General features: G+C 53.3%; 56 protein-coding genes and 1 rRNA gene (1 of these 57 running past the window's edge). 33 read left to right on the top strand and 24 right to left on the bottom strand.

Going from position 1 to position 57,671, the window contains the following annotated elements; translation table 11 throughout:
• Positions 1–581, bottom strand: the 5' portion of a protein-coding gene (locus tag CRO33_RS22605) for a glycosyltransferase (RefSeq protein WP_097119662.1). It extends 502 nt beyond the left edge of the window; the window shows 581 of its 1,083 coding nt (coding positions 1–581); the start codon lies at positions 579–581; its stop codon lies off the left edge, out of view.
• 186 nt (positions 582–767) lie between these two features.
• Here CRO33_RS22605 and CRO33_RS22600 point away from each other — a divergent pair, with 186 nt between their 5' ends.
• Positions 768–1,730, top strand: a complete 963-nt coding sequence (locus tag CRO33_RS22600) for a polysaccharide deacetylase family protein (RefSeq protein ID WP_097119661.1) — start codon at positions 768–770, stop codon at positions 1,728–1,730.
• 2 nt (positions 1,731–1,732) lie between these two features.
• Here CRO33_RS22600 and CRO33_RS22595 read toward each other — a convergent pair whose 3' ends face one another.
• On the bottom strand, positions 1,733–2,764 hold the full coding sequence (locus CRO33_RS22595; protein WP_097119689.1) for a glycosyltransferase family 9 protein: 1,032 nt from the start codon (positions 2,762–2,764) through the stop codon (positions 1,733–1,735).
• Positions 2,765–2,941: 177 nt separating this feature from the next.
• Between CRO33_RS22595 and CRO33_RS22590 the strand changes: the two genes are divergently transcribed.
• The 6 genes from CRO33_RS22590 (at position 2,942) to coaD (ending at position 8,829) form a co-directional block, all read left to right on the top strand.
• Positions 2,942–3,931 (top strand): glycosyltransferase, encoded by a 990-nt coding sequence (locus tag CRO33_RS22590; RefSeq protein ID WP_097119660.1) that lies wholly within the window; start codon positions 2,942–2,944, stop codon positions 3,929–3,931.
• 73 nt (positions 3,932–4,004) lie between these two features.
• Entirely contained in the window at positions 4,005–5,081 is a 1,077-nt protein-coding gene (gene rfaQ, locus CRO33_RS22585; protein ID WP_097119659.1) for a putative lipopolysaccharide heptosyltransferase III, read from the top strand.
• A complete protein-coding gene (locus tag CRO33_RS22580; protein ID WP_097119658.1) occupies positions 5,074–6,207 on the top strand; it encodes a glycosyltransferase family 4 protein in 1,134 nt (377 codons plus the stop codon). The genes rfaQ and CRO33_RS22580 overlap by 8 nt, the downstream gene beginning before the upstream one ends.
• Before the next feature lie 85 nt (positions 6,208–6,292).
• Positions 6,293–7,567 carry a lipid IV(A) 3-deoxy-D-manno-octulosonic acid transferase gene (waaA, locus tag CRO33_RS22575; RefSeq protein WP_097119657.1) on the top strand — a complete coding sequence of 425 codons (1,275 nt, stop codon included), beginning with the start codon at positions 6,293–6,295 and terminating at the stop codon, positions 7,565–7,567.
• A 3-nt stretch (positions 7,568–7,570) separates the two neighbouring features.
• Positions 7,571–8,347 (top strand): glycosyltransferase family 2 protein, encoded by a 777-nt coding sequence (locus CRO33_RS22570; protein ID WP_097119656.1) that lies wholly within the window; start codon positions 7,571–7,573, stop codon positions 8,345–8,347.
• The gene (gene coaD / locus CRO33_RS22565) at positions 8,344–8,829 is read left to right on the top strand and encodes a pantetheine-phosphate adenylyltransferase (RefSeq protein ID WP_097119655.1); all 486 of its coding nucleotides are present in this window, start codon (positions 8,344–8,346) and stop codon (positions 8,827–8,829) included. The genes CRO33_RS22570 and coaD overlap by 4 nt, the downstream gene beginning before the upstream one ends.
• Here coaD and mutM read toward each other — a convergent pair whose 3' ends face one another.
• From mutM to radC, 4 genes are all read right to left on the bottom strand, one after another.
• Positions 8,830–9,639, bottom strand: coding sequence for a bifunctional DNA-formamidopyrimidine glycosylase/DNA-(apurinic or apyrimidinic site) lyase (gene mutM / locus CRO33_RS22560; protein ID WP_097119654.1), 810 nt, complete (start codon positions 9,637–9,639; stop codon positions 8,830–8,832).
• 70 nt (positions 9,640–9,709) lie between these two features.
• A complete protein-coding gene (gene rpmG, locus CRO33_RS22555; RefSeq protein ID WP_001051798.1) occupies positions 9,710–9,877 on the bottom strand; it encodes a 50S ribosomal protein L33 in 168 nt (55 codons plus the stop codon).
• Positions 9,878–9,895: 18 nt separating this feature from the next.
• On the bottom strand, positions 9,896–10,132 hold the full coding sequence (gene rpmB, locus CRO33_RS22550) for a 50S ribosomal protein L28 (RefSeq protein ID WP_007885297.1): 237 nt from the start codon (positions 10,130–10,132) through the stop codon (positions 9,896–9,898).
• 243 nt (positions 10,133–10,375) lie between these two features.
• Complete coding sequence (radC, locus tag CRO33_RS22545; protein ID WP_097119653.1) at positions 10,376–11,032, bottom strand: RadC family protein; 657 nt, start codon at positions 11,030–11,032, stop codon at positions 10,376–10,378.
• A gap of 189 nt (positions 11,033–11,221) precedes the next feature.
• Between radC and coaBC the strand changes: the two genes are divergently transcribed.
• From coaBC to slmA, 3 genes are all read left to right on the top strand, one after another.
• On the top strand, positions 11,222–12,442 hold the full coding sequence (gene coaBC / locus CRO33_RS22540; RefSeq protein WP_097119652.1) for a bifunctional phosphopantothenoylcysteine decarboxylase/phosphopantothenate--cysteine ligase CoaBC: 1,221 nt from the start codon (positions 11,222–11,224) through the stop codon (positions 12,440–12,442).
• Positions 12,420–12,878 carry a dUTP diphosphatase gene (gene dut, locus CRO33_RS22535; RefSeq protein ID WP_034823835.1) on the top strand — a complete coding sequence of 153 codons (459 nt, stop codon included), beginning with the start codon at positions 12,420–12,422 and terminating at the stop codon, positions 12,876–12,878. Before coaBC ends, dut begins: the two co-directional genes overlap by 23 nt.
• Before the next feature lie 115 nt (positions 12,879–12,993).
• Positions 12,994–13,590 carry a nucleoid occlusion factor SlmA gene (slmA, locus tag CRO33_RS22530; RefSeq protein WP_097119650.1) on the top strand — a complete coding sequence of 199 codons (597 nt, stop codon included), beginning with the start codon at positions 12,994–12,996 and terminating at the stop codon, positions 13,588–13,590.
• Between the two features lie 95 nt (positions 13,591–13,685).
• Here the strand turns inward: slmA and pyrE are convergent, their stop codons facing one another.
• Both pyrE and rph read right to left on the bottom strand, forming a co-directional pair.
• On the bottom strand, positions 13,686–14,327 hold the full coding sequence (gene pyrE, locus CRO33_RS22525; RefSeq protein WP_034823839.1) for an orotate phosphoribosyltransferase: 642 nt from the start codon (positions 14,325–14,327) through the stop codon (positions 13,686–13,688).
• 49 nt (positions 14,328–14,376) lie between these two features.
• A complete protein-coding gene (gene rph / locus CRO33_RS22520) occupies positions 14,377–15,093 on the bottom strand; it encodes a ribonuclease PH (RefSeq protein WP_034823841.1) in 717 nt (238 codons plus the stop codon).
• Positions 15,094–15,239: 146 nt separating this feature from the next.
• On the opposite strand from rph, the gene CRO33_RS22515 reads away from it, so the two are divergent.
• Positions 15,240–16,424, top strand: a complete 1,185-nt coding sequence (locus tag CRO33_RS22515; RefSeq protein WP_097119688.1) for a NupC/NupG family nucleoside CNT transporter — start codon at positions 15,240–15,242, stop codon at positions 16,422–16,424.
• A gap of 67 nt (positions 16,425–16,491) precedes the next feature.
• Here CRO33_RS22515 and CRO33_RS22510 read toward each other — a convergent pair whose 3' ends face one another.
• Positions 16,492–16,935, bottom strand: coding sequence for a DUF3574 domain-containing protein (locus tag CRO33_RS22510; protein ID WP_097119687.1), 444 nt, complete (start codon positions 16,933–16,935; stop codon positions 16,492–16,494).
• 174 nt (positions 16,936–17,109) lie between these two features.
• Between CRO33_RS22510 and CRO33_RS22505 the strand changes: the two genes are divergently transcribed.
• The 8 genes from CRO33_RS22505 to CRO33_RS22470 all read left to right on the top strand — a co-directional run bounded on the left by CRO33_RS22505 (position 17,110) and on the right by CRO33_RS22470 (position 25,106).
• Positions 17,110–17,973 (top strand): YicC/YloC family endoribonuclease, encoded by an 864-nt coding sequence (locus CRO33_RS22505; RefSeq protein WP_097119686.1) that lies wholly within the window; start codon positions 17,110–17,112, stop codon positions 17,971–17,973.
• A 424-nt stretch (positions 17,974–18,397) separates the two neighbouring features.
• The gene (gene lpxP / locus CRO33_RS22500) at positions 18,398–19,321 is read left to right on the top strand and encodes a kdo(2)-lipid IV(A) palmitoleoyltransferase (protein ID WP_034823845.1); all 924 of its coding nucleotides are present in this window, start codon (positions 18,398–18,400) and stop codon (positions 19,319–19,321) included.
• Between the two features lie 139 nt (positions 19,322–19,460).
• Entirely contained in the window at positions 19,461–20,915 is a 1,455-nt protein-coding gene (locus CRO33_RS22495; protein ID WP_097119649.1) for an efflux transporter outer membrane subunit, read from the top strand.
• A gap of 72 nt (positions 20,916–20,987) precedes the next feature.
• On the top strand, positions 20,988–22,130 hold the full coding sequence (locus CRO33_RS22490) for an alanine racemase (RefSeq protein ID WP_441339816.1): 1,143 nt from the start codon (positions 20,988–20,990) through the stop codon (positions 22,128–22,130).
• A 218-nt stretch (positions 22,131–22,348) separates the two neighbouring features.
• Positions 22,349–22,744, top strand: coding sequence for a polyketide cyclase (locus CRO33_RS22485; protein WP_097119647.1), 396 nt, complete (start codon positions 22,349–22,351; stop codon positions 22,742–22,744).
• A 436-nt stretch (positions 22,745–23,180) separates the two neighbouring features.
• Complete coding sequence (locus CRO33_RS22480) at positions 23,181–23,447, top strand: hypothetical protein (protein WP_034823852.1); 267 nt, start codon at positions 23,181–23,183, stop codon at positions 23,445–23,447.
• A 74-nt stretch (positions 23,448–23,521) separates the two neighbouring features.
• Positions 23,522–24,166, top strand: coding sequence for an oligosaccharide flippase family protein (locus CRO33_RS22475; protein ID WP_038649777.1), 645 nt, complete (start codon positions 23,522–23,524; stop codon positions 24,164–24,166).
• 322 nt (positions 24,167–24,488) lie between these two features.
• On the top strand, positions 24,489–25,106 hold the full coding sequence (locus tag CRO33_RS22470; RefSeq protein WP_058960141.1) for a trimeric intracellular cation channel family protein: 618 nt from the start codon (positions 24,489–24,491) through the stop codon (positions 25,104–25,106).
• On the opposite strand, the gene ligB is transcribed toward CRO33_RS22470, so the two are convergent.
• Positions 25,047–26,789, bottom strand: a complete 1,743-nt coding sequence (gene ligB, locus CRO33_RS22465; RefSeq protein WP_097119646.1) for an NAD-dependent DNA ligase LigB — start codon at positions 26,787–26,789, stop codon at positions 25,047–25,049. The genes CRO33_RS22470 and ligB overlap by 60 nt on opposite strands.
• Positions 26,790–27,028: 239 nt before the next feature.
• On the opposite strand from ligB, the gene gmk reads away from it, so the two are divergent.
• The 5 genes from gmk to recG are packed head-to-tail and all read left to right on the top strand — an operon-like array spanning position 27,029 to position 32,888.
• Positions 27,029–27,652, top strand: coding sequence for a guanylate kinase (gene gmk, locus CRO33_RS22460; RefSeq protein WP_034823854.1), 624 nt, complete (start codon positions 27,029–27,031; stop codon positions 27,650–27,652).
• Positions 27,653–27,709: 57 nt separating this feature from the next.
• Positions 27,710–27,985 carry a DNA-directed RNA polymerase subunit omega gene (gene rpoZ, locus CRO33_RS22455; protein ID WP_034823855.1) on the top strand — a complete coding sequence of 92 codons (276 nt, stop codon included), beginning with the start codon at positions 27,710–27,712 and terminating at the stop codon, positions 27,983–27,985.
• Positions 27,986–28,005: 20 nt separating this feature from the next.
• Positions 28,006–30,114, top strand: coding sequence for a bifunctional GTP diphosphokinase/guanosine-3',5'-bis pyrophosphate 3'-pyrophosphohydrolase (gene spoT, locus CRO33_RS22450; protein ID WP_097119645.1), 2,109 nt, complete (start codon positions 28,006–28,008; stop codon positions 30,112–30,114).
• Positions 30,115–30,117: 3 nt separating this feature from the next.
• Positions 30,118–30,813: a tRNA (guanosine(18)-2'-O)-methyltransferase TrmH gene (trmH, locus tag CRO33_RS22445; RefSeq protein ID WP_034823857.1), complete on the top strand. Its 696-nt coding sequence runs from the start codon at positions 30,118–30,120 to the stop codon at positions 30,811–30,813.
• The gene (gene recG, locus CRO33_RS22440) at positions 30,810–32,888 is read left to right on the top strand and encodes an ATP-dependent DNA helicase RecG (RefSeq protein ID WP_097119644.1); all 2,079 of its coding nucleotides are present in this window, start codon (positions 30,810–30,812) and stop codon (positions 32,886–32,888) included. Before trmH ends, recG begins: the two co-directional genes overlap by 4 nt.
• 52 nt (positions 32,889–32,940) lie before the next feature.
• On the opposite strand, the gene CRO33_RS22435 is transcribed toward recG, so the two are convergent.
• Positions 32,941–33,426 carry a MarR family winged helix-turn-helix transcriptional regulator gene (locus CRO33_RS22435; protein ID WP_249221772.1) on the bottom strand — a complete coding sequence of 162 codons (486 nt, stop codon included), beginning with the start codon at positions 33,424–33,426 and terminating at the stop codon, positions 32,941–32,943.
• Positions 33,427–33,487: 61 nt separating this feature from the next.
• Between CRO33_RS22435 and CRO33_RS22430 the strand changes: the two genes are divergently transcribed.
• From CRO33_RS22430 to CRO33_RS22420, 3 genes are all read left to right on the top strand, one after another.
• Positions 33,488–34,423: a quinone oxidoreductase family protein gene (locus tag CRO33_RS22430; RefSeq protein ID WP_097119642.1), complete on the top strand. Its 936-nt coding sequence runs from the start codon at positions 33,488–33,490 to the stop codon at positions 34,421–34,423.
• 92 nt (positions 34,424–34,515) lie between these two features.
• Entirely contained in the window at positions 34,516–35,892 is a 1,377-nt protein-coding gene (locus tag CRO33_RS22425; RefSeq protein ID WP_058960146.1) for a nucleobase:cation symporter-2 family protein, read from the top strand.
• 122 nt (positions 35,893–36,014) lie between these two features.
• Entirely contained in the window at positions 36,015–37,694 is a 1,680-nt protein-coding gene (locus CRO33_RS22420) for an AsmA family protein (RefSeq protein ID WP_097119685.1), read from the top strand.
• 130 nt (positions 37,695–37,824) lie between these two features.
• Here CRO33_RS22420 and fabY read toward each other — a convergent pair whose 3' ends face one another.
• From fabY to typA, 5 genes are all read right to left on the bottom strand, one after another.
• The gene (fabY, locus tag CRO33_RS22415) at positions 37,825–38,772 is read right to left on the bottom strand and encodes a fatty acid biosynthesis protein FabY (protein ID WP_034823865.1); all 948 of its coding nucleotides are present in this window, start codon (positions 38,770–38,772) and stop codon (positions 37,825–37,827) included.
• A gap of 59 nt (positions 38,773–38,831) precedes the next feature.
• Complete coding sequence (gene dtd, locus CRO33_RS22410; RefSeq protein WP_034823876.1) at positions 38,832–39,269, bottom strand: D-aminoacyl-tRNA deacylase; 438 nt, start codon at positions 39,267–39,269, stop codon at positions 38,832–38,834.
• Positions 39,266–40,138, bottom strand: coding sequence for a virulence factor BrkB family protein (locus CRO33_RS22405; protein ID WP_045815735.1), 873 nt, complete (start codon positions 40,136–40,138; stop codon positions 39,266–39,268). Before CRO33_RS22405 ends, dtd begins: the two co-directional genes overlap by 4 nt.
• The gene (gene yihX / locus CRO33_RS22400) at positions 40,139–40,735 is read right to left on the bottom strand and encodes a glucose-1-phosphatase (protein ID WP_038644008.1); all 597 of its coding nucleotides are present in this window, start codon (positions 40,733–40,735) and stop codon (positions 40,139–40,141) included. It lies immediately after the preceding gene.
• Between the two features lie 183 nt (positions 40,736–40,918).
• Complete coding sequence (gene typA / locus CRO33_RS22395; RefSeq protein ID WP_034823899.1) at positions 40,919–42,739, bottom strand: ribosome-dependent GTPase TypA; 1,821 nt, start codon at positions 42,737–42,739, stop codon at positions 40,919–40,921.
• 440 nt (positions 42,740–43,179) lie between these two features.
• Here typA and glnA point away from each other — a divergent pair, with 440 nt between their 5' ends.
• The 3 genes from glnA (at position 43,180) to glnG (ending at position 47,242) form a co-directional block, all read left to right on the top strand.
• Entirely contained in the window at positions 43,180–44,589 is a 1,410-nt protein-coding gene (gene glnA, locus CRO33_RS22385) for a glutamate--ammonia ligase (RefSeq protein ID WP_097119640.1), read from the top strand.
• 186 nt (positions 44,590–44,775) lie between these two features.
• Positions 44,776–45,825, top strand: a complete 1,050-nt coding sequence (gene glnL / locus CRO33_RS22380) for a nitrogen regulation protein NR(II) (protein WP_034823903.1) — start codon at positions 44,776–44,778, stop codon at positions 45,823–45,825.
• A 7-nt stretch (positions 45,826–45,832) separates the two neighbouring features.
• On the top strand, positions 45,833–47,242 hold the full coding sequence (gene glnG / locus CRO33_RS22375) for a nitrogen regulation protein NR(I) (protein ID WP_034823905.1): 1,410 nt from the start codon (positions 45,833–45,835) through the stop codon (positions 47,240–47,242).
• Between the two features lie 36 nt (positions 47,243–47,278).
• On the opposite strand, the gene hemN is transcribed toward glnG, so the two are convergent.
• Together hemN and yihI are read right to left on the bottom strand one after the other, a co-directional pair.
• Entirely contained in the window at positions 47,279–48,652 is a 1,374-nt protein-coding gene (hemN, locus tag CRO33_RS22370) for an oxygen-independent coproporphyrinogen III oxidase (protein WP_097119639.1), read from the bottom strand.
• 235 nt (positions 48,653–48,887) lie between these two features.
• Positions 48,888–49,412, bottom strand: a complete 525-nt coding sequence (gene yihI, locus CRO33_RS22365; protein ID WP_097119638.1) for a Der GTPase-activating protein YihI — start codon at positions 49,410–49,412, stop codon at positions 48,888–48,890.
• A gap of 550 nt (positions 49,413–49,962) precedes the next feature.
• Between yihI and yihA the strand changes: the two genes are divergently transcribed.
• Complete coding sequence (yihA, locus tag CRO33_RS22360) at positions 49,963–50,601, top strand: ribosome biogenesis GTP-binding protein YihA/YsxC (protein WP_097119637.1); 639 nt, start codon at positions 49,963–49,965, stop codon at positions 50,599–50,601.
• An 85-nt stretch (positions 50,602–50,686) separates the two neighbouring features.
• On the opposite strand, the gene CRO33_RS25045 is transcribed toward yihA, so the two are convergent.
• The 5 genes from CRO33_RS25045 to CRO33_RS22340 form a co-directional block, all read right to left on the bottom strand.
• Positions 50,687–50,734, bottom strand: a complete 48-nt coding sequence (locus CRO33_RS25045; protein WP_071892919.1) for a spot 42 RNA, inhibition of DNA synthesis — start codon at positions 50,732–50,734, stop codon at positions 50,687–50,689.
• Between the two features lie 274 nt (positions 50,735–51,008).
• Positions 51,009–53,798: a DNA polymerase I gene (gene polA, locus CRO33_RS22355; protein ID WP_097119636.1), complete on the bottom strand. Its 2,790-nt coding sequence runs from the start codon at positions 53,796–53,798 to the stop codon at positions 51,009–51,011.
• Positions 53,799–54,165: 367 nt separating this feature from the next.
• A complete protein-coding gene (dsbA, locus tag CRO33_RS22350) occupies positions 54,166–54,795 on the bottom strand; it encodes a thiol:disulfide interchange protein DsbA (protein WP_097119635.1) in 630 nt (209 codons plus the stop codon).
• A 26-nt stretch (positions 54,796–54,821) separates the two neighbouring features.
• Positions 54,822–55,808 (bottom strand): serine/threonine protein kinase, encoded by a 987-nt coding sequence (locus tag CRO33_RS22345; RefSeq protein ID WP_097119634.1) that lies wholly within the window; start codon positions 55,806–55,808, stop codon positions 54,822–54,824.
• A gap of 46 nt (positions 55,809–55,854) precedes the next feature.
• Positions 55,855–56,130 (bottom strand): YihD family protein, encoded by a 276-nt coding sequence (locus CRO33_RS22340; protein ID WP_038643998.1) that lies wholly within the window; start codon positions 56,128–56,130, stop codon positions 55,855–55,857.
• A 70-nt stretch (positions 56,131–56,200) separates the two neighbouring features.
• Between CRO33_RS22340 and mobA the strand changes: the two genes are divergently transcribed.
• Together mobA and mobB are read left to right on the top strand one after the other, a co-directional pair.
• Positions 56,201–56,773: a molybdenum cofactor guanylyltransferase MobA gene (gene mobA, locus CRO33_RS22335; protein ID WP_097119633.1), complete on the top strand. Its 573-nt coding sequence runs from the start codon at positions 56,201–56,203 to the stop codon at positions 56,771–56,773.
• Positions 56,773–57,279 carry a molybdopterin-guanine dinucleotide biosynthesis protein MobB gene (mobB, locus tag CRO33_RS22330; protein ID WP_058960152.1) on the top strand — a complete coding sequence of 169 codons (507 nt, stop codon included), beginning with the start codon at positions 56,773–56,775 and terminating at the stop codon, positions 57,277–57,279. The genes mobA and mobB overlap by 1 nt, the downstream gene beginning before the upstream one ends.
• Before the next feature lie 130 nt (positions 57,280–57,409).
• Here the strand turns inward: mobB and rrf are convergent.
• Positions 57,410–57,525 (bottom strand): 5S ribosomal RNA (rrf, locus tag CRO33_RS22325).
• Positions 57,526–57,671 lie beyond the last annotated feature (146 nt).

Here is a 57,671-nt window from a genome sequence, read left to right as displayed (position 1 = left end):
TCAGGCACTTCGGCGGGCTCTGCTGCCAACTGCCGAATCAGTGCAATATCGAACGGATTGCCAATTACCGCTTCGCCTGTGAGCTTCACAGCAAAGGCCTCTTTCAAATCCTCCAGCACGGCGGGTGAAACGCCGACTACGTTACGCCCCTGATAAACCTGCTGGATTTTACGCGCCTTTAACCAGCGTGATAATCCGGTGCGATGCCCAAGATAGGAGGCTGAAAACACGCCATGCAGGCAGAACCAGATTTTCTTCGCATCCAGCGCGCGACTTCGACGCACGATACGGTCGGTTTTGTGCAAATGAGACACCACAAGATCAAATTCACCTGCCGTTTTCTCCGCCTGTTGTACTGCTTCGTCCAGCAAACGGGCTCGACGACTCAGCTCGGTGAGTTTGCGCCAGGGTCGACGATTGGTGTCCAGAATGACCTGATAATCCACTCCCTTCGGCAAGGGGTACTCGCACACTTGTCGCAGGGAAAACAGTGATACACGGTGCCCCTGTGCCAGCATACCGGTGACCAGCGTCAGAACCACTTTTTCAGCGCCGCCGCCCGGCAATCCATCTATCACCATGAGTATGCGTTTTGACAAAATATTCTACCTGTCTGAATGAAATAACATGTGATTGCGTGCAGTCCTGGCCAGGATAGTAGCGCAGATCCTTCGTGCTTTTCGCCTGTTTCCTGCCCGGGCAAATAGTTTTGCGTCACTGAATGGCTCAGCGTAACATTGCGATTTTATTGGCTTCAGGCGGCGAACATGACCCGGCACGCGTTCCTTATTACCATTGACACTGAAGGCGACAACCTTTGGCGCAATCACCGTTCAATCACCACCGAAAATACCGGCTATCTGCCACGTTTTCAGGACCTGTGCGAGCGTTATGGTTTTAAACCCACCTGGCTGACCAACTATGAAATGGCGATGGATCCTGCTTTCGTGGAATTCGGCAAAGATGTCATCGCGCGCAAACAAGGTGAGATTGGCATGCATCTGCATGCATGGAACAGTCCGCCAGAAGCGCCACTCACCGATGATGACTGGCGTTGGCAGCCTTTCCTGGTCGAATACCCGGATACCGTGCTGCGCGATAAAGTCGTTTATATGACTGATCTGTTGGAAGAAAAGTTCCAGACGAAAATGCTGAGCCATCGTGCAGGGCGCTGGGCATTTGATGAACGCTATGCCGCCATTCTCACCGAACTAGGCTATCAGGTGGATTGTTCCGTTACCCCGCGCGTGAACTGGTCCTTCACACGCGGCGCACCACAGGGTAAAGGCGGCACAAACTATACAGATTTTCCGTTCAAACCTTATTTCATCGATCCGCAGGATATCTCACGCAGCGGCAACTCTTCACTGCTCGAAATCCCTATGAGTATTCAATACAAATACTCGCCTTTGATGAATACCTTCAAACAAAGTCTGTATCGACTGCGCGGCAAGCAAAAAAGCCCCGCCGTACATTGGCTGCGCCCGTCCGGCGGTAATCTTGCGGATATGCAACGTGTGGTCGAAATGTCGCTGGCAGAAGGCAATAATTACACGGAATTTATGCTGCACAGCTCTGAGTTCATGCCAGACGGCAGCCCAACGTTTAAAAACGAACGCGATATCGAACAGCTTTATGAGGATCTAGAGGCGCTCTTCAGTTGGTTAGCGCCCCGTTTCGTTGGCCAGACTCTGTCGGAATATCACGACAGTTTTAAGCTACAGCAGTAGTTTTAAGCTACAGCAGTCCGTACGTTAAGTTTCTGCCATGCCTGCCAGACCGTTTCCGGTGAGATATCACGACATTCTCCGGAATCGGTCTGCATAATCTGGTACTCACCCGACCATGGATGCCACAACGTCGCATTGGTATCGCCAAAGAACACCACCTGCTTTTTATGCAGCCCGGCGGCAAGATGCATCTGCCCCCCATCGCTACACAAAATTTGCTCGCAGCTATCAAAACCTGCGATGACTTCGCGCACTGATGCGGTGGGATAGCGCGCTACGCGCGGTGAATTGACCAACTGCATCAACTCATCAGCACGTGCCGCATCGCCTTTGTCATGGGCATCCAACGTGCCTTGAGGCGACCAAAACACCAGCACGCGCGCCTGCTCATCTTCCAGCAGCTTATTGATAAAAGCCGCATAACTGGCTATAGGCCAGCGACGCTTTGGGCTGCGGCTGCTGATGTGCACACCATATACCCTGCCTGGTGAGGCGAAGCTTTGTGCAACCCGCGCTTTCGCGGTTTCACGTTCTGCATCGGCGAGATAAAGATTCACAGATGGCACTTCAGGCAGGCTGTCAGTCAACGCAGAGAGATAAGAAAAGGTATGTTCGACCTGATGGCTGCCCTGAAAATCGCTTTTATGGAACGGATGATCCAGCTGAACGTCGGGCAAAGCAGCGCCAATAATATTGTGCGCGCCGGCCATTTTCGCCAGGCGTAAGCTGTATTTGCACGGCACCGGATTAGCCAAAATCGTGGCATCAAAGCGCGTTTTACGCAGTGCCAGCATGATTTTTACGCGCTGCCAGTAAACACCGAGTGTGGTTTCGTTCTTACCGCGATGTTTGGCTTTTTTGTAGACATACAGACGGTCAACGTGAGGATTATGGCTCACCACATCCTGAGCAATCTTATTAACCAGTAGGGTGATTTTTGCGTCAGGAAAAGTGCGTTTCAAACCTTCCAGCAGTGGAGTGGTACACACCATATCGCCAATGTTATCGCGTCGGATAACAAGGATGTTTTTCATACTGATGCCCAGGGTAAAAAGGATTGATGCCAAACATTCCGGCCAGAACCGTTCCTAAAAGCGCAAAAATGCCAGCGAGCTAACTACTTTTGACCATTAATGTCCAAAAAGTTCTGAATTTCTTAGCAATAATTAACGTTATAAAATCGTAAATAATTCATAAAACCATAAATAACAATGTCGCTTGATAATCCCGCACTTTCCATCATTACACCCATGTTCAACGCTGGCGCGATGTTCGAGACGTTTATGCAGTCTCTACTGGCGCAGTCGCTGACAGATCTCGAGATCATCATTGTCGATGATGGTTCCACCGATGGTTCAGGCGAACGAGCTGAGGCTTATACGCATCAATATTCTCAGGTGCGGGTTATTCACCAGGCTAATGGTGGCGTCTCACGGGCACGCAATGCCGGATTAGCCGTCGCAAAAGGCAAGTACGTCACATTCCCGGATGCAGACGACACCATGAGCCCAACCATGTATCAAATACTGGTTGAGATGGCCGAGCGAGACAATCTCGATGCCGCGCAGTGTAATGCGGAGTGGTTTTTCAAAGCCAGCCAGACGACCAAACCGTTGATTCCCCTGGATCGCTTAACCAGCACCGATGTATTGAGCGGCCCAGAATGGCTGAACACCGCACTGCAGACGCATCGATATATGCACGTGGTATGGCTGGGTATTTATCGCCGTGAACTGATTGAACAAAACAATCTCACTTTCGAACCGGGGTTACATCATCAGGATATTCCCTGGACCACAGAGTTCATGTTCAACGCCAGACGCGTGCGCTACACCGATCAAATGCTCTACCGCTACTACCTGCACGATGCTTCCATCAGCAACCGCAAACGCACCGGTCAACGAAATGTCGAGTATCAACGCCATTACCTGAAAATCGCGCAGATGCTGGAAGAGATCAATGCACGCTATTGCGATAAAGTTAAAATCTATCCCGCATTCCATTATCAAATTACGCGTGAAGCGCTCAGCGTCTGCCATTCCATTCGCCGTGAACCGGAAGAGAGCGCACGGCAGGCGATGATTGCGGATCTGTTTGCCACGCAAACCCATAAACGTATGCTGCGGAATGCACGCGGCGCGCGGCAGTGGTATCAACTGCTGTTATGGCTGAGTCGGATTTATCGCTGGCGTAACAAATAAGCGTCGCGGCTGGCTTTCGCCCTATAGGGGTTTGCCCTACAATCAGCTCACTGAAATTTGAGATCATTTGAGTATGGCAAGCCCGATTCCAGCCCAATTTGCACCGAAAAACATTCTGCTGATCAAGCTGCGCCATCACGGCGATATGCTGCTGACCACGCCCGTTATCAATGCGCTGCGCCAGCGCTATCCGGACGCCAACATTGACGTCCTGTTATACAAAGAGACGCGGCCGATGCTGGAAGCGCACCCCGCTATTCGCCAGTTGCACATCATTGACCGCAACTGGAAAAAAGAGGGCGGCTGGCAGAAGTTTCGCCATGAGATGGCGCTGCTTTCAGCTGTACGTGCCTGCCATTATGACGTGGTCATTAACCTCGCCGATCAATGGCGCAGCGCGATTATCACACGTTTTTCAGCTGCGCCGGTGCGCATTGGTTTTGCCTACGCCAAACGTGATCACGCTCTGTGGCGTTGGTGCCATAACTATCTGGTTTCGACAAAAACACATAATCAATTGCACACCGTCGAGCAGAATATGGCGGCGCTTGAACCGCTAGGTATCAGCGCAGAAGGTGCAAAAGCCTCAATGCACTTTAGTGCGGCAGATAAACAGAAAGTGCAGGATGCATTGGTTCAGCAAAAGGTCAGCGGGCCGTTTATCGTGTTACAGCCAACATCGCGTTGGGTATTCAAATGCTGGGAAGATGAAAAGGTCGCGCAGCTGATTGATACGCTCGCCGCCGATGGTCATACCATCGTGCTGACTGCCGCACCTGACAAGCATGAGCAAGCGATGATCGCTCACATTCAGGCGCTGTGCCATAGCCAGAATGTGGTTTCACTTGCCGGGCAGCTTTCATTGCCGCAACTGGCGGCATTGATTGATGCCGCGCAGCTGTTTATCGGTGTGGATTCTGCCCCCATGCACATGGCCGCCGCACTCGATACGCCCTGTCTTGCGCTGTTTGGCCCCACCAAACTGCAACACTGGCGTCCGTGGGGTGAAAACAATCGCGTGATCTGGGCCGGTGATTACGCACCGCTGCCTTCGCCAGACGACATCGATACCAAAACAGAACAGCGCTATCTCTCAGCCATTCCGGTGGATGATGTGGTGGCCGCCGCCAGGAGTTTTTTGCATGACTAAGTTACGCCTGGCGATTGTCCGGCAGAAATATCGTCCGGATGGCGGTGCCGAGCGTTTCATCTCGCGGGCGTTGGAAGCACTGGACAGCGAGCAGCTCGATCTGAATATCATCACACGCAGCTGGCAGGGCACACCCAATCCAGCCTGGCATCTGCACATCTGCAATCCCGCCAAATTTGGACGCGTATCGCGCGAACGCGGTTTTGCCCACGCGGCACGTGCATGTTGGGAACGTGAGAAGTTCGATATCGTGCAGAGCCACGAACGCATTGCGGGCTGCGATATTTTCCGCGCCGGTGATGGCGTGCATCGCGTATGGCTGGAACAGCGTGCGCGCATCGTCTCACCCTGGCAGCGTTTGAGCGCCAGCCTGAGTCCTTACCATCGTTATGTTCTGCAGGCTGAAGCAGAGATGTTCAATGCAGCATCACTGAAAGCGGTGATCTGTAACTCAGAGATGGTGAAACAGGATATTTTGCGTCATTTCACGCTAGATGCCAGCAAGATTCACGTGATTCATAACGCCATCGACAGCCAACGTTTCCAGCCAGCAACTGAAGCTCAGCGCTACGCCATACGCCAGCAATTGACGCTGCCACAGGATGCCACGGTGATGATCTACGTGGGTTCAGGCTTTGAGCGCAAAGGCTTGAAAGCCGCCATTGAAGCACTCGCCCACAGCGATCGCTATCTGGTTGTGGTTGGCCAGGACAAACAACTTTCACGCTATCAGCAGCTGGCTAACCAGCTTAATTGCCTTGATCGCTTGCGCTTTGTTGGCGTGCAGCAGGATGTGCAGCCCTATTATCACGCCGCTGACGCCTTACTGTTGCCCACGCTTTATGATCCTTTTCCGAATGTGGTGCTTGAAGCGATGGCCTGCGGTTTGGCCGTGATTACCAGCACCGGCTGTGGCGGCGCAGAATTTATTCAAGCCGGTCAGGAAGGCTTCGTTTGTGATGCATTAGATATCAAGGCATTAAATGACGCCATTGTCGCCACACCTGCACTTTCGCAGAATTCTGCCATGGGTGAAGCCGCACGCCGCAGAATCGAACCTTTTGGTCCACAGCGGCTGGCGCAGTCCCTGACTTCACTCTATCAGCAGGTGCTGAAGACCAGCTGACGAAGTGGTATGAGCAGGCGGTCAGTTTCTGATAACATGCCGCCTTTCATGTGTTTTTTGACGCGAATCTGTCGTAACGATAACTATGACAACTCTATACACAGCCCTGCTCTATTTAATACAGCCACTGATCTGGCTGCGCCTGTGGCTGCGCGGTCGAAAAGCACCGGCCTATCGTAAACGCTGGTCAGAACGCTACGGCTACTGTGTGGGAAAAGTTGAACCGCACGGCATTGTGCTGCATTCGGTTTCTGTGGGTGAAACACTGGCCGCCGTGCCGCTGGTACGCGCATTGCGCCATCGCTATCCTACTCTGCCGATCACCGTGACTACCATGACGCCAACCGGTTCCGAACGCGCTCAGTCCGCGTTTGGTAAAGATGTGCATCATGTCTATCTGCCCTATGATTTGCCCGGTTCGATTAACCGTTTCCTTGATACCGTTGAACCTCGTCTGGTGATCATCATGGAGACCGAGTTGTGGCCGAACATCATCCGTATTCTGCACCAGCGCCAAATTCCGCTGGTGATCGCCAATGCCCGTCTGTCAGAGCGCTCGGCCAAAGGCTATAAAAAGCTCGGTGGCTTTATGCGCGATTTGCTGCAGCGTATTACGCTGATTGCGGCGCAGAACAACGAGGATGCTGAGCGTTTCCTGAGCCTGGGCCTCAAGCGTACGCATCTCGCCGTCACCGGTAGCCTGAAATTTGATATCTCTGTAACGCCGGAATTGGCGGCCCGTGCGGTCACGTTGCGCCGTCAATGGGCATCGCGCCGCCCGGTGTGGATCGCCACCAGTACACATGAGGGTGAAGAGACCATCATCCTTGATGCGCATCGTCGCCTGTTGCAGCAATTTCCCGATCTGTTGCTGATTCTGGTGCCACGCCATCCTGAACGTTTCAAAGATGCCTGCGAGCTGACGCAAAAGCGCGGTTTCAGTTTCACTCTGCGCAGCAGCGGTGAAATTCCGTCTGGTGCAACGCAGGTGGTGATTGGCGACACCATGGGTGAATTGATGCTGCTTTACGGCATTGCGGATATCGCCTTTGTCGGCGGCAGTCTGGTAGAACGCGGTGGTCATAATCCGCTGGAACCCGCTGCGCATGCCATTCCGGTGCTGATGGGTCCGCATATCTGGAACTTCAAAGATATCTGCGCCAAATTGCAGCAGGCTGAAGGCCTGATCACCGTCACGGACGTGGTTTCGCTGGAGAAACAGGTGGCCAATCTGCTGCAGGATGATGATTACCGCCGCTATTACGGCCGCCACGCAGTCGAAGTGCTGCATCAAAATCAGGGCGCATTGCAGCGTCTGCTACAGTTACTCGAACCACATTTGCCGCCACGAGCTCATTAACGCATGCCACAACGCCAACGTCTTTCCGTGGTGATGATCGCCAAAAACGAAGCTGAATTGCTGCCGGAGGCGCTGGCCTCAGTGAGCTGGGCAGATGAGATTGTGCTGCTGGATTCAGGCAGCCAGGATAACACCGTAGCAGTGGCCCGCGCGCACGGCGCGCAGGTGCATCAGGCTGAAGGCTGGGCGGGCTTCGGCAAGCAGCGCCAGCGTGCACAAGCCCATGCAAGCGGCGATATGATTCTGATGCTGGATGCCGATGAGCGTGTCACGCCCGAGTTACGCCGCGCGATTGAAAACGTACTGGAGCAACCACCCTCTGATACTGTTTATTGCCTGGGACGCAGCAATTTGTTCCTTGGCCGCTTTATGCGCCATAGTGGCTGGTATCCGGATCGCGTGATGCGCCTCTATCCTCGCGTACTCAATTACAATGACAATCTGGTGCACGAATCGCTGGAAACTCAGGGCGCACCGGTGGTGACGTTACCAGGCGATCTCCAGCATCTCACCTGCCGCGATTTGATTGCTTTCCAACGTAAACAGATGAATTATGCCGAAGCCTGGGCGCAAGAACGTTTTCAGCGAGGCAAGCGTTGTGGCATCTTCTCGATTTTCAGCCACACGTTAGGCGCATTCCTTAAGACGTTGCTGCTGCGCGCCGGATTCCTCGACGGCAAGCAGGGCTGGATTCTGGCCGTCGTCAACGCGCAATACACCTTTAACAAATACTCAGCGCTCTGGGCGCTGCATCACACCTCAACACAAGGTCGCGTATGAGCACCAAAGCGATTTATCCCGGCACGTTCGATCCCATCACGTTGGGCCATGTGGATATTGTGACGCGCGCGGCGCAGATGTTTGATCGCATCGTGGTTGCTATTGCCGCCAGCCCCAGCAAAAAGCCGCTGTTTACACTCGATGAGCGCGTGGATTTGGCACGGCAGGCCACTCAGCACTTAGCCAATGTTGAGGTGCTGGGTTTTAGCGATTTGATGGCGAACTTCGCCAAAGCGCAAAATGCCAATGTGCTGGTGCGAGGACTGCGTGCGGTGTCAGATTTCGAATATGAACTGCAGCTGGCACAGATGAACCGTCATTTGCTACCTACACTGGAGAGCGTGTTTCTGATGCCGTCCGAAGGATTCTCATTCGTGTCATCATCGCTGGTGAAGGAAGTGGCGCGTCATAAAGGTGATGTGCAGGCATTTCTGCCTGCCGTGGTGCATCAGGCATTGCTGACAAAACTGGCGCAGCCCTGATTAATGCTGGCAGCGAGGGCACCAGAAGGTGCTGCGCTGGCCATGTTTGCCGCTGACGATTGGCGTACCGCAGGCTCGGCAGGGTTCGCCCGCCCGACCGTACACCTGCAATTCCTGGGCAAAGTAGCCGGGCTTGCCATCGGTTTGCAGAAAATCACGCAGCGTGGTGCCACCCTGCTCAATCGAACGCAGCAAGACGGCCTTGATTGTCGCCACCATCAACTCCGCTTCATCACGACTCAAACTCATCGCCGGTCGATCGGGTAAGATCCCGGCGGTAAACAGTGATTCACTGGCATAAATGTTGCCCACGCCAACCACCACTTTGTTATCCATCAGCCACTGTTTAATGACCGTGCGCTTTCCACGTGACTTCTCAAACAGATAAGCACCATCGAATTCGCTGCTGAGCGGTTCAGGACCGAGATGTGCCAGTACGCTGCTGCCTTCAAGCTCAGAGGCCCACAGCCATGCACCAAAGCGACGTGGGTCGGTGTAACGCAGCACCTTGCCGTTACTCATCACCAAATCGACGTGGTCGTGCTTAGCCGCGGGTTGCTCACCCGGTAACATGCGTAAACTGCCAGACATGCCGAGGTGAATGATGATCCAGCCGTGGGGTAATTCCAGCAGCAGATATTTTGCGCGCCGTTGCACGCTCAACACTGGTTGGTCGCTCAGCGCATGAATTTCGTGCGAGACCGGCCAGCGCAGGCGTGAATTACGCACAATCGCATGCAAAATCGTTGCGCCCACCATATGTGGCTCAATACCACGTCGGCTGGTTTCTACCTCTGGTAATTCAGGCATGTCATCTCCTCAACAAATCGCAGAAACAAAAAACCCGGCCGAAGCCGGGTTTTTCGCAAGAACACCAAAATTACTTAATTTTGGCTTCTTTGTAGATCACGTGCTGACGTACAACCGGATCGAACTTTTTCAGTTCCAGTTTCTCTGGTTTAGTACGTTTGTTCTTCGTGGTGGTATAGAAGTGACCTGTACCAGCAGAGGAAACCAGCTTGATCTTCTCACGAATACCTTTAGCCATGATTCAATTCCTTAGTACTTAGTACTTCTCACCACGGGCGCGGATTTCGGTCAGAACCGTATCAATGCCCTTTTTATCAATAACACGCATACCTTTAGCAGATACACGCAGAGTAACGAAGCGCTTTTCGCTCTCAACCCAGAAACGGTGAGAGTGCAGGTTCGGCAGGAAACGGCGTTTCGTCGCGTTCATTGCGTGGGAACGGTTGTTACCCGTTACCGGACGCTTTCCAGTTACCTGGCAGACTCGTGACATTTCTATTCTCCAAAAATCAAATCAGCTCGAGCTTTAAAAACTAGGTTTTGGCCGCCTCGTCAGGCCTTAGCCCGCCCAAGCGAGTTCCATGTGAACCCGCTAAGCTGGCCCAAACGCCAAACCCGAGATTCTCAAAGGTGGCGTAGTATACGCCGCTCAGCCCAAGTGCTCAAGTCCCGAACAAATAAAGATCCCGATGGATCGCGCGGAAATGCATCATTTCTGCGCAATCGGATGGTTATTTTACAGCCAACCGCGCTCAGCGAAGGAGGTATAATCGCCGTGACCGATCACCAAATGATCAAGTAAGCGAATATTCAGCAGCGCGCAAGCCTGCCCGACTTTACCGGTAATATCACGATCGGCGCGACTGGGCTCGGCTATGCCGGAAGGATGATTATGCGCCAAAATCACGGCGGCCGCGTTGAGTTTTAACGCTTCGCGCACAATTTCACGTGGATGCACTTCGACACTGGCAATACTGCCGGTAAACATCTTTTGCGCCTGCAAAACCCGATGCTGATTATCCAGGAATAGCGCCATAAAAACCTCTCGCTCCTGATGCGCCAGCACGCTTTGCAAGTAATGCCTTGTCACCTGTGGATTCTCCATCACATTTTCTCGCGCCAGCTGACTGGCGAAAAAACGTCGCCCCAGTTCAGCCACTGCATGCAGTTGGGTAATTTTGGCCGTGCCTACGCCTTTAATCACGCTCAGTTCTGTTTCATTTGCGGTCATGATGCGATATAGCGAGCCAAACTCGTTAAGCATTTGTCGCGCCAGCGCCATCACCGGAATACCGTGGCTGCCGGTGCGCAAAAAAATCGCTAACAGTTCTGCATCGCTCAATGATTCTGCGCCTGTGATGGCCAGTTTTTCTCGTGGGGCCAGTTCCGTCATGACATTCTCCTTCCTGGGTCAGGGCGATTGTGCGTATTTGCCAGGAGGCATACCAGCAAGCCGGTCGCGATTTCAGAGCCATCTCGCAAAGGGCGCAGGCCGTGAAAAGGCGGTCGATGGATTTTGTGATAAAGTTGCCTGCATCTGCCGCATCACAGCGGCAATCCGTTTTGAGTTGAGGCAAAGAACATGACGGGATTAGCCGGAAAAAAAATTCTGCTCGGCGTCAGCGGCGGTATTGCTGCTTATAAAACACCCGAGTTGGTTCGTCGTCTGCGCGATCGTGGCGCAGAGGTGCGTGTCATGATGACTGATGCAGCGAAAGCCTTTATCACTCCGCTCAGCTTACAAGCCGTTTCCGGATATCCGGTGCTGGATGATTTACTCGACCCTGCCGCTGAAGCCGCTATGGGCCATATCGAGCTGGCGAAATGGGCTGATCTGATTGTGCTGGCCCCCGCGACCGCCGATTTGATTGCACGCATCACGGCAGGGATGGCTAACGATTTGGTGACAACCGCCTGCCTCGCCAGCGCAGCACCTCTGGCGTTCGTGCCGGCCATGAATCAGCAGATGTACCGTGCGTCTATCACCCAGGAGAATCTTCAGCGTCTGGATCAGCGAGGCGTTCTGATTTGGGGGCCGGACAGCGGCAGCCAGGCCTGCGGCGATGTAGGTCCCGGCCGCATGCTTGATCCGCTGGCAATTGTCGCTCATGCGCTGGAGTGGGCCGCGCCCGTCAACGATCTGCAACATCTCAACATTATGATCACCGCGGGCCCAACCCGTGAGGCGCTGGACCCGGTTCGTTACATTAGCAATCACAGCTCCGGTAAAATGGGATTCGCCATTGCCGCCGCCGCCGCAAAACGTGGCGCAACGGTGACACTGGTGGCGGGCCCGGTCACACTGCCTACGCCCGCTGGCGTCACGCGCGTTGATGTGGGGAGTGCACTGGAAATGGAAGCGGCGGTGATGGCGCAAATCAGCCAACAACATATTTTCATTGCCAGCGCTGCCGTGGCAGACTACCGGGCGGCAAACATTGCCGCAGAGAAAATCAAAAAACAGGGTGGCGATGATAACGTCACGCTGCAGTTGGTGAAGAACCCGGATATTGTCGCAGGCGTAGCGGCATTACAGAAACATCGCCCTTATGTGGTGGGATTTGCTGCCGAAACCCAGAATGTGGAAGAATACGCGCGGCAAAAACGGGTGCGAAAAAATCTGGATCTGATCTGCGCGAACGATGTGGCGCAGGCAGGACAGGGATTCAATAGCGACACCAATGCTCTTCACCTTTTTTGGCAGGAAGGAGAAAAAGTCTTACCGCTCAGTGATAAGACGCTCCTTGGCCAACAATTAATAGACGAGATTGTCAGCCGTTATGATGAAAAAAATCGACGTTAAAATTCTGGATGCGCGCGTGGGTAACGAATTCCCACTGCCAACTTATGCCACCTCGGGTTCTGCGGGTCTCGATCTGCGTGCTTGCCTTGATGGTGCACTGGAGATCTCCCCAGGCATGACCACGCTGGTGCCAACTGGTCTGGCGATTCACATTGCTGACCCTGCGCTGGCCGCTGTGATTTTGCCCCGCTCAGGTCTGGGCCATAAGCATGGAATCGTGCTGGGCAACCTGGTGGGCTTAATCGACTCCGATTATCAGGGCCAACTGATGGTCTCCGTCTGGAACCGTGGTCAGGATAGCTTTACGCTGCAGCCTGGCGACCGTTTGGCACAACTGGTCTTTGTTCCGGTGGTACAAGCCGAATTCAACCTGGTGGAAGATTTTGACACCAGCGATCGCGGCGCCGGCGGTTTTGGCCACTCTGGTCGTCAGTAACACGCGACACTTTTCGCAAGCCATCTTTTTATCTCTCGTCGCTATGGGCCAAACTGCTTGTGGCTGACGAGGCAGTATTGCCTGTTTTTGGTGAATTTCAGGGGTCTTGAAGGTCATGGCAGAAAAAAAAGCCGCGAAACGGAATCGTCGCGAAGAGATTTTGCAGGCGCTAGCGCAAATGCTGGAGTCGGGCGATGGCAGTCAGCGAATCACCACCGCCAAGCTGGCAGCCAATGTAGGCGTTTCGGAAGCGGCACTCTACCGCCACTTCCCGAGCAAAACGCGTATGTTCGACAGCCTGATCGAGTTTATTGAAGACAGTCTGATTACCCGCATCAATCTAATCCTGAAAGATGAGAAAGAAACACTCGCACGACTGCGTTTAATCGTGCAGCTGATTCTGGGATTTGGTGAGCGTAATCCGGGGCTGACACGCATTTTGACTGGCCACGCGCTGATGTTTGAACAGGATCGCCTGCAAGGGCGTATCAATCAGTTGTTCGAACGCATTGAGGTGCAGCTGCGTCAGGTGATGCGAGAAAAGAAAATGCGTGATGGGGAAGGCTTCCAGACTGATGAAACGCTGCTGGCGAGCCAGTTGCTGGCGTTCTGCGAAGGGTTGCTTTCCCGCTATGTGCGATCTGAATTCCGCTATCGCCCAACCACTGATTTTGACAGCCGCTGGCCACTGATTGCGGCACAGTTAGTTTAGCGATTCATCAGGCGCGCCCATGATTGGGCGCGCGATAAAATACCTTGGTTCATCATCCGGTCGCCAGCGATGGCGGCCGTGATAAAGCCGCGGTGTTAAATACCGTACTCTTTACGATACGCCCGCACTTTCGCCAGATGGTCTGCCATTTCCGGCTTCTCTTCCAGATAATCAATCAGTTCCGCGAGCGTAATGATCGCCGTGACCTTGCACTGATAGTCACGTTCCACTTCCTGAATGGCGGAGATATCACCACGGCCGCGCTCCTGGCGATCCAGCGAAATCATGACGCCCGCCAATGTGGCATTGTGCGCGCTGATGATATCCATCGATTCACGAATGGCGGTACCCGCGGTGATCACATCATCCACCAGCATCACCTTACCCTGCAGCGGGCTACCGACCAGCAAGCCGCCTTCACCGTGGTCCTTGGCTTCTTTACGGTTGAAGCAATAAGGCACATCGCGATCATGATGATCGGCCAGTGCGACGGCCGTGGTGGTGGCAATCGGAATCCCTTTGTAGGCCGGGCCAAACAGCAGATCAAAATCAACGCCGCCATCCACCAGCGCCTGCGCATAGAAACGTCCCAGCAGCGCTAAGTCACGGCCGGTATTGAATAAACCGGCATTAAAGAAGTATGGGCTTTTACGACCCGATTTCAGGGTGAACTCACCAAACTTCAGCACCCCTTTGTTCAGGGCGAATTCAATAAACTGACGCTGCCAGGCTTTCATTTCTCACTCCTCAAATAAAGAAAAGGCGACTCTATGGTCGCCTGTTATATCAATTTGTTAGCGCTGCTTTTTGCGCCTGAATCAACTGCTCAATGCCGCCTCGCGCCAGCGCCAGCAGCTGCAGTAATTCCTCATGGCTGAACGGCTCGCCTTCGGCGGTGCCCTGCACTTCAATCATGCGGCCATCTTCAGTCATGACGACGTTCATATCGGTTTCAGCCGCAGAATCTTCCACGTACTCCAGATCGCACAGCGCTTCACCGCCAACGATACCGACCGAAATCGCCGCCACCATGCCTTTTAACGGGCTGGCTTTTAACTTGCCCGCCGCAACCAGCGCATTCAACGCATCGGCTAACGCGACGCATGCACCGGTAATCGACGCAGTACGCGTGCCACCGTCGGCCTGAATCACGTCGCAGTCCAGTGTGATGGTGAACTCGCCCAACGCATCCAAATCCACTGCGGCACGCAGCGAGCGAGCAATCAGACGTTGAATTTCCAGCGTACGGCCACCTTGCTTACCTTTGGCCGCTTCGCGCGCCATACGGCTGTGGGTGGAACGCGGCAACATGCCGTATTCCGCAGTGACCCAGCCCTGACCTTTACCTTTGAGGAAACGTGGCACACCCTCTTCAACGGTGGCGGTGCACAGCACTTTGGTTTCACCGAACTCAACCAGCACGGATCCTTCTGCATGTTTGGTGTAGTGACGAGTGAGGGTGACGGGACGCACTTCAGATGCGTTACGGCCTGCTGGACGCATGGTTTCTCTCCGGCTTACTTAGGTTTGGCTGCGCATTATACGGACTTCGTGCGCGGCTGTCCTGCCTACATGCGGCACTTTTCCCGGATGAAATTTCGCCTCAGCTGTGGCTAAATGCGCCCTTTCCTCTCATAAAAAGACAAATGATGACAGCAATACTCCATTTCCTGCTGGCGCTGGTGGTGATCTTCGCCCTTGCGCTATTGGTCAGTCATGACCGCAAACTGATTCGCCCACGTTTTATTATTCAATTGCTGGTGGTTGAAGCGGCACTGGGTTGGTTCTTCCTGCATTCTGCGGGCGGCCAGTCTGTGGTGACCGCTGTCGGCGGCTTCTTCGAAACCTTATTGACCTTTGCTGCGCAAGGTACCGATTTTGTGTTCGGCAATATGGCGAAACAGGGACTGGCGTTTATTTTCCTCGGCGTGCTCTGTCCAATTGTGTTCATTTCCGCCCTGATCGGCATCTTGCAGCACTGGCGTATTCTGCCGTTGTTGATTCGTCTGGTCGGTACCCTGCTGTCGAAGGTGAACGGGATGGGCAAACTTGAATCATTCAATGCCGTGAGTACGCTGATTCTGGGTCAATCGGAGAACTTCATCGCCTATAAAGGTATCCTCGGCGATATCTCCGCACCGCGCATGTACACCATGGCCGCAACTGCGATGTCGACGGTGTCGCTATCGATTGTCGGTGCTTACATGTCGATGATTGATGCAAAATATGTGGTTGCCGCACTGCTGCTGAATATGTTCAGTACCTTCATTATCCTGTCGATCATCAACCCGACACGCCCGGAAAATGAAGAACGCATTGCACTGGATAAGCTGCACGAAGACCAGAGCTTCTTTGAGATGCTGGGCGAATACATCCTGGCAGGTTTTAAAGTGGCGATGATTATTCTGGCGATGCTGATTGGATTTATCGCCCTGATCGCCGCCATTAACGCTCTGTTTGCCGCGGTATTTGGCTACAGCTTCCAGCAACTGCTTGGCTATGTCTTCTATCCGTTTGCGTGGTTGATTGGCATTCCTTCTGCCGATGCCCTGCAAGCGGCAAGCATCATGGCGACCAAACTGGTAGCCAATGAATTCGTGGCCATGATTGAGCTGAAGAAAGTCGCTGCGGGAATGTCACCGCGCGGTCTCGGCATTCTGTCCGTGTTTTTAGTGTCTTTTGCTAACTTTGCCTCAATTGGCATCGTGGCGGGAGCGATTAAAGGACTGAATGAGCGCCAGGGCAATGTGGTATCGCGCTTTGGCTGGAAGCTGGTTTATGGTTCCACACTAGTGAGCCTGCTGTCAGCCGCGTTTGCAGGATTGTTCATTTAATCACAGCGGAGCGGCCTGCTAGCCGCTCTTTACAGGGGCGCGCCCATCAAAGCGGCCCTGTTCTGCTTTAGAACGCGACACACACCAGCGAATCGACACGCATCACCGACTCCTGATCGAAGCGCGTTTTATAAATGTCGCGCAGCGCATTGATGCTGTCAGAACTTGCACGGCCCGGCTGATGTATCAGCATTAACGCTTTGCTGTTTTCACGCGCCAGCTTTCCACCCTCTCCCAGCCACTGACCTTTACCGTCATACACTGAAAGCCCATCTTTGAATCGTGGCGTGACATCATTATCAACAAATTGCTGCCATTCGCTGCTGCTGATGACGCCGCCTTTCGGCTTGTTCATCCCAAACCACAGGGTGGTTTGCATCATGATGTCTCCTGAGCCGCACACGGCAACAGGGGCGGTATTGGGTAGAATTTGTTCACGAGGTGCAGCGGGTGTCTGGCATCCGGCCAGAAAGAAGACGATAGCCAACGGCATCGCCAATTTATTCAGCATCATAGCCTCAGACTGTTTAAGTATCACACTGGACATCATAGGGTGTGAATGATGGATACGTCATCCTTTTCACTGAAAGTTGCGCGCGGCGTTAGCTCATTGCGCTTATGCCTATCATGGTTTGGCTGCCATCACTATAATGCGATGAACATTCCTGAAAATGAGTACAAGCTTATGATCCGCAGCATGACCGCTTACGCCCGCCGTGAAGCAAAGGGCCACTGGGGCAGCGCAGCCTGGGAAATCCGTTCGGTAAACCAACGCTATCTGGAAACCTACATCCGTCTGCCGGAACAATTTCGTAGCCTGGAGCCGGTGATTCGCGAGCGTATCCGTAATCGCCTGACGCGCGGTAAAATCGAGTGCAACCTGCGCTTTGATGCCGACCCCAGTGCACAAGGTGAGCTGCAACTGAATGAGGCGTTGGCGAAACAGCTGGTGCGATCCGCCAACTGGGTGAAGATGCAGACCGACGAAGGCGCGATCAATCCGCTGGATATTCTGCGCTGGCCTGGCGTGATGTCAGCTCAGGAACAGGATCTGGATGCTATCAATACCGAACTGCTGACCGCACTCGACGGCACACTGGATGACTTCATCATTGCTCGTGAAAGCGAAGGCACTGCGCTCAAAACCCTGATTGAGCAGCGTTTAGAAGGCGTGTCGCTGGAAGTCAGCAAGGTGCGTGCGCAGATGCCGGAAGTGGTGAAGTGGCAGCGTGAACGTCTGGTCAGCAAACTGGAAGAAGCGGAAGTACAGCTGGAAAATACGCGCCTTGAGCAAGAACTCGTCATGATGGCGCAGCGCATTGATGTGGCGGAAGAGCTGGATCGTCTGGATGCGCACGTCAAAGAGACCTACAACATCCTGAAGAAGAAAGAAGCGGTTGGTCGCCGTCTCGACTTTATGATGCAAGAGTTCAATCGTGAGTCGAACACACTGGCCTCTAAGTCGATCAATGCCGATATCACGGCGTCAGCTATTGAGCTGAAGGTATTGATTGAGCAGATGCGCGAGCAGATTCAGAACATCGAATAACACCTCATTCGGCTGGTGTTAAAAAAAGCCCGGTGATCCGGGCTTTTTTGCCCGCTCAGCATGCCCAGTGCGTTTCGTTTATCCTTTAGACCAATTTGCAGACTTTGCAATGTAAAGATTGTGAAAGCTTTGATGATGATGCATGTCAATGGCTGACCAAACATGACTGTGAATCAACCTTAGGGACTTTCACAGTAAGAAATTATGTTGTTGTTTTTCATCAATTATTTATTTTCATTCCATGAATCTTCCGTTGAAAATACGCTTCCTCAATGAAACCTCTCCATCCTAAAGATTGCAGAGATTACGTTTCTTTGAGGGCACTATTTGCTAATCTACTGGTCGTAATTAACACAGCCGTACCGCCAGGAATTCATGGACACCCTTCTTTGTGCGATACACCCACTCTTTCCCTGAAGGCGTTATGAAGAAAAACGGGCAGTTCAATTCTAAACTTTTGCATCCCCGCTACTGGTTTACCTGGTTTGGGCTGGGTGTGCTGTGGCTGCTGGTGCAGCTTCCCTATCCTATTTTAATTCGGCTTGGCGCCTCTGCCGGCAAGCTGTCGCGTCACTTTCTGAAGCGTCGTGAGCGCATTACCCGCCGCAATATTGAACTCTGCTTCCCGCATATCAATGAGGAAGATAAAGAGGTATTGATCGCCGGTAATTTTGAATCCCTTGGTATGGCGCTGGCAGAAACCGGTATTGCCTGGTTCTGGTCGGATGCGCGCGTCCGCCGTTATTTCCAGGTTGAAGGCCTGCACAACCTGCAAAATGCGCAGCAAAACCATCGCGGCGTGATGGCGATTGGTGTGCATTTCATGTCGCTTGAGCTGGGTGGCCGCATTACCGGACTGTGCCAGCCAATGATGGCGATGTATCGCCCTCACAATAATCAGGCAATGGAGTGGGCGCAGACAAAAGGTCGTATGCGATCGAATAAGGCGATGATTGATCGTCGCGATCTGCGCGGTATGGTGCAGGCATTGAAACAGGGCGAAGCCGTCTGGTTCGCGCCAGATCAGGATTACGGCCCGAAAGGCAGCGTGTTCGCTCCGCTGTTTGCTGTCGAAAAAGCGGCTACCACCAATGGCACCTTCGTATTATCGCGTCTGGCTAAACCGGCCATGCTAACGATAGTGCTGATCCGCAACAGCGATAAGAGCGGTTATCAGCTCATCATTCAACCGGAGTTGCAAAACTATCCGTATGAAGATGAAGCGGCTGCCGCGGCTTACATGAATAAAGTGATCGAGAAAGAGATCCTGCGCGCACCTGAGCAGTACTTATGGCTGCACCGCCGCTTTAAAACTCGCCCACCGGGTGAAGCGTCACTTTACGTCTAATCTGTTGATGCAGCAGGCCTTCGCCTGCTGCCCCTTCTGCACTGCTCACATTTACCAACCATTCTTAACGAAAAACAGGTTTGTCAAAAATTGCACAGACTCATGTAATGGTCTGCTCTCTTCTATTCTGACCAAAAACATGAACCTGCTACTTACCACCAAACCACGCGCGCTGCTGGCGCTTGCCGTGGCCAGCGCTCTGCTGACCGGTTGTGCCAATCCGCACGGCTTACATCCTCATAACTCTCTGCTTGATGCCAACTCACTGCAAGCCAAAGCATCCCTTAGCGGCGCGCATTTCAGCGCAGCAAACTGGCCAAAAACCGAATGGTGGCAGGGATTTAACGATCCACAACTGAATCGGCTCATTGCCGATGCTATGACTTCAAGCCCGGATTTGCAGGTGGTGAACGCGCAGGCAGACAAAGCTAATGCGCAGGTCATTGCCGCCGAGGCTGAGCGCTATCCCGATGTGGATCTTAATGCCGGGATCACGCGTTCCCGTGTGGCAAAAGTCGACGACCCGCTTCTGCAAGGTAAAAGCTACAGCACGCTGCGCACGGCCAATATCGGCATGAGCTACACCTTTGACCTGTGGGGCGGCAAGAAAGATGCAGCAGAAGCCGCGCTAGGTCAGGCGCGCGCCAGTGAGTTGGATCGCCAGGCCAGCCAGTTGACGCTCGCCGTCAACGTGACGCGCGCCTGGAATAACCTCAACCTGGCCTGGTCGAACGCTGAACTGGCAAAACAGAATGCCGACCGTTCCAGTGGCATCGCCAAAATTCAGCAGCAGTATGTCAGCGCCGGTTTGACGTCCGACTATCAATACAAGCAGGCGTTATCGCAGCAAAAAACCGCTGAAGCCACCCTGACCGAAGCCAAACAGAATGTCACCGATGCTGGCATTCAACTTTCCACGCTAATTGGTAAAGGGCCGGATTACTGGCACCAACTGAAAGCGGCGAAAATGGATGTCCCCATTGCCGCCACGCTGCCGGGTAATATTCCGGCGGAGCTACTGGGTCGTCGCCCGGATGTGGTGGCAGCACGCTGGCGCGTAGAAGCAGCATCAAAACAAATTGCCGCAACGAAAACCGAGTTCTATCCCAACATCAACCTGGTGGCGGAAGCCGGTACCCGTTCACTGCTCGGCGATGCATTTTTCGGTGCACCCAGCCGGTTCTTTAACGTGGGTCCAAGTCTGTCTCTGCCGATCTTCGATGCCGGCAAGCGCCGCGCCGATTTAGCGGAAAGTGACGCTAACTATGATCTGGCTGTCGCGCAGTACAACAAGCTGCTGATTGGTTCCCTGGGGAATATCAGCGATACCATTACGCAACTGCAGTCGATTCAGGATCAGCTGGCGCAGCAGCAGAGCGCGAATCAACTCATTCATAGCGCATGGGATGATTTAAACCGTGAATACACCGCAGGATTGCGTCCGTACCTTGATGTGCTAACCATCCAGAACCAACTCATCGAGTCCGATCAGAAACTGGTGGCATTGCAGGCGCAGCAGATCAATCTGGCAGTGGTATTAATTGAAGACCTGGGCGGCGGATTCCAGAACACTGACACTTCAGTGAAGGGATAAGCTGACGGCTGGCATTCTGCTGCACATTGATGAATGATAGTCCGCACCTGGAATACTCTGCGGACTATCATGATGGAACAGAATGCCAATGCCGGCTGGTTACGCCCGCTTATCGCTGACCGACTGACACCTTACCTCGAAATTGATGCGACGCGCCTGCAACACAATCTGCAACACATGCAGCAAAAAGCCGATGCCGCAGGTGTCACGCTGCGTCCACATATCAAAACGCATAAAAGTGTCTGGATTGCCGATCAGCAACGCCAGTTAGGTGCGCGTGGTATTACCGTGTCAAAACCTAGTGAGGGTGTTGCCTTTATCCTCGGTGGGGAGCGCGATTTGCTGCTGGCTTATCCCGTTGTTCACGCCGATACACTCACTGAATTACTGGCTGTCGCCGTGCAATATCAGGCGCGTGTCACCTGTATTGCCGACTGTACTCTCGGCGTCACGGCAATCGCTCAAGCGCATCGCCAGCAGCCCACGTGTGAATTGTCTATCGCCATTAAAGTCGATGTGGGGTTGCATCGCGTGGGAGTGGATCCGCACAGCGGTGAGGCCGTGGCATTGGCGCAGCAGATTAAAGCAGCGGGATTGCCTTTTGCCGGACTGGTTTCGCACGCCGGCCATGCTTACGGCGCGGGTCATGCCGAGGCTATCGCTGAAGTTGCACAGCAAGAAATCATGTTAATGAACCAGGTTCAGCAGCAATTGATCGCTGCAGGCTTTGCGCGTTGCCGCATTTCTGTTGGCTCCACGCCTTCAGCCCTGGCCGCGCCGGTGGCTGAAGGCAGCGACGAAATTCGTCCTGGAAATTATGCGCTGCTGGATCTTACCGCCTGGCGCCTGGGGCTGTGCACGCCCGATGCACTGGCACTCAGCGTGGTAACGCGTGTAGTGGCGGTGAATCCGCATTTCGCGATTATTGATGCCGGCTCCAAGATGCTCAGCTCTGATAAGGGTCCGCACGGCACTAACGCCAGCGGTTTCGGTATCGCCGTTGATGAGCAGGGCAACCAATACGAAGTTCTGAAACTTTCGGAAGAGCATGGCTTTCTGCAATACGGAGATCATGCTCCGGCGCTTGGGGCTCTGCTACGCATCTTCCCCAATCACAGCTGCGCGGTAGTGGCTCAATCTGACCGCTTCGTTTTACGCCATCAGGACGGTACAGCAGAGATGAAGGATATTCAGGGACGCGGCAAGTTTATCTGATCGCAGGATTTTTACTGGAAACCTCTGTTGCAGCACACTTCCACTATCCTGCCATTTGCAGCGGAATCCCCTTCAGTTAAGGTACTCTTTGCTGTAGGCAGTCTCATCATTCTGTAGGGTACGGCCTTAAGACCGCCATTTTACTGTGGCGGCCATCATTCATCTCCAGAAGCCACCCTTACGGATTCCCTGCCTTTCATTCGCCTAACGGAGGTTCCATGCTGCCATCTCAGACAGTCACGCTGACCATTCCCCGCAACTGGTTAGATTTATATGAAACCATCTGGAAACCTGAATGCTTTGCCAAATGGGCCAGTGGGCTAAGTGCCAGTACGCTCACGCAAGAGGGTAACTACTGGAAAGCCAAAGGACCTGAAGGTTCAGTGAAAATCCGCTTCACGCCACACAACCCCTTTGGCGTCATGGATCATTGGATCGATACCGGCAGCGGTAAGGAGATTTATATGCCGATGCGCGTGATTGCTAACGAAAAGGGAGCCGAAGTGGTGATGGTGGTTTATCGCCAACCCCTTATGTCTGATGAAAAATTTGCTCAGGACGTTGACTGGGTAAAACGCGACCTGGATCAACTTCTCCACCTGTTAACTCATTAGAATCAATGCATTATAAAAATCGTACTGCTTTAACTTTCGCTGGAAGCAATCAATAAAAAAGTCATCTTTTTCTACGCAATAGCGTTTAACTGTTTAACGATAATACCTGTTGCTTTTCGTGCTAATCACCAGTCTGGCTAAAGTCTTCTCACCAGGAAAACTCCTGGTGAGAGCACGCCTCCTAAGTCTTAGCCCCTCTGATTTATCAGTGTTTTTTCTTACTTATTCAAATGGCTTGTTTAATCGCCGATCAAAATATCTAACAGGACTTATTAATCGCTCATCCGTCCCCTTATCTATTCTGATGCAAAGTCTGAAACCATTTATTTCTGAAGTTCATTTATAGGAGTTTTCTTATGGTGTTAATTTAATTAAAACACGGTATAACTCATTCACACACAGCAATACCCGATAATAACAACAGCAGGGAAATAACATGGATCGCTCAACCTATCCTTTGTTGTCTGAAAAAGAATTTGTTGAGATTGCCAGTAGGATACTGGCCGGGGAATATAATAATTCAAAGGGATTTTATAATGATCTTGCGGATTTCCTCCGAACAGGAGGAGATACCGCTGAGACAATGAAATATTTACGCGCCAGGGGCATCTCTTTAAATTCAGAACATCATTTAATTGAATGCATCTTTACGTGGCAAACTCTGAAAGGCATTTCAGGGCTGCGTCAGGACACGCTGCATTGATGTGATCTGTACTCTGGGCAGGCGCCCGGGTGAACCCTTAATTGCATTGGTACATGTACCATAACGAGCAGAACATGGCGATAAGAGAAAAAAGTTTGGCCAGCGCCAAATGGTCAATTTTGTCATCCATAAAAATCGTCGGCATTGGTGTTTTACAACTTTCACTTCTGGCACAAATACTTCAGGCAAACGAGTTAGATTTACTCGCCATTGCCATTGTGATGTTATTGATTATTGATACGCTTGCCGACCGTGGATTTGGCAATTCAGTTATCAGAAATATAAATCTTAATAACAGCGAACTATCCATTCTCTACTGGGGAAATGTATTAAGTGGCATGATGATATTCGCCGTGCTGTTTATTGGTAGTGATTTATATAGCCGAATCATGAACCAACCGGAAATGGCGATTATGCTGGAAATGATTTCGGTGATTTTCATCATTATTCCACAAGGGCAACATTATCGCGCCATATTACAGCGTGAGAAACAATTCTCGCGTATCGCCTTCACAGAAACCTCATCGGTGCTGGTTGGTCTGGGTGTCACACTGTTTACCGTATGGCTGACCCCTTCAGTGTTGTGCGCTATATGGGGCTACCTGGCCATGGTATCCATCAGAATGCTGGTCTACTGCTACTACGGTCGTTCCTGGTTCCAGCCAGAATACCGTTTTAGCCTGAAAAGTTTCGCTAACGTGCGAGCAAGAAACGGATAATAAAAACAAGTCTGTATGGTGGGCTCTGGGCATCTGAGAAGATGCGTTCGCGTGCTGGTCGCCAGCACGCTTTTTTCTTTATTGATACGGTTAACATCTCTTCTTCCCCCGTCTTCTTACCCCTCAGACCTGCACGATCACACAGATCACATCACATTTTTTAATGCGAAAGCGTAACGCACTCCTGATTTATCAAGCGGGTTAAGCCTGTTAGCATGAGCGGCATCAAAACAGCTAATCCGATGACGTCTGCTTTAGAAATACTCAGTGGTCGATAGCTGAGGAAATCTTTAGGCTGGCCGCCGATCTTATGGAGTGCTCTATGTTATTAACCGTTCTCTACATTATTGGCATCACCGCCGAAGCCATGACCGGTGCGCTGGCCGCTGGTCGCCGCAAAATGGATCTGTTTGGCGTCATCATCATTGCGTCCGTCACTGCAATCGGAGGCGGCTCGGTGCGTGACATCCTGCTCGGGCATTATCCGTTGAGTTGGGTTAAAAACCCGGAGTACATCATGATCGTGGCCGCCGCGGCGGTGGTGACCACTTTTGTTGCCCCTTTAATGAATCATCTGCGTAAAGTGTTTCTGGTACTGGATGCGCTTGGCCTGGTGGTGTTCTCCATTATTGGCGCGCAGGTCGCGCTGGATTCTGGTCATGCCTCGATCATTGCCGCTATTGCCGCCGTGATCACGGGGGTTTTTGGTGGCGTGCTGCGTGATATGTTCTGCAATCGCATCCCGCTGGTGTTCCAAAAAGAGCTCTATGCCGGTATCGCATTTGCCGCAGGTTGGATCTACATTCTGCTGCTCAAAACGCCGCTTCCCCATGAAGCCGTGGTGATCATTACGCTGCTGGCCGGCTTCATTGGCCGTTTATTAGCGCTGCGCTTCCGCCTTGGTCTGCCGATCTTCAACTATCCCCACCCCGAACATTAAAGGTGCAGCAGGAATTTCCTGCTGCTGTAAAAAGCGGATCAGTTGCTGTAATTCCTCATCCTGCAGCATGCTAACAATCCGCTCTGCCAGTGTGCGCCCGATGCCGGGTAGCTGCTGCCACTCATCTGCCGAGCGAGCCAGCAACGCTGTCCAGTCGTTATCCGCTAAGGCCTGCAACGCGGTTCGGGGAAGCGGTAGACCTAATGCGCTCAACCAGCGCCGAAAGGGTTGCTGACGTGTCTGTTGGAAACGTTGCCAAATCTCTTGTGCCCGCGCAGAGGACATCCCGCTGTCCTGCGCGATCTCTTCTGGCGTTAACGTCAGCCAGGAGAAAAGATGGGTGATGGCACCACTGTTCAGTAACCGCTGCCAGCTACTACGTTGCACGCCAGGGATGTTCAGCACCGATTTCTGACTGAGCCAGGTGAGGCGTGATAAGAACTGCAGCCGACAATCCTGGTTGAAGTGCAAACAAGACAGCGGATTAAATTCGCCCTGCTGTGGTGTTAAAGGATAATCTCGCCCTCTCACCCGCCAAATGACTCGCTCTAAGCGAGGAATACCCTGACCGGCTAACGTGACTATCACTTGATCACCTGCGATGACATCCAGCTCCCGCCATCGCCGCAGCGATCCAAGATTCACTCTGCGCACGGTTTTATCATCCAGCTGAACGGGAGTGAGGTTCAGCACCACGGCAATTTTCCCCGTGCGCCCAACGTTGAAATCCACGGACAGCACTTCACTGCTGACTTCAACCGGCTGATATTTCCACGCGGCGGACCAATGCCCCTGACCAGGCTGCCAGTCCCGCCCGGCACCGACGGGTGATTGATGGATCACGACGCCATCGGTGACGAACGGCAAAGATGCACGGAACCAGCGATCGCGCCACACCTCCGCCTCCTCTTCGTTCTCGATTGGGTGGCTCCAGTCCTGCGCCAGAGCGAATCCCCAGCGTGATAACTGCGCCAGTCGAGCGGGCATCTGGATTGGACCATCGGGCCATGCCCAGATAAAAATGCCGAGATCTGCCAGCAGCGGAGGAGCTTCATGACGCATCATCGCACCCGCCACCTGCGCTCTGGCATTTCGCCCTCCGTCACGTGCTTGCTGATGATCGGTCATAAGCAGAAACAGCTCGCCTTGCAGCACCACCTCTTCACGATCGGTTTCAATGTGAGTAGGAATCGCCGGAATATGGCGGGCTTTGGTTATCCACTCTTCCCCACGCAGGCCATCGCCGCGACTCACCAGGGAAACCAATTGCCCGCGTCGATACACCAGCGTTACCGCCACGCCATCGACTTTCGGCTGTATCCACAGTGGCGATTTATCCTGCATCCAGTAAGCCACCGCCAACTTGTCACGCAGTTTCCGTACCCCTGTGTGTGCCACCGGGTGTCGGGTACTACCGTCCGTTGTGGGCTGCGCTTGATAAGCCCGTTGATCCGGCGTGAAGCAGCGCTGCCAATGCAGTAAGCGTTGCTGCAGGCTGTCATAGTCCCCATCGCTAACCAGGCTCGTGCCCTCGCGATAGTAGGCATCATCCCAGTGCCGTAGCTGGCTATGTAAATGAACCATCTCTTGTTCGGCGCGCACCGGTGACCAGTTAGGGCACAGCGCTTCAGCCCCGCAAGCCGCGGTGAAAAACCAGCAACACAACCACCACCATCCTTTCATCGTTGCTCTCCTTTTTGTCTATTGGAGAGTGCGATGAGGGCAATGACCAGTGCTGAAGGTGGTAGAGAGCAAACGTATTCCCGGTTTTTTAAGCCGTTTGCAGCGGCTTACCGCGTTATCTGGCACGGGTTCACAGAAAAAGAATTACCTTAGCCCAACGGCAAACGCTGCGTGGCACCGTTAAGCCGTGTATACTGTGCAGGAAATCGACTCCGCTCTTTACTCAATTCAAGATAACCATGGCTCAAGGCACGCTTTATATTGTTTCCGCCCCCAGTGGCGCGGGTAAATCCAGTCTGATTCAGGCTTTATTGAAGACACAGCCGCTGTACGATACGCAGGTGTCTGTTTCCCATACCACTCGCGGCGTGCGTCCCGGTGAAGTTCATGGTGAACACTATTTCTTTGTCTCCAAGCCTGAATTTGAGACCATGATTGCCGCTGAAGACTTCCTCGAACATGCGGAAGTGTTTGGCAATTATTACGGTACCTCGCGCGCCGCGATTGAGCGCGTGCTGGCGACCGGTGTCGATGTATTTCTGGATATCGACTGGCAAGGTGCTCAGCAAATTCGTCAGAAAATGCCTGCCGCACGCAGCATTTTTGTGCTGCCGCCGTCGACTGAAGAGTTAGATCGTCGCCTGCGTGGCCGTGGTCAGGATAGCGAAGAGGTTATCGCCCGCCGTATGGCTCAGGCCGTGGCGGAAATGAGTCACTACGCAGAATACGATTATCTGATCGTGAATGATGATTTCGACCTGGCACTGACCGACCTGAAACACATTATTCGCGCAGAACGTCTGCGTATGAGTCGCCAAAAATCGCGACATGATGCTTTAATCAGCAAACTATTGGCAGTCTGAAGTCACTTTCAGTATTATGCCCAGTCATTTCTTCATCATCTGTGGAGTAGCACACCTATGGCACGCGTAACCGTTCAGGACGCAGTAGAGAAAATTGGTAACCGTTTTGACCTGGTGTTGGTCGCTGCACGTCGTGCACGTCAGATGCAGGTAGGCGGTAAAGATCCGCTGGTTCCGGAAGAGAACGATAAAGCCACCGTTATCGCCCTGCGCGAAATCGAAGAAGGCCTGATCACTACCCAGATTCTGGATGTGCGTGATCGTCAGGAGCAGCAAGAGCAGGAAGCCGCTGAGTTACAAGCCGTTACCGCTATCGCTGAAGGTCGTCGTTAACAGCACTTCGCAGGTCAACCTTGTATCTGTTTGAAAGCCTCAATCAACTGATTGAAAAATACTTGCCTGAGGAGCAAATCAAGCGCCTCAAGCAAGCTTATCTCGTCGCGCGTGATGCCCACGAGGGTCAGACACGCTCCAGCGGTGAACTTTACATCACCCATCCTGTTGCCGTTGCCTGCATTCTGGCCGAGATGAAACTCGACCATGAAACGCTGATGGCAGCGCTGCTGCATGACGTGATCGAAGATACACCCGCCACTTACCAGGATATGGAACAGCTGTTTGGCAAAAGCGTGGCCGAACTGGTGGAAGGCGTGTCGAAACTCGACAAGCTGAAGTTCCGCGACAAGAAAGAAGCGCAGGCTGAAAACTTCCGCAAAATGATCATGGCGATGGTGCAGGATATCCGCGTCATTCTGATCAAGCTGGCTGACCGCACGCACAACATGCGCACGCTCGGTGCGTTGCGACCGGATAAGAAACGTCGTATCGCACTCGAAACGCTGGAGATTTACAGTCCTCTGGCGCACCGACTTGGTATTCATCACCTGAAAACAGAGTTGGAAGAACTCGGCTTTGAAGCCCTCTATCCAAATCGTTTCCGCGTGATCAAAGAGGTGGTGAAAGCGGCACGCGGTAATCGTAAAGAGATGATTCAGAAGATCCTTTCTGAAATCGACGGGCGCTTACAGGAAGCAGGCATTCCCTGCCGTGTCAGTGGCCGCGAGAAGCATCTCTATTCGATCTACCGCAAAATGCACCTGAAAGAGCAGCGATTCCACTCGATCATGGATATTTATGCCTTTCGCGTTATCGTGAAAGACCTGGATACCTGTTATCGCGTGCTCGGTCAGATGCACAGCCTGTACAAACCGCGTCCTGGACGCGTCAAAGATTACATCGCTATTCCCAAGGCCAACGGCTATCAATCACTGCATACATCAATGATTGGCCCGCACGGCGTGCCCGTTGAAGTGCAAATCCGTACCGAAGATATGGATCAGATGGCGGAGATGGGGGTAGCGGCACACTGGGCTTATAAAGAGGCCGGTGAAAGCGGCACGACCGCACAGATTCGCGCCCAGCGCTGGCTGCAAAGCCTGCTGGAGCTGCAACAAAGCGCCGGTAGCTCGTTTGAATTTATCGAGAGCGTGAAATCCGATCTCTTCCCGGATGAGATCTACGTCTTCACGCCGGAAGGCCGTATCGTCGAACTGCCTGCTGGCGCCACACCGGTAGACTTCGCTTACGCCGTGCACACCGATATTGGCCATGCCTGTGTGGGCGCCCGCGTCGATCGCCAGCCTTATCCGCTGTCGCAATCGCTAACCAGCGGCCAAACCATCGAAATCATCACTGCGCCAGGTGCCCGTCCTAATGCGGCATGGCTCAACTTTGTGGTGAGCTCGAAAGCACGCGCCAAAATTCGTCAGCTACTAAAAAACCTCAAACGCGAAGACTCCGTCAACCTTGGCCGTCGTCTGTTGAGCCATGCGCTCGGCGGCAGCAAGAAGCTGGCAGAGATCCCGCCGGAAAATATTCAGCACGAGCTGGAGCGCATGAAGCTGACCAGCATTGACGATTTGCTGGCGGAGATCGGCCTCGGCAACGCCATGAGCGTGGTCGTGGCGAAAAACCTGCTGCAGTCGGGTGCTGAGCAGCCGCAAAGCAACAGCAAACGCAAAAAGCTGCCGATCAAAGGTGCTGATGGCGTATTGATTACCTTTGCCAAGTGCTGTCGTCCGATTCCTGGCGATCCGATTGTTGCGCACGTCAGCCCGGGCAAAGGTCTGGTGGTGCATCACGAATCCTGTCGTAACATCCGTGGCTATCAGAAAGAGCCCGAGAAGTTCATGCCGGTTGAGTGGGACAAGGTTATCGACCAGGAGTTTGTCGCGGAAATTAAGGTTGATATGTTCAACCATCAGGGCGCACTGGCGAACCTGACGGCAGCTATCAACACAGCGGGATCCAACATCCAAAGTCTTAACACGGAAGAGCGCGACGGCCGTGTTTACAGCGCCTTTATCCGTCTCACCGCGAACGACCGCGTCCATCTGGCCAATATTATGCGTAAAATCCGCGTAATGCCGGATGTGATTAAAGTTCACCGTAACCGTAATTAGTGCATGAACGCTCAACGTTTTGCTCGTATCCAGGAAATGCTGGCCATGCGCCAGCACGACCTCACCGTCTGCATGGAGCAGGTCCATAAGCCGCATAATGTCTCGGCGGTGATTCGTACTGCTGACGCGGTCGGCATCCATGAAGTGCACGCCGTCTGGCCTAGCGTGCGCATGCGCACCATGGTATCTGCTTCAGCGGGCAGCAACAGTTGGGTGAAAGTGCAGACGCATCGTCATATCGCAGAAGCCGTGCGTCACTTGAAAGATCAGGGGATGCAGGTGCTGGCGACCAATCTGTCGGCCAATGCAGTGGATTTTCGCGAGATCGATTACACCAAACCGACCTGCATTCTGATGGGGCAGGAAAAAACAGGCATCACCGCTGAAGCGCTGGCGCTCGCCGATCAAGACATCATTGTGCCGATGGTGGGCATGGTGCAGTCGCTCAACGTGTCCGTCGCCTCCGCGCTGATTCTGTATGAAGCGCAGCGTCAACGGCAGAACGCCGGCATGTATAAACGTCAGCACAGCCTGCTTGATGCCGATGAACAGCAGCGTTTGCTGTTTGAAGGTGGTTATCCGGTGCTTGCACGCGTGGCGAAGCAAAAAGGTCTGCCTTATCCGCATATCAACGCCCAGGGCGAGGTGGAAGCCGATGCCGACTGGTGGGCCACCATGCAATCCACAGGTAAAAAATGAAAGGCCGTCTGCTGGATGCCATACCGCTCAGTACCCTGACCGGCGTCGGCGCCAGTCAGGCGGGAAAACTGGCTAAACTCAGCCTGTTCACTATTCAGGATTTGCTGCTGCATCTGCCGCTGCGCTACGAAGATCGCACCCAACTCTACAAGATTAATGACCTGCTGCCGGGCGTCTGGTCCACGGTGGAAGGTGAAGTGCTACACAGTGAGATCACCTTTGGCCGCCGCCGCATGCTGGTGTGCCAGATCAGTGATGGCAGCGGCGTGCTGACCATGCGCTTCTTCAATTTCAATGCCGGGATGAAAAACAGTCTGGCGCCAGGCCGCCGCGTCACCGCTTATGGCGAAATCAAACGTGGTCAGCGCGGTGCTGAAATTATTCATCCCGAGTATCGCGTGCAGGGCGAACAGGGCGGCGTCGAGCTACAGGAAACCCTGACACCGGTCTATCCCACCACTGAAGGCATTCGTCAGGCCACGCTGCGCAATCTCACCGATCAAGCGCTGACGTTGCTGGAAAGCTGCCCGATTGCCGAGTTGCTGCCGTCAGAACTGAGCGGTGGCTTGATGAGTTTGCCGGATGCCCTGCGCACGCTGCATCGTCCGCCGCCCGATTTACGTCTGAGCGAGCTGGAAACCGGTCGCCATCCCGCACAAAAGCGCTTAATCCTTGAAGAGCTGCTGGCGCACAACCTCAGCATGCTGGCGGTTCGTGCCGGCGCTCAACGTCATCATGCGTTGCCGATGCCTGCTAAGCATAATCTGGTGAATCAATTGCTGGCCGCGCTGCCCTTCTCACCCACCGGCGCGCAAAAACGCGTGGTTGAGGAGATCGAGCGCGATTTAGCCAACGACTTCCCAATGATGCGTCTGGTGCAGGGCGATGTGGGATCGGGCAAAACGCTGGTCGCGGCGCTGGCGGCGCTGAATGTCATTGCGCATGGCAAACAGGTGGCGCTGATGGCGCCGACCGAGCTGCTAGCCGAGCAGCATGCCAACAATTTCCGCCAGTGGTTTGCGCCGCTGGGCATTGAAGTGGGTTGGCTGGCTGGCAAGCAAAAAGGCAAAGCACGTGAAGCCCAGCAGGAAGCGATTGCCAGCGGACAGGTAGCGATGGTGGTCGGCACGCATGCGCTGTTCCAGGAGCAGGTCAAATTCAACGGCATGGCGCTGGTGATCATTGATGAGCAACATCGCTTCGGCGTGCATCAACGTCTTGCGCTATGGGAAAAAGGTGAAGAGCAGGGTTTCCATCCGCATCAGCTGATTATGACCGCCACGCCGATTCCGCGTACCCTGGCGATGACCGCCTATGCCGATCTCGACACCTCCACCATCGACGAATTACCGCCTGGCCGCACACCGGTCACCACAGTGGCCATTCCTGACAGTCGCCGCGGCGATATTATTGAGCGGGTGAAAAACGCCTGCCATGAAGGTCGCCAGGCTTACTGGGTCTGTACGCTGATTGAAGAGTCAGATGTACTGGAAGCACAAGCGGCGGAAGCCACCTGGGAAGAGTTGAAACTCGCGCTGCCTGGCTTGCAGGTTGGGCTGGTGCACGGCCGCATGAAACCGGCAGAAAAACAGGCGGTCATGGCGGCCTTCAAAGCCAACGAGATTCAGTTACTGGTCGCGACGACGGTGATTGAAGTCGGGGTAGACGTGCCCAACGCCAGCCTGATGATCATCGAAAACCCGGAACGTTTGGGCCTGGCTCAGCTGCATCAGCTGCGCGGCCGCGTGGGCCGTGGCGCAGTCGCCTCGCATTGCGTGCTGCTGTATAAAGCGCCGCTCAGCAAAACCGCGCAGAAGCGTTTGCAGGTACTGCGCGACAGCAACGATGGCTTCGTCATCGCTCAGCACGACCTGGAAATTCGCGGTCCTGGTGAATTACTTGGTACGCGCCAGACCGGTAATGCGGAGTTTAAGGTTGCAGACTTACTGCGCGATCAGGGCATGATCCCGGAAGTGCAACGCGTGGCACGCCATATCCACCAGCACTATCCAGAACAGGCGCAGGCGTTGATTGAACGCTGGCTGCCAGAGACCGAGCGCTACAGCAATGCTTAAAAGTGGGCAAAAGACAGCGTGTTAAAGAGCCAACACGACACGATGCCCGCCCTTACTCACTACGATCGATCGCCATAAAATCCCCGACAAATTTCTGCAACAGACGCGCCAGCTCGGTGCGCTCGCTATCCTGCCAGTTCTCAAACAGATGCTGATAAATCTGCGCCCGTGCGGCATCGATTTTATCCGTCATCGCTTTGCCAGTGGCGGTAATGACCGCTTCGTTTACGCGTTTGTCTTTGGCATTTTTCTGTCGTTGCGCTAACCCCAGCTCTTCCAGTTTCGCCACCTGACGGCTCACGGTGGTGTAATCGCGTCCGGCGCGCTCTGCCAGTTCCACCACGCCAATCGGTCCAAAGCGGCCAATCTGAATCAGCAGCGGAAATAGCGCACGATCGAGTTGAATATTGGACTCTTTTATTAGTAATTCATCACGTTGCGGGCGATTAAAAGTACCCACAATCATCAGCAGCGCATTATGCAGATCGTCGAACTCTGCACTATTATGTGTATTTTGCACACTTTTCATTGACGTCATCCCGAGGCAGAACTAATGTGTGCATATTACACATATATTCCGATTATCTGAAGGAGAAAGCATGAAAGCAGCTATCGTTTCTGCAGCGGGCGAACAGCCGGTTTACGCTGATTTCCCTGAACCGCAAGCCGATGAACAACATGTTATTGTCAGCGTTAAAGCAGCTGCCGTCAGTCAACTGGCGAAAGCACGCGCTTCTGGCAAACACTACAGCGCCACCACGCATTACCCTTTTATCACCGGCATTGACGGCACCGGTACACTCAGCAACGGCGATCCGGTCTATTTTCTCGCCTTTGATGCGCCCTGGGGCAGCATGGCGGAAAGAACCCTGGTTCCAGCCACTGCCATTGTGCCTCTGCCCGCCTCACTCGATCCGGTGCTGGCAGCCGCCATCGCCAATCCGGGCATGTCCTCCTGGGCAGCATTGACGCGCCGGGCGCAGTTGCAGCCAGGTGAAACGGTGCTGATCAATGGCGCCACCGGCACCTCAGGTGGACTAGCGGTACGCATTGCCCGCCATCTCGGCGCGGGCAAAATCATCGCCACTGGTCGCAATCGTGAAGTACTGGATCAACTGCGTGCCCAGGGCGCGGACATCACCCTGACGCTGGATGAGTTGCCCGGCGCACTGCCCGCACTGATGAAAGAAGGTATCGATATCGTGCTGGATTACCTGTGGGGCCAGAGTGCACTTGATATCATGCAGGCGGCTGTCGCGGGTGGAGAGAAATCGGTGCGCTTCGTGCAAATCGGCTCGCTGAGTGGCCAGGAGATCACCCTGCACAGCAAGCTGTTGCGCTCATCGGGTCTGACATTAATGGGCAGCGGTCTGGGTAGCGTATCCGATGCGGATCTGATCGCCTGCATCAGCGAAATGTTGAATGCCGCGGCGGAGAGTGATTTTTCGGTCGCTTTCCAGATGCGCCCGTTGCGTGAAGTGACTCAGGCATGGCAGGAAGATGATAGCCGCAGCCGTACCGTGTTTACGCTTTAAATCAATGCAAGTGAAAAGGGGCATTGCAAACGATTGCTTTCACACCGCAACCGTTTAAAATCGCCCCTTTGTTGTCATTGAGAACGCGCACCATGTCCGTCAATACCGCTGAATCTCATCAGTCAGCCCGTCCAAAGAGTGAACTGATTTACCGCCTCGAAGATCGTCCACCGTTGCCACAAACGCTGTTTGCTGCCTGTCAGCATCTGCTGGCGATGTTCGTTGCTGTGATTACCCCTGCACTGTTGATCTGCCAGGCGCTGGGCTTACCGGCTCAGGATACGCAGCACATTATCAGCATGTCGCTATTTGCATCGGGTGTGGCTTCGATCCTGCAAATCAAAACCTGGGGACCGGTGGGTTCGGGTTTGCTCTCCATTCAGGGCACCAGCTTTAACTTTGTGACACCGCTGATTATGGGTGGCATGGCGCTGAAAAATGGCGGTGCCGATGTCCCGACCATGATGGCCGCGCTGTTCGGTACGTTGATGGTGGCGTCCTGTACCGAAATGGTGCTGTCACGCGTTCTGCATCTGGCGCGTCGTATTATTACCCCGCTGGTTTCCGGCATTGTGGTGATGATTATTGGCCTGTCACTGATTCAGGTCGGCCTGACCTCGATTGGCGGTGGCTTCGCGGCGATGAGCGATCACACTTTCGGCGCACCAAAGAACCTGCTGCTGGCTGGCGCGGTATTGGTGGTGATTATCCTGCTCAACCGTCAGCGCAATCCCTACCTGCGTGTGGCTTCACTGGTGATCGCGATGGCGGTCGGTTATGCGTTGGCATGGGCGCTGGATATGCTACCTGCCACCAGCGCGCCCACCGATCAACCGCTGGTGGCGGTACCGACACCGCTCTATTACGGTCTCGGTTTTGACTGGAACCTGCTGATCCCGTTGATGCTGGTGTTTATGGTGACCTCGCTGGAAACCATCGGCGATATCACTGCCACCTCGGATGTGTCAGAGCAACCGGTGAGCGGCCCACTGTATATGAAGCGCTTAAAAGGCGGCGTGCTGGCTAATGGCCTCAACTCATTTGTATCCGCATTGTTCAATACGTTTCCGAACTCCTGCTTTGGGCAGAACAATGGCGTGATCCAATTGACCGGCGTTGCCAGCCGTTATGTGGGCTTTGTCGTGGCACTGATGCTGATCGTGCTTGGCCTTTTCCCGGCGGTGAGTGGTTTTGTGCAGCACATTCCTGAGCCAGTGCTGGGTGGTGCCACCATCGTGATGTTTGGCACGATTGCGGCATCGGGTGTACGCATCGTTTCGCGCGAGCCGCTGAACCGTCGCGCCATTATGATCATCGCACTGTCGCTGGCCGTTGGCCTGGGTGTTTCACAGCAACCGCTGATTCTGCAATTCGCCCCGGACTGGCTGAAAACCCTGCTTTCCTCAGGCATTGCTGCCGGTGGTATCACCGCAATCGTGCTTAACCTCGTCTTTCCACAGGAAAAGTAACCCTTAAGGCAGGCTACGGCCTGCCTGTTATTTATCCGCTTTTACATCCAGGCTGTTGAGCTGTAACGGTAATTCAGGCATAACAACCTCTTACCGGATAAATATCGGGATGGATGGATGCGATGAAATTTTTAGGCAAGTTTTTCCTTACCTTACTGCTGCTGATTCTGCTGGGGCTGGTTGTCCTGTATGTCTTGCTACAGACACAGTGGGGCGCAGGTTGGTTTAGCCGTTGGGTAAGTGATAAGACCGCCTGGCATCTTTCCCTCAGCAAGATAGAGCACAACTTCTCTTCTCCCTCGCACATCATGCTGGATGATTTCAGCTTTGGGCACGATGGTCAGCCAGCGGTGTTGGTGGCCAAGCGCGTCGATCTTGGACTGGCGCTGGTGCAATTCAGTGACTGGCTGCATTTTGATAGCATCGACGTGCGTGATGGCGAGATTAACCTCGCGAATCAGACGCCCGATACCACGCTGCCTATCCAGGCCAATCGCCTGCAACTGAACAACGTGCGCATTGATAGCCCGCACAGCATGCTGCCGATGATCGCTGAACGGGTTAATGGCGGAATTATCCCGTGGAAACCGACCCCGACGGATATGCTGGGCAGCGATGCACAGTTCCAGATGAGCGCAGGCAAGCTGACGCTGAATGGTGTTCCAGGCAACAATGTGCTGCTGCAGGGAAGTGTGAAGCAGCACCGCATGATATTCAGCAATATTGGGGCCGATCTCGCGCGTGGTTCGATGACCGGCAACGCCGAGCGCGACGCACAGGGTAACTGGAAGATTGATCAGCTACGTCTTAACGATATCCGCCTGCAGACCCATCAAAATCTGAGTGATTTCCTCAATCCTCTGCGCGACGTGCCGTCAGTGAGCATCAATCGCCTGGATATGACCGATGCCCGACTGCAAGGGCCCGATTGGGCTGTCACCGACCTCGATTTAACCCTGAAGAACATCACGCTGCGTGGAGATGACTGGCAAAGCGATGATGGCTCACTGTCGATGAATGCCGGTAACTTCATTAATGGTGGCTTTGAGCTTAACGATCCGATTGTGAATGCCAACTTCTCGGCGCAGGGCATTGAATTGGCCCAGTTCAGTTCACGGTGGGCCAATGGCGTGATCCGTGCCAGCGGCAACTGGACGCGCAGCGATAAACGCCTGACGCTGAATGATTTAGCCATTGCCGGGCTGGAATATACCTTACCGCAGAACTGGCGCGACCGCTGGCAGCAAGCGTTGCCATCATGGCTGGATAGCGTGCTGGTGACACACGCTACAGCCAATCGTAATCTGGTGATCGACATCAACCCTGCTTTCCCATTCCAGATGACCGCGCTGGATGGTAACGCCGATAACCTGCTACTGGCACGCCAGCATCAGTGGGGAATCTGGGGCGGTAAAGCGAGCTTTAACGCGGCGGAAGCAACGTTTAATCGCACCGATCTGCGCCATCCCTCCATTGCCTTTAATGCTAACGATCAGCAGATTCAGGTGACGGAAATGAGCGCCTTCAACGGTAACGGTTTGCTGGAAGGGACGGCGAGTGTTGGCCAGGATGCACAGCGTCCATTGACGCTGAATCTTAAAGGTCAGGCGGTGCCCGCCAATGTGTTGCAGAACTGGGGCTGGCCTGCGTTGCCTCTTAGCGGCAACAGTAATCTTTTGTTACAGGTGAAAGGTTCATTGAGTGCTGCCGCGCCATTGCGCCAAAGTGTTGAGGGTAATGTGTCCGTGACCACCGATACACAATCGGTGCAGCAGACGATGCATGCGGGTCAGGTTCAATAGATTGTCAGCAAACGGTAGCGATGCGAGGAATGCCGCGTATCAGTAGCGACACCCTGTCGCTCACCGATGCGCCATTCTTCGCGCTGCTACCGATTAAGGTTGAAGATGGCTAAAACGTAATCTGCACGCATTAATTAATGCGTGCACCCGAGCCACCCTCTTCTAATGCACCCTCTGCATCGGCTGGCAGTACGATATATACCCCTTCAAACACCGCACCCAGCTCATCGTCACCAAACAGTTCCACTTCCATCTGCACGCGTGCTTTACGACCACGCGCCAGACGGTCAAGGTCGCCACTCAGTGATCCCAGGTCGGCAATTGCACCCGGACGCCCACTAATGGGCTTACTGTAACGAATATGAGCATCGGCAAGGATGATAGTGCCGCCGAGATGCCGCTCGCGCAGTAATAGCCAAATCAGCCCCCAGCCTGTGAGCGTAGCCAGTGAGAACAAACTGCCAGCAAATAATGTGTGGTGCGGGTTCTGGTTGCCGGTTTCTGGCATGGTAGTAACGAACTTCTGCCCGGTATATTGCAGAATGCGCACGCCCATTTTCTCACTGAGCGGAATATGCTCGTACCAGGCCTGCTGCAACTGACCACACCAGTCAGCGCGGTGCAGAATGTCATCCAGTGTTACCACCGGTTTGATCATCAGGAAATGGCGCACCGGCGTGGTTTGTGGCGCGGTGATTTCTCCCTGATTGACATAGCCCAGCTTGGCGAAGAACTCCACGGCGTCTTCACGCGCGCTACAGGTCACGCGCTTCGCCCCCTCCTGACGCGCAACGGATTCCAGCGTCATCGCCACCAGCGTCCCTAATCCTTTGCCCTGCACCGAAGGGTGTACGGCCAGGAAGCGGATGGCCGCTTCGTTTTCCGCATTGATATAGAGACGGCCAACCGCAACAGGATCGCCCTGCTCATCGACCACCATCTGATGATGCGCCAGCGCATCCCAGGCATCACGTTCAGAGCCCTGCGGCTGACGCAGCGGCTTACGTAACATTTCCCAGCGGAACTGATAATAAGTATCCAGTTCTTCCGCCGTTTGCGGCACACGAAGATGATACATAAAGTGATTCTCTCGTTCGGAGCTTGCGTGGCTGATCCCTGGCCGCTCGGCTGAAAACCTCACACCTGCAACCAGAAGGTCACTGGGCCATCATTCACCAGCGAAACCTGCATGTTGGCAGCAAAACGACCGTTCGCCGTGGTCACACCCTGTGCCCGGCAACAATCGCTGAAATAGTGATAGAGACGCTCGGCTTCCGCCGGTTCGGCACCACCCGAGAATGAGGGACGCATGCCTTTGTTGGTGTCGGCGGCAAGTGTGAATTGCGAAACCACCAGCACGCTGCCACCGGCCTGCTGTACGTTCAGGTTCATTTTGTCGTTCTCATCACCGAAGATGCGATAACCCAGCACGCGTTCAGATAAGCGCTGTGCCTTTTGCTCATCATCGCCCTTCTCCACCCCTAATAACACCAGCAAACCGGCGCCAATCTCGCCCACCGTCGCGTCATCCACCACGACGCTGGCGCGACTGACGCGCTGAATCAAAGCAATCATGTTTCCTCTCGTTCTTTTTCGCGTTCCTGCTGTTTTAGCTGGCGATAGTCATCCAGGGTGACGGTGATTTCCGCGCCTAACAACACAATACACCAGGTCCAGTAAACCCATAAAAACAGAATCGGGATGACTGCCAGTACGCCGTAAATTAATTGATACGAAGGGAACATCGTAACATAGAGCGCAAACCCTTTTTTGCCCAGCTCAAACAACAGCCCGGCGACAATCGCGCCGACCAGTGCATCACGCGTTGGCACACGGCGCGTTGGGACGATGCTGTAGAGCAACCAGAACGCGAGGATGGCGAGCACCAGAGGGAAGATGCGTAACACCTGATCGATAAGGCTGGTGACGCCGGTGACGTTGACCCAGCGTAGCGATAACAAGTAAGAGCTGATGGCCAGACTGGCACCCGCCAGTATCGGGCCGAGCGTCAGGATCATCCAGTAGACGGCAAAGGAGTAAACCATTGGCCGTGGTTTAGTACTGCGCCAGATCGCGTTGAGTGCGCTGTCCACCGAGTGCATCAGCAACAGCGCGGTCACGATCAATCCGACAATCCCTACCGCTGTCATTTTATTGACGTTGGCCACAAACTGGTCGAGATAGCGCTGGATAACATCACCGGCTGCCGGCATAAAGTTGCTGAAGATGAAATGCTTAAGCTGGACGCTGATCTCCGAAAACATCGGGAAAGCGGCAAAAAGCGCAAACACCACGGCGATCAGCGGCACCAAAGCCAGCAATGAGACGTAGGCCAGATTCCCGGCCTGCGTCGTCATGTTGTCTTCATCAACTCGGCGCCAGAGCAGTTTAACCCACAGGAAAAACGCGTGTGCCGAGTGACGCAAATGGTTACGTGTTACCACTCAGCGACGGCTCGCGAACCAGTCCGGCACGGTTTTCGCGTCTTCCACCAGCACGCTCTCTATACCTAGCGCGCGCGCGGCATCGATGTTGGCGCGATTATCATCAAAGAACACCGCTTGATCGGCGGTATAGCCTTCGTGCTCAAGCACATATTGATAGATACGCGCTTCTGGCTTACGCATGCCTATGTCTTGCGACATATAGACGTGATCGGCGGCCTGTTGCACTTCCGGATACTGCGTTGGCCAGAACTCAAAGTGCAACTGATTGGTGTTGGACAGGATTACCACGCGCTCACCGTTGGCGCGCAGTGTGTTCATGATCGCCAGCGTTTCCGGACGCACCCCGACAAACACCGCCTGCCAGCCCGCGGTGAATTGCGGATAGCTTAAGGCGATATCCAGTTGATCACAGATACGCGCCGCAAACTCGGGATCGCTGATCTCACCACGTTCGTGTTTCTCGAACGCCTCATCCATCTGGAAGCGACTTTGTAAGGTCGCCAGCGGCACACGTCCCAGGTCACTCCAGACGCCGAGCACGCGATTAAAATCGATATCAACAATCACATTGCCTAAATCAAAGATGTACAGCATGACGCCTCTCCTTCTATTCCCTGGATCATTCACTTTAGCGGCAAAAAGCATGACTGAACAGGTACGATGAGGGGGAAATAAGCGTTCTGGAATCGGGGACAACTTTCACAAAGCGAGCGTTGCAGCGGGTTGCAGGCACAAAAAAGCCCCGCGATGCGGGGCTTAAATATCAGACTGTTTCGCTTACTCTTTACCGCCGCGAGACGCACGCTTACGGTCGTTCTCGGTCAGGTGACGTTTACGAATACGGACTGACTGCGGAGTCACTTCTACCAGTTCGTCATCATCGATGAACTCGATAGCCTGCTCCAGCGTCATTTTCTGCGGTGGAACCAGAGTGGTCGCTTCATCAGTACCTGACGCACGCATGTTGGTCAGTTTCTTACCGGTCAGGCAGTTAACTGTCAGGTCGTTAGAACGGCTGTGAATACCGATGATCTGGCCTTCATAAACCTCAGCACCGTGACCCAGGAACAGCTTACCGCGATCCTGCAGGCTGAACAGTGCGAATGCGACTGCTTTACCCTGGCCGTTAGAGATCAGTACACCGTTCTGACGCTGGCCCACTTCGCCTGGACGCACATCGTCGTAGTGGCTGAAGGTGGAGTACAGCAGGCCAGTACCTGAAGTCATGGTCATGAATTCGTTACGGAAGCCGATCAGGCCGCGGCTTGGGATCATGTAGTCGAGACGTACACGGCCTTTGCCATCTGGATCCATATTTTTCAGATCGCCTTTACGCTCACCCATCGCCTGCATCACAGAACCCTGGTGGGTTTCTTCGATGTCGAGGGTCACGTTTTCGAATGGCTCTTGTTTACGGCCTTCGAATTCGCGGAAGATAACTTTCGGACGGGATACCGCCAGTTCGAAACCTTCACGACGCATGTTCTCGATCAGAACAGACAAGTGCAGCTCACCACGACCAGACACACGGAATGCGTCTGAATCTTCGGTTTCTTCAACACGCAGTGCCACGTTGTGCACCAGCTCTTTGTTCAGACGCTCCAGGATCTGGCGCGAAGTCACATACTTACCTTCTTTACCGCAGAAAGGTGAAGTGTTGACGTTAAAGAACATGGTTACGGTTGGCTCATCAACGCTCAGGGCTGGCAGCGCTTCAACCTTCTGCGTGTCGCAGATGGTGTCAGAGATGTTCAGCTCGCCCAGACCGGTTACAGCGATGATATCGCCTGCTTCAGCCTCGGCGCTCTCGATACGTTCCAGACCCAGATGGCCCAGTACTTTACCGACTTTACCGTTACGGGTTTTGCCTTCGCTATCAATGATAGTGACTTGCTGGTTCGGCTTGATTTTACCGCGCTTGATGCGGCCAATGCCGATAACGCCCAGGTAGTTGTTGTAGTCCAGCTGCGAGATCTGCATCTGCAGTGGGGCTTCAACTTCAACCTGTGGTGGAGAAACACGATCCACAATCGCCTGGTACAGCGGGGTCATGTCGTCTGCCATGTCGTTGTGATCCAGACCGGCGATACCATTCAGCGCTGACGCATAAATGATAGGGAAGTCCAGCTGCTCGTCAGTCGCGTCGAGGTTAACGAACAGGTCAAACACCTGATCAACAACCCAATCAGGACGCGCGCCCGGACGGTCAACTTTGTTGATGACTACAATCGGCTTCAAACCATGAGCAAAGGCTTTTTTGGTTACGAAGCGGGTTTGCGGCATAGGGCCATCCATCGCATCTACAACCAGCAGCACCGAATCCACCATGGACATAACACGTTCCACTTCACCACCGAAGTCGGCGTGTCCTGGGGTATCAACGATGTTGATACGGTAGTCGTTCCATTTGATGGCGGTGTTTTTTGCGAGGATGGTAATCCCACGCTCTTTCTCCAAATCGTTGGAGTCCATTACGCGCTCAGTCGCTTCGGTACGAGCATCAAACGTACCAGACTGTTGTAACAGCTTGTCAACCAGGGTGGTCTTACCATGGTCAACGTGCGCGATGATGGCGATGTTACGCAAATTTTCGATCACAGCTTTGCCTCAGGCATTATAGAAATAACGCGGTATTGTACACGGATTAAGCGAAAGACTGAACATGATCACAGTATTCCCTTAAAGTTTATCTTAGTGCTGTTTTTTAGCACCAATAACGGTGCATTAATCTGCACTGCGATGGGGTTTTGCACCTTTTTGGGGCGAAAATTAATCTATGAAGCACCAAATTAGTGCGCATCATCCATACTGGTGCAGTGACCGACTCACGAAAGAGCGCGTCACAGCGCCATTTTTACCATTGTAATAAAGTTGGCACAGAATTCGCTTTATATCTTTCAAGCGAAAACGACAGTTATACAACGGTTGAAAAGAGCTTGCCGAGATCTTGGTTAGGGGTGGTCAGTAAGCGTGACACATTCCAGGCAACGAAGTTCTCTCACCATGACGATTATGACCATTTCCAGGAGAGTTTAAGTATGTCCGCTGAACACGTCCTCTCGATGATGAACGAGCACGAAGTTAAGTTTGTTGACCTGCGTTTTACCGATACCAAAGGTAAAGAACAGCACGTTACTATCCCTGCTCACCAGGTTAACGCTGACTTCTTCGAAGAAGGCAAAATGTTCGATGGCTCATCCATCGGTGGCTGGAAAGGCATTAACGAATCAGACATGGTGCTGATGCCGGATGCGACCACTGCAGTTATGGATCCTTTCTTCGAAGATCCAACGCTGATCATCCGTTGTGACATCCTCGAGCCAGGCACGCTGCAGGGCTACGACCGTGACCCACGCTCCATTGCTAAACGTGCAGAAGAGTTCCTGCGTTCTTCAGGCATCGCGGATACCGTGCTGTTTGGACCAGAGCCAGAGTTCTTCCTGTTCGATGACATTCGTTTCGGTTCTTCTACTTCAGGTTCACACGTGGCTATCGATGATATCGAAGCGGCATGGAACACCGGTAAAGAATACGAAGGCGGTAACAAAGGTCACCGTCCAGGTCTGAAAGGCGGTTACTTCCCGGTTCCACCAGTCGATTCATCTCAGGACATCCGTTCTGCTATGTGTCTGACCATGGAGCAGATGGGCCTGGTGGTTGAAGCTCACCACCACGAAGTTGCTACTGCTGGTCAGAACGAAGTGGCTACCCGCTTCAACACCATGACCAAAAAAGCTGACGAAATTCAGATCTACAAATACGTGGTGCACAACGTTGCTCACGCGTACGGCAAAACTGCAACCTTCATGCCTAAGCCAATGTTCGGCGATAACGGTTCTGGTATGCACTGCCACATGTCCCTGTCAAAAGGCGGCGTGAACCTGTTCTCTGGCGACAAGTACGGCGGCCTGTCTGAAACTGCTCTGTTCTACATCGGCGGTATCATCAAGCACGCTAAAGCGATCAACGCCCTGGCTAACCCAACCACCAACTCTTACAAGCGTCTGGTCCCGGGTTACGAAGCACCTGTTATGCTGGCTTACTCAGCACGTAACCGTTCAGCTTCAATCCGTATCCCAGTGGTTGCGAGCCCGAAAGCGCGTCGTATCGAAGCACGCTTCCCGGATCCAGCGGCTAACCCGTACCTGGCCTTCACCGCGCTGCTGATGGCGGGTCTTGATGGTGTTATCAACAAGATCCACCCTGGCGATGCGATGGACAAAAACCTGTATGACCTGCCACCGGAAGAAGAAGCTGAGATTCCAAAAGTTGCAGGTTCTCTGGAAGAAGCATTGAACGCACTGAACGAAGACCGCGAGTTCCTGACCCGTGGCGGCGTGTTCACTGATGACGCTATCGACGCGTATATCGAACTGCGTAAGCCAGAAGTTGACCGCGTGCGCATGACTCCGCACCCAGTTGAGTTCGAACTGTACTACAGCGTTTAATTTAAAAAATTTCAGCGCATTTCACGCCGCTGATTGGCGGCGTAAATAACCTGAACGTTTTTTTGTTGCCGTGGAAACTTTAGCCCATCTCCGGATGGGCTTTTTTCACCGCGAATTCATCGTTCGAATGATAGTTTTCAGTCCCAAAAGGCTATAATGCACTAAATTAGTGCAGAGGAACGCTGTATGGCAACTGGCACATTGCCCGACGCGGGGCAGATTCTTAACTCTCTAATCAACAGTATTTTGCTGGTCGATAACGATCTGGTTATCCATTATGCCAACCCGGCAGCGCAGCAATTACTGGCACAAAGCTCACGCAAATTGTTCGGCACGCCATTACCGGAATTAACCGGCTATTTTTCGCTGAATATTGAGGTGATGAGCGAGAGTCTTGGAGCAGGCCAGGGCTTTACCGACAGCGAAGTGACGTTAGTGGTCGATGGCCGCGCGCACATTATGTCGCTGACCGCACAGCGTCTACCCGATGGTCTTATCTTGCTGGAAATGGCGCCGATGGATAATCAACGCCGTCTCAGCCAGGAACAGCTGCAACATGCTCAGCAGGTCGCTGCACGTGATTTAGTGCGCGGACTGGCGCATGAAATTAAAAACCCGCTCGGAGGTTTACGCGGCGCTGCGCAGTTATTAACGCGTGCTCTGCCCGATCCTTCGCTGCATGAATATACCCGGATTATTATCGAACAGGCGGACCGACTGCGTAATCTGGTTGATCGTTTACTGGGGCCCCAACAGCCCGGTATGCACGTCACACAAAGCATTCATCAGGTGGCGGAGCGCGTGGTGAATCTGGTATCGATGGAGCTGCCGGACAATGTCTCGCTGGTGCGTGATTACGACCCGAGCCTGCCCGAGCTGCCACACGATCCCGATCAGATTGAGCAGGTGCTACTCAACGTAGTGCGTAATGCGTTGCAGGCGCTGGGTGACGAAGGTGGCACTATCGTGATCCGCACCCGTACCGCGTTTCAGCTGACGCTGCACGGCACCCGTTATCGCCTGGTGGCACGTATTGATATCGAAGATGATGGCCCTGGGATTCCTGCTCAGCTACAGGACACGCTGTTCTATCCGATGGTGAGTGGTCGTGAAGGAGGCACCGGTTTAGGTCTCTCCATCGCCCGCAGTCTGATCGATCAGCATTCAGGAAAAATAGAATTTAACAGTTGGCCAGGACACACCGAATTCTCGGTTTACCTGCCTATTCGCCAGTGAGGTTTCTATGCAACGAGGGATAGTCTGGATCGTCGATGACGATAGCTCCATCCGCTGGGTGCTTGAACGTGCGCTCACTGGAGCCGGTTTGAGCTGCGCGACATTTGACAGCGGCAATGAGGTGCTGGATGCACTCTCAAGTAAAACCCCAGATGTATTGTTATCGGATATTCGCATGCCGGGCATGGATGGACTGGCGCTGCTGAAACAAATTAAACAGCGTCACCCAATGCTACCGGTCATCATAATGACCGCGCATTCGGATCTTGATGCCGCCGTCAGCGCATATCAACAAGGCGCGTTCGATTATCTGCCCAAGCCGTTTGATATTGATGAAGCGGTCGCGCTGGTTGAACGTGCGATCAGTCACTATCAGGAACAGCAGCAGCCGCGTAATCAACCGGTGAGCGGCCCGACAACCGACATCATTGGCGAAGCGCCGGCGATGCAGGATGTGTTTCGCATCATCGGCCGTTTGTCGCGATCTTCCATCAGCGTGCTGATTAATGGTGAATCGGGTACCGGTAAAGAGTTAGTGGCGCATGCTCTGCATCGTCACAGCCCGCGTGCCAAATCACCGTTTATCGCGCTGAATATGGCGGCAATCCCGAAAGACCTGATCGAATCCGAATTGTTCGGGCATGAGAAAGGGGCCTTTACCGGGGCGAATCAGATCCGTCAGGGCCGTTTTGAACAGGCCGATGGGGGCACGCTGTTTCTTGATGAAATAGGTGATATGCCGCTCGACGTGCAAACCCGCTTGCTGCGCGTGTTGGCCGATGGCCAGTTCTATCGCGTGGGCGGCTACGCACCGGTGAAAGTGGATGTGCGTATTATCGCGGCAACCCACCAAAACCTTGAGTTGCGCGTGCAGGAAGGCAAGTTCCGTGAGGATCTGTTCCATCGCCTGAACGTGATTCGTGTGCACTTACCGCCGCTGCGTGAGCGTCGCGAAGATATCCCACGTCTGGCGCGCTACTTCCTGCAAGTCGCCGCGCGTGAGTTGGGCGTCGAAGCGAAGATTCTGCATCCGGAAACCGAAACCGCGCTGACGCGCCTGCATTGGTCCGGTAACGTACGCCAGCTGGAAAATACCTGCCGCTGGTTAACCGTGATGGCTGCAGGCCAGGAAGTACTGATTCAGGATCTGCCGCCGGAGCTGTTTGAGTCGAGCACGCCGGACAATCCAGTGCAGTCTCTGCCGGATAGCTGGGCCACCTTGCTGGCACAATGGGCGGACCGCGCGCTGCGTTCCGGTCATCAAAACCTGCTCTCTGAAGCGCAGCCGGAGATGGAGCGCACGCTGCTCACCACCGCCCTGCGTCACACTCAGGGACACAAGCAGGAAGCCGCACGTTTGTTGGGTTGGGGTCGTAATACCCTGACGCGTAAACTGAAAGAGCTCGGAATGGAATAAGTGAGAATCAGGGGAGCGCGATGCTCCCCTGAATTTTTATATCACCCGCGAGAATTGCTGCATGCGAGCCTTTTGGCGCAAATAACGATCGAAGCACATGCAGATGTTACGAATCAGTAAACGCCCAATTCCTGTGACATGCAGACTACGCCCACGCCGTTCCAGCAAACCATCCGCCATCAAAGGTGCCAGTAACGCTAAATCTTCCGCAAAATAGGTTTCGAAGGTGATCGGCCACTGCGCTTCAATCGCCGCGAAATCTAATGAGAAATGACAAATCAGCGTTTTGATGACATCACGGCGCAGACAGTCATCGTCGCTTAGTGTCAAACCACGCCATAGCGCGTTCCCGCTCTGCTCCACGCTGGCATAGTATTCTTTCAATTCTTTTTGGTTCTGAGCATAACTGTCTCCCAGCATACTGATCGCTGAGACGCCGAATCCCACCAGCTCAGTCTCGCCTTGCGTGGTGTACCCCTGAAAATTGCGGTGCAGTTCACCCGCACGTTGCGCAATGGCCAGCTCATCATCCGGTTTGGCAAAGTGATCCATCCCGATGAACTGATAGCCTGCATCCGTTAGGGTGCCAATGGTTTGCTGCAGGATTTGCAGCTTCTGTTCCGCACCAGGTAGCTCTTCATCTTTGATTTTGCGTTGTGCAGCAAACAGCGTCGGCATGTGCGCGTAATTGAATACGCTGAGACGATCGGGATTAAGCGCGATGACTCGCTGTAAGGTGAAGGCAAAGCTTTCGGGCGTCTGGAGCGGCAGGCCGTAAATCAGATCCAGGCTGACTGAGCGGAATCCTCGCGCACGCGCGCGCTCGACCAGCCCGAAGATAGTCTCTTCATCCTGCACGCGATTGACACGCTCCTGCACCGCCTTATTGAAGTCCTGCACACCCATACTCAGGCGATTAAAACCTTCAGCACGCAGATGATCGATCATCGCCAGCTCAATTTCGCGTGGATCGACTTCGATCGACATCTCAACGTCATCAGCAATCTCAAAATGGCCACGCAGCAGCGCCACCAGACGGCTGACCTGAGCTTGATTGAGAAAGGTTGGCGTACCACCGCCCCAGTGCAATTGCGTGACGCGGCGTCCGGCAAACAGCGGCGCACGCTGGCGGATTTCCTGCTCCAGCACATCCAGATAGCGATCGGCCTTGTGCAGCTGGCGCGTCACAATCTTATTACAGCCGCAGAAGTAGCAAAGGCGATGGCAGAACGGAATATGGACATACAGCGACAGGGAACGTTGAGGATAGCGTTCAACCGCAAACTGGAAGCTTGCCTCGCCAAAGTTCTCATTGAACTCCAGCGCAGTGGGATATGAGGTGTAGCGCGGACCCGCGTAATTGTATTTTTCAATCAGCCGCTGGTCCCATTCAATCTGCTGCGATGACATGCTCACTCCTTACGGTGCCGTCGTTTGAGGGAGGGTCGCGTTGCAGAAGAGGAGAGATAGCGGTGAGCCGTACGCCGGCGTAAACGCGACTTCAGACGCGACAGGCGACGAAGTTTAAACAATAACCACAGGAGATAACATGTCAGCAGCAGCGCTAAAATTGATCCAGGCCAAAGCATCAGCGAATACCTGTTTAGCGCGGCATGCGCAAATGCGCATGCCGATCAAAAATGACTTAGTTGCCTTTTAACAAGCGCATCATATCGACTTCGGCTTGTTCATCTTCAGCACCGTCATCATCCAACGCGATACCGAGGGTTTCCATCAGTTCGTCAATGCGATCCAGCGTCTGATCGAGCCATGCCTGATCTTCAGCGCTGAGTGTCTCACCACTTTCCAGACGATCCAGTAAGGTGTCGAGGCGTTCATCATTTTCCAGCTTCGCCAGCTCTTCTTCCGGTGTCAGACGAACCTTCTCCGCTTTCGGCCTGGCTTTCGCTACCGGCTTTTTCTCCGGTACGGTTTTACCATCGGCCACCAGCGCAACCGGTTTTTTACTGCCAGTACGTGGATCGGCATTTTTCTGACCCTGGCCTTTGCCAGCGCCTTTGGTTTCCGGGTTAGCACGGCTGCCCGCTTTATGGCCGCTGTGCTTTTTATCGCGTTTACGATCGCGTGCTTCCTGGTTCAGTTCTTCACGCGATTTGCGTTTGGCTTTAGCAGCAGGTTTGCCACGCTGGGCTGGTGCAGGTTGCTTCATGGTGTCCGGTCTCGGCGATTTTTCTTCAGTATAGAATTGCGGCGAAATCTAGCAGAAAGATGACAAAGAAAAAAGGCGATAGCCTATGCTATCGCCTTATTTCGCACCTTCTACTGAAGGAATAACGGTATAAATCCTTTACAGCTCTCAACGTCCCGGTTGCTCCTTCGCCTCATCGCTCCTGCGAGTAATCCTTTTCCTTGTCCGACTCATACCTGAATCACATCCTGCCATGCTCCTGGTCATCCCCGACACTCCTGAGCGCATCATCCTGATGGGTGCTGCCGTGCACTGACACCAAATGTAGACCAATCAGTAAAATGAACAAGTGAGACATGTCTTTAATTTAGAGCGGTAATTTTCAATATCTATTTATCTTATTGAAAATATTACGCTATCCAACATATGAACATTCTATTAATCGGTAATGACTGGCAGTAATTATCGTCGATCTCTTACAAAGTGGCGCGTTAAGACGCTATCGGGCACTTTTGCGCCATAACAGGTATAATCAGCCCAATTGAACGAATCACTTTGCTGGAGCTTTACTTTGTCTGCTTTGAATTATCACATGACCCACTTCGTGCTCAGCGCCCCGGATATTCGCCATTTACCGGCAGATGTGGGCATTGAGGTCGCGTTTGCCGGACGCTCTAACGCAGGCAAATCCAGCGCGCTGAATACCATCACCAACCAGAAAAGCCTGGCGCGTACCAGTAAAACGCCAGGTCGTACTCAGCTCATCAACCTGTTCCAGGTCGTCGAGGGGAAAACCCTGGTCGACTTACCGGGTTATGGCTACGCCGAAGTCCCGGAAGAGATGAAACGGAAATGGCAGCGTGCGCTGTCTGAATATTTGCAGAAGCGCCAGGCACTGAAAGGCCTGGTGGTGCTGATGGATATTCGCCATCCACTGAAAGACCTCGATCAGAATATGATTGAATGGGCAGTCCAGAGCGGCATCCCTGTACTGGTGCTGTTAACCAAAGCAGATAAGCTGGCATCTGGTGCACGTAAAGCGCAGCTCAAACTGGTGCGTGAGGCAGCATTAAGTTTTATGGGTGATGTGCAGGTAGAGATGTTCTCGTCACTCAAGAAGATCGGCGTTGATATCGTTCGTCAGAAACTGGATAGCTGGTTCAGTGAACTGGAACCGGCGCAGGAAGATGAAGAAGCCCCTTCTGAGTAATGTGAAGCGCGGGTTTACGACCCGCTTTTCAGAAAAAGCCCAATAAAAAACGCCCCAGTCATAAATGACTGGGGCGGCTAAATATTCAGCCAAATCCGATTACGTGAAGTAAAAGGTCTGAAAGATAGAACATCTTACCTCTGTACCCTACGCGATGAACTTTACCTGATTTTTCCTGACCAACAAAGGGTTTTTTGTTGTTAAGTTTCAGGATTCCACATCTTTTTTACCGGGTCCGTCACACTTTGGCTTAAGGCGTGTAGTTTAATTACTAAAAAAATGCTTAGCCGATAGGCAGTTACAAAATGCGCATTTAACAAGCGGCTTTACATCGTTGCTGAACCGATTAAGTAAACTTTTTTCTTATGGCGATGTCAGCGGCATAGATATACCGCCGACAACGTTCCTTAGTGCGCCTGGTCCCAGTTATCGCCCGTTCCCACTTCAACCTGCAGCGGTACATCAAGTTTCATGCTGCTCTCCATCAGTTGGCGGATCGTCGCACTCGCACTCTCTACCGCGTCTTTGTGGATTTCAAACACCAGTTCATCGTGTACCTGCATGATCATCTTCACAGCGTCATCCTGCTGTTGCAGTAACCAGCCATCTACAGCGATCATCGCGCGTTTGATAATGTCCGCTGCGGTGCCCTGCATCGGGGCGTTAATCGCCGCGCGCTCTGCCGCCTTACGACGAATGGCGTTGCTGGAGCTGATGTCCGGAAGCCACAGGCGGCGACCATCCAGTGTCTCCACGTAGCCCTTATCGGCCGCCTGGGTGCGAGTCTCTTCCATGTAACGCAGTACGCCCGGATAACGCTCAAAGTAGAGATCCATATACTTTTTCGCTTCGCCAGCACCGATATTCAACTGGCGCGACAGACCGAAGGCACTCATGCCATAAATCAGACCAAAGTTAATTGCCTTGGCACTGCGGCGTTGCTCACCTGAAACCTTGCTCAGCGCAACACCAAAGACTTCTGACGCTGTCGCGCGGTGAATGTCTTCACCCTGCGCAAACGCATCCAGCAGGCCTTTATCCTGCGACAGATGCGCCATGATGCGCAGTTCAATTTGCGAGTAGTCAGCCGCAACGATGCGATTATCTTTACCTGCGATAAAAGCCTGGCGAATACGACGGCCTTCATCGTTGCGCACTGGGATATTTTGCAGGTTGGGATCGGTAGATGAGAGACGTCCGGTGGCCGTGACCGCCTGATGATAAGAAGTATGCACGCGGCCGGTAACCGGATTGATCATCAAAGGCAATTTGTCGGTATAAGTCGACTTCAGCTTAGACAGGCCACGATGCTCCAGAATCACTTTGGGCAGCGGATAGTCCAGCGCCAGTTCAGCCAGCACTTCTTCGCTGGTTGACGGTGCGCCACCCGGCGTTTTTTTAGTGGGCTTGATACCCTGCTTTTCAAACAGAATGGTTTGCAGCTGTTTGGTGGAGGAGAGATTAAACGGCTCGCCTGCCAGTTCGTGCGCTTTCAACTCCAGTTCCGCCAGACGTGCGGTCAGCTCCTGCGAATGTTTGGCCAGGATGTTTTGATCGATCAATACGCCGTTGCGTTCAATGCGTGAAATCACGGTCACCAGCGGCATCTCGATATCGGTGAAGACCTGCTTCGGACCCGCTTCCTGCTCCAGCTTCGGCCACATCTGCAGATGCAACTGCAGCGTGACATCTGCGTCTTCTGCAGCGTAATGAGCGGCCTGCTCGATAGCAATCTGGTTGAAGGTCAGCTGATTTTTTCCTTTACCGGCAATCTCTTCGAAGGTGACGGTTTTATGGTTCAGCCAGCGCGAAGCCAGGCTATCCATATCATGTTTGCCGCCGACGCTGCTCAGGCAATAAGATTCCAGCATGGTGTCGAATTTAATGCCGTTCAGCTCAATATCGTAGTTCTTCAGCACGCCACGATCGTATTTGAGGTTCTGGCCGACTTTTGCAGATTTAGCGTCTTCCAGTAGCGGTTTTAGCTTTTTCAACACGTCGCTGCGGTCGAGTTGTTCTGGCGCATCAAGATAGTCATGGGCCACCGGAAGATAAGCGGCTTCACCGGGCGCAACCGCAAAGGAGAGGCCGACAATGTTGGCACTCCAGCTATCCAGAGAATCGGTTTCCAGATCGAAGGCAAAGAGTTCTGCTTTATTCAGTTTTTGCAGCCATTCGTCGAAGGTTGCCTCATCCAAAATGGTGACGTAGCCGTCAGATGACAGCACGCTAGCGGTTTCCGCCACCGCAGCCACAGGTTCAGTCGCCAGCGATTTCTGCGCCTGCACATTGCTCTTTTTGCCCTGCAACCAGGTGCCGTCCTGTAAATCTGTGATCCAGCGTTTGAATTCATAACGGCCGAAAAGATTTTGCAGCTTTTCAACGTCCGGTTCGTTAACGGTGAGTTGCTCACAACCCAGTTCCAGTTCTACATCCGTTTTGATGGTCGCCAGCTGATAGGACAGGAATGCGACTTCGCGATTCTGCTCTAGCTTCGCTGCCATGGTCTTCGCGCCACGGAACGAAAGATCCGCCACTTTATCCAGGTTGTCGTAAATCGACTGCATACCGCCCAGGCCCTGCAGCAGCGCCTGTGCCGTTTTCTCACCCACGCCAGGCACACCCGGAATGTTATCCGAGCTGTCACCCATCATGGCAAGGAAATCGATAATCAATGAAGGCGGCACACCGTATTTTTGCTCAACCTCTTCCGGGCCCAACACGGTGTTGGTCATGGTATTAATCAACGTAATGCCCGGCGTGACCAGCTGCGCCATATCCTTATCACCGGTACTGATCAGCACTGCACGGCCCTGCTTTTCTGCTTCCAGTGCCAGAGTACCAATCACATCATCAGCCTCAACGCCGGTCACCGCCAGCAGCGGTAATCCCATCGCTTTGACCATCTCGTGCAGCGGCTCGATCTGTGCACGCAGATCGTCGGGCATTGGCGGACGATGCGATTTGTAGTGCTCGAATAATTCATCGCGGAAAGTTTTGCCTTTCGCATCGAAGACCACGGCCACATGGCTCGGCTGATACTGCATCAGCAAACTTTTCAGCATGTTGAGCACACCGTACATCGCGCCCGTGGGCTCGCCTGCACTGTTGGTCAGCGGCGGAAAGGCATGATACGCCCGGTAGAGATAAGAGGATCCGTCTACCAGAATCAGGGGATTTTCTGCAATTTGCGCCATAGGTTCGTATTTTCTTCGTTGCGATAATGAGGGCTATAAGGATGCCACAACCAGAGAGGAATGTTGAATCAGAGCAGAGATGTCAGGATCTTTTTCGTTGTTACGCGGAGTGGATCGCAAGGATCGGTCTGTGGATAACTTTGTGCGTAAAATTCATAACGTATTGTTATTTACGCTTATTGCAATCATTTTACAGATAAAAGTTATTGTTTTTCAATTTGTTATTAACTTACCGTGATGAAGCGCGCCTTTTTGAAAAGGTGATCGTCCATGTGGATATTAAGCGGAGGGTTAACGGGGATATCATTATTACGTCATGGGAAAGGGAGTAAAAACGCCGACATCGCCGGCGTTTATTTGCGCTTAATTACTTCTTCTCAACCAGGAATTTCACTACGTTGGCATAATCGGCAACGAAATTGTCCATAGAGCTGGTGTCCAGGCCGCCGTTGTTCACCATGTATTTGCCGTTAACGAAGATAGCTGGCACGCCCTGCAGATTAAGATCGGCTGCCGCTTTCTGCTGCTGGGCGACCAACGCTTTTACCGCAAAGCTATTCCAGGCTGCATCATAATCTTCTGATGAGATGCCAGCAGCCTGGATGAAGGTGGATTTCAGGCTCGCCGCATCGGTAATGGTTTGGGTTTTCTGAATACCGTCAAAGATCGGTGCAGTGACTTTGCTTTCCACGCCCAGCGCCATCGCGACCGCCCAGGCTTGAGTCACAACAGGACCGAAGTCTCCGCCGAGGAAATCAACGTGATATTTAGTCACTTTAGTGTCTGCTGGCAGGTTCTTTTTCACGGCATCACTCACGTGATAGACGCGTTCGAACTGGTAGCAGTGCGGGCAGAAGAAGGAGAAGAACTCCAATACCTGTGGCTCACCAGCAACCGGCTTTGGCAGCGTGACGAATTGTTTGCCGTCATTGAACTGTGCCGCTGAGGCGCCAAATGCCAGCATTAAACCTACCAGCGCAAACATAATCTTTTTCATCGTGAAAAAATCTCCTGAGTACTTCATTAAAATTGCGGGCTAAGCTGCAACGGGGGTTGATGTAACAGCCTCTCCTGCTCGATAAATAGTGCAATCTGTCGGCGCCAGAAATCCTCATCGGTCATCCAGGGAAAGGCGCGCGGAAAAGCCGGGTCCTGCCAGCGGCGTACCACCCAGGCCAAATAATAAACCATGCGCATAGCGCGTAAAGGCTCAATCAGTGACAATTCATGTAAATCAAAGTCACTGAATTCATTATAACCTTCCAGCAGAATATCCCACTGAATCAGCTGTTCCTGACGATCGCCGTTTACCAGCATCCACAGATCCTGCACTGCAGGCCCGTTGCGTGCATCGTCAAGATCGACAAACATCGGGCCATCGCGCCATAGGATATTACCTGGATGGCAGTCGCCATGCAGCCTGAGCGGCTGCCATTTATCATGCCAGCGCTGCTGTAGGGTGCCGATAAGTTTATCAACGGCGTTCAGCAGCGCATCCTTCAGGGCAGCCGGTACCAGCGTACTTTGCTCCAGCTTCTGGCGAGGTTGTAAGACATACTCTTCCAGGCCGAAGGTTGGACGCTGTTGAAACAAGCTCTGGCGGCCTGTTTGATGGATGCGACCAAGAAAGCGGCCCACCCACTCCATCTGTTCTTCATTATCGGTTTCATACTGTCGCCCACCCAGGCTTGGGAAAACGGCAAACATAAAACCAGCATGGTGATTCAGCGTACTGCCCTGCAGTGCCAGTGGTGCTGCAACAGGCACTTCATCGGCCAGCAGATCATGCGTGAACTGGTGCTCTTCCAGAATTTGTTGCGCACTCCAGCGTTGTGGCCGATAGAACTTAGCCACAAAGCGACGTTTGTCGTCATCACTAAACTGATAGACACGGTTTTCGTAGCTATTGAGGGCGGTTAAGCCGGATTCGACACGCAGACCCGCATCCCAAAGTGCATCCAGGATGACATCGGGGTCCAGCGTCTGGAAATTAAAGGCGGCTTCGCTCATCATTTTGCCTGTGTGTTACCGTTGCAAGGAATGCGCAAGGATAACACTACTCATCATCCTTAATCACACCGCGTGCACGTAATAGCGCGGTTTTGAAGTCCACTTCATAATCCTTTTTCAGTCCGGGAATTTCCGCATCGCAGCCAGCGTCACGCATTTTGAGATGGTAAATCAATATGTCATCGGTTAATTCACTTAATGGGCCACTGAAGCCTGATTCCTGCGCCAGTTTCTGTAAAAATGCCAGCAGGTTAAGGTCAGACTCCTTTTGCCAGGCCGGTTGCAGGAGTTCGAACAATTCATTAAGTCGGTGATATTTCATCATTGATTCCTCTATGCAGTGATAGGCTGCCGTTATGCAAGTATCGTCCAGTATGATCAAGGAGACGAAAATGACCGCATTTACCGGCGTGATCCTCGCAGGTGGGCAAGGCAGTCGTATGGGCGGCCTGGATAAAGGGCTGCTGGAATTGCAGGGCAAACCGCTTTATCAGCACGTTTTGCAGCGTTTGATGCCACAGGTCAATATTGTGTTGATAAGCGCCAACCGTAACATTGATCGTTATCAGGCTAGCGGTTGTCAGGTCGTTACTGATTCGATGCCAGATTACCCCGGTCCGTTGGCAGGCATGTTAAGTGGCTTGCAGCACAGTAAGACCGAGTGGGTCGCCTTTTGTGCTTGTGATACGCCCTGGTTACCGGAGGACTTCGTTGCACGATTATGGCAGCAGCGCGGTGCGGCACCTGCGGTGTGGGTACGATCAACGCAGCGTGATCATCCTGCATTGGCACTGGTCAATCGATCACTGGCCGACGATCTGGAAGCCTGGCTGCTTCGTGGTGAGCGGCGTTTAATGCAGTTTCTGCGTGAACATGGTGGGCATGCCGTGACGTTCACAGATTCTGAGGCAGCTTTCCGCAACATTAATACGCCCGACGATTTAGTTGATGGGGAAAAGCAGTGATGAGCGTGCCTTTACTGGCGATCGTTGCGTGGAGTGGCACCGGAAAAACCACTTTGCTGCAACAGGTGATACCGCTGCTTAAGGCTCGCGGTATTCGTTCTGGGTTAATCAAACATACCCATCATCAAATGGACATTGATACGCCGGGAAAAGATAGCTATCTGCTGCGAAAAGCAGGTGCCGATCAGGTGATTGTTGCCAGTACTCAGCGCTGGGCATTGATGTGTGAAACCCCTGATCAGACGTTGAATCTGGCGGAACTGGTCGCGCGGATGGACAGTTCCGCGCTGGATCTGGTGCTGGTTGAGGGCTTTAAAGATGAGCCAGTACCCAAAATCGCGCTGTGGCGGCGTGGTGTCAAAGGGGAATTTGCTGATTTACTGGATGAATACGTGGTTGCGCTGGCCAGCGATGAGAACTTAACGATCGACCGCCCACTTCTCGATATTAATCAGCCGGTTAAGGTTGCTGATTTTATTGAAAAATGGCTGAGAAAAGGTCAGTAACCCCGGGGTTTTATGATCGTCTGGCTAAACTTCAGGCGTCAGTTTCAGATGTAAAACAACCCTGATTTCGCCGATCTGCAGATGTAAAAAAACCCTGAACTTTCGTTCAGGGTTTCTTCACTTATTTGATGCCTGGCAGTTCCCTACTCTCGCATGGGGAGACCCCACACTACCATCGGCGCTACGGCGTTTCACTTCTGAGTTCGGCATGGGGTCAGGTGGGACCACCGCGCTACAGCCGCCAGGCAAATTCTGTTATTCACGCCGTGACATCCGTCACCACGCGAACCAATCCGTTTGAACAAAGCTGAAAATCTACTCGCGTCTCTTCAAAAACGCCTCTGGCGTTGTAAGGTTAAGCCTCACGGGTCATTAGTACCGGTTAGCTCAAT

Origin of the sequence: Pantoea sp. GL120224-02, assembly GCF_900215395.1 — a bacterium.
Classification (GTDB): Bacteria; Pseudomonadota; Gammaproteobacteria; order Enterobacterales; family Enterobacteriaceae; genus Pantoea; species Pantoea communis.
This window is presented reverse-complemented; position numbering and strand designations above follow the sequence as displayed.

Coding starts and splice junctions, on each gene's coding strand:
- slmA (WP_097119650.1), top strand. CDS start 12,994: ATGGCAGAAAAAAAAGCCGCGAAACGGAATCGTCGCGAAGAGATTTTG.
- hemN (WP_097119639.1), bottom strand. CDS start 48,652: ATGTCATCGCAGCAGATTGAATGGGACCAGCGGCTGATTGAAAAATAC.
- dsbA (WP_097119635.1), bottom strand. CDS start 54,795: ATGAAAAAGATTATGTTTGCGCTGGTAGGTTTAATGCTGGCATTTGGC.
- lpxP (WP_034823845.1), top strand. CDS start 18,398: ATGAAGAAAAACGGGCAGTTCAATTCTAAACTTTTGCATCCCCGCTAC.
- coaBC (WP_097119652.1), top strand. CDS start 11,222: ATGACGGGATTAGCCGGAAAAAAAATTCTGCTCGGCGTCAGCGGCGGT.
- CRO33_RS22340 (WP_038643998.1), bottom strand. CDS start 56,130: ATGAAATATCACCGACTTAATGAATTGTTCGAACTCCTGCAACCGGCC.
- yihX (WP_038644008.1), bottom strand. CDS start 40,735: ATGCTGTACATCTTTGATTTAGGCAATGTGATTGTTGATATCGATTTT.
- coaD (WP_097119655.1), top strand. CDS start 8,344: ATGAGCACCAAAGCGATTTATCCCGGCACGTTCGATCCCATCACGTTG.
- gmk (WP_034823854.1), top strand. CDS start 27,029: ATGGCTCAAGGCACGCTTTATATTGTTTCCGCCCCCAGTGGCGCGGGT.
- polA (WP_097119636.1), bottom strand. CDS start 53,798: ATGGCGCAAATTGCAGAAAATCCCCTGATTCTGGTAGACGGATCCTCT.
- CRO33_RS22430 (WP_097119642.1), top strand. CDS start 33,488: ATGAAAGCAGCTATCGTTTCTGCAGCGGGCGAACAGCCGGTTTACGCT.
- glnA (WP_097119640.1), top strand. CDS start 43,180: ATGTCCGCTGAACACGTCCTCTCGATGATGAACGAGCACGAAGTTAAG.
- CRO33_RS22570 (WP_097119656.1), top strand. CDS start 7,571: ATGCCACAACGCCAACGTCTTTCCGTGGTGATGATCGCCAAAAACGAA.
- CRO33_RS22490 (WP_441339816.1), top strand. CDS start 20,988: ATGGAACAGAATGCCAATGCCGGCTGGTTACGCCCGCTTATCGCTGAC.
- recG (WP_097119644.1), top strand. CDS start 30,810: ATGAAAGGCCGTCTGCTGGATGCCATACCGCTCAGTACCCTGACCGGC.
- rpoZ (WP_034823855.1), top strand. CDS start 27,710: ATGGCACGCGTAACCGTTCAGGACGCAGTAGAGAAAATTGGTAACCGT.
- rpmG (WP_001051798.1), bottom strand. CDS start 9,877: ATGGCTAAAGGTATTCGTGAGAAGATCAAGCTGGTTTCCTCTGCTGGT.
- CRO33_RS22495 (WP_097119649.1), top strand. CDS start 19,461: ATGAACCTGCTACTTACCACCAAACCACGCGCGCTGCTGGCGCTTGCC.
- CRO33_RS22475 (WP_038649777.1), top strand. CDS start 23,522: ATGGCGATAAGAGAAAAAAGTTTGGCCAGCGCCAAATGGTCAATTTTG.
- CRO33_RS22510 (WP_097119687.1), bottom strand. CDS start 16,935: ATGCTGAATAAATTGGCGATGCCGTTGGCTATCGTCTTCTTTCTGGCC.
- radC (WP_097119653.1), bottom strand. CDS start 11,032: ATGACGGAACTGGCCCCACGAGAAAAACTGGCCATCACAGGCGCAGAA.
- yihI (WP_097119638.1), bottom strand. CDS start 49,412: ATGAAGCAACCTGCACCAGCCCAGCGTGGCAAACCTGCTGCTAAAGCC.
- mobB (WP_058960152.1), top strand. CDS start 56,773: ATGAGCGTGCCTTTACTGGCGATCGTTGCGTGGAGTGGCACCGGAAAA.
- mutM (WP_097119654.1), bottom strand. CDS start 9,639: ATGCCTGAATTACCAGAGGTAGAAACCAGCCGACGTGGTATTGAGCCA.
- CRO33_RS22345 (WP_097119634.1), bottom strand. CDS start 55,808: ATGAGCGAAGCCGCCTTTAATTTCCAGACGCTGGACCCCGATGTCATC.
- trmH (WP_034823857.1), top strand. CDS start 30,118: ATGAACGCTCAACGTTTTGCTCGTATCCAGGAAATGCTGGCCATGCGC.
- CRO33_RS22515 (WP_097119688.1), top strand. CDS start 15,240: ATGACAGCAATACTCCATTTCCTGCTGGCGCTGGTGGTGATCTTCGCC.
- rpmB (WP_007885297.1), bottom strand. CDS start 10,132: ATGTCACGAGTCTGCCAGGTAACTGGAAAGCGTCCGGTAACGGGTAAC.
- CRO33_RS22580 (WP_097119658.1), top strand. CDS start 5,074: ATGACTAAGTTACGCCTGGCGATTGTCCGGCAGAAATATCGTCCGGAT.
- rph (WP_034823841.1), bottom strand. CDS start 15,093: ATGCGTCCAGCAGGCCGTAACGCATCTGAAGTGCGTCCCGTCACCCTC.
- dtd (WP_034823876.1), bottom strand. CDS start 39,269: ATGATTGCTTTGATTCAGCGCGTCAGTCGCGCCAGCGTCGTGGTGGAT.
- CRO33_RS22595 (WP_097119689.1), bottom strand. CDS start 2,764: ATGAAAAACATCCTTGTTATCCGACGCGATAACATTGGCGATATGGTG.
- mobA (WP_097119633.1), top strand. CDS start 56,201: ATGACCGCATTTACCGGCGTGATCCTCGCAGGTGGGCAAGGCAGTCGT.
- rfaQ (WP_097119659.1), top strand. CDS start 4,005: ATGGCAAGCCCGATTCCAGCCCAATTTGCACCGAAAAACATTCTGCTG.
- ligB (WP_097119646.1), bottom strand. CDS start 26,789: ATGAAAGGATGGTGGTGGTTGTGTTGCTGGTTTTTCACCGCGGCTTGC.
- pyrE (WP_034823839.1), bottom strand. CDS start 14,327: ATGAAAGCCTGGCAGCGTCAGTTTATTGAATTCGCCCTGAACAAAGGG.
- glnL (WP_034823903.1), top strand. CDS start 44,776: ATGGCAACTGGCACATTGCCCGACGCGGGGCAGATTCTTAACTCTCTA.
- dut (WP_034823835.1), top strand. CDS start 12,420: ATGATGAAAAAAATCGACGTTAAAATTCTGGATGCGCGCGTGGGTAAC.
- CRO33_RS22425 (WP_058960146.1), top strand. CDS start 34,516: ATGTCCGTCAATACCGCTGAATCTCATCAGTCAGCCCGTCCAAAGAGT.
- CRO33_RS22505 (WP_097119686.1), top strand. CDS start 17,110: ATGATCCGCAGCATGACCGCTTACGCCCGCCGTGAAGCAAAGGGCCAC.
- CRO33_RS22470 (WP_058960141.1), top strand. CDS start 24,489: ATGTTATTAACCGTTCTCTACATTATTGGCATCACCGCCGAAGCCATG.
- CRO33_RS22435 (WP_249221772.1), bottom strand. CDS start 33,426: ATGACGTCAATGAAAAGTGTGCAAAATACACATAATAGTGCAGAGTTC.
- CRO33_RS22600 (WP_097119661.1), top strand. CDS start 768: ATGACCCGGCACGCGTTCCTTATTACCATTGACACTGAAGGCGACAAC.
- CRO33_RS22480 (WP_034823852.1), top strand. CDS start 23,181: ATGGATCGCTCAACCTATCCTTTGTTGTCTGAAAAAGAATTTGTTGAG.
- waaA (WP_097119657.1), top strand. CDS start 6,293: ATGACAACTCTATACACAGCCCTGCTCTATTTAATACAGCCACTGATC.
- CRO33_RS22590 (WP_097119660.1), top strand. CDS start 2,942: ATGTCGCTTGATAATCCCGCACTTTCCATCATTACACCCATGTTCAAC.
- glnG (WP_034823905.1), top strand. CDS start 45,833: ATGCAACGAGGGATAGTCTGGATCGTCGATGACGATAGCTCCATCCGC.
- fabY (WP_034823865.1), bottom strand. CDS start 38,772: ATGTATCATCTTCGTGTGCCGCAAACGGCGGAAGAACTGGATACTTAT.
- CRO33_RS22420 (WP_097119685.1), top strand. CDS start 36,015: ATGAAATTTTTAGGCAAGTTTTTCCTTACCTTACTGCTGCTGATTCTG.
- CRO33_RS22485 (WP_097119647.1), top strand. CDS start 22,349: ATGCTGCCATCTCAGACAGTCACGCTGACCATTCCCCGCAACTGGTTA.